The following is a 55868-nucleotide window of genomic DNA, read 5'->3' as shown; positions in this document are numbered from 1 at the left end:
AATACTACGCGTAGAACACGTAGAGGTCATGTTCTGCGGCAAAGAAGCATTCCAGAAGACGGGGATTGAAGATGCCGCACTGTTTTTCCTTGATCATGCGCAGGGTCTTTTCACGGCTGAAGGGTTTTTTGTAGCAGCGTTCGCTCAGCAGCGCATCGTAGACGTCGGCAAGGGAAACGATTTGCGCCCACAAGCTGATTTCATCCCCCTTCAGTCCGTCGGGATAGCCTCTGCCATCCCAGCGCTCATGATGGTGGCGGGCAATGTCGTAGGCATAGGCAAAGGCCGGGTGCTCATGCAGCTGGGGAATTTTTTGCAGCAGCTCCGCCCCCAGGATGGTATGTCGCTTCATGATTTCGAATTCTTCGGCAGTGAGCGCTCCGGGCTTGTTCAGGATGGAATCGGTAATGGCGATCTTTCCCACATCGTGCATAATGGCGGCAAGGGCAATCTGCTCGATGGTTTCCGCATCCAGGCCCTGCCCGAGGGGGGTGTGCAGCAGCAGATGGCGTGTAATGTGGTGGATGCGCTGCACATGTGCGCCGGATTCTCCGCTGCGAAATTCGATGGCCGTAGCCAGGGCCGCAATGAGACCCCGGTTAAGATGGATGATCTTCTGGGCCTGCCGGTACAGCTCCGCCTGCTGCCGTTACACCTTGCTGCTCAGGGCCTCGCGTGCGCGGAACAGTTCCACCACGGAATTGATTCTGCGCTGCACCACACGGGACATGATGGGCTTGCTGATCACGTCCATGACGCCCAGCTCGTAGGCCGCATTGATGACCGTGTCACTGGCATCGCCGGTGATGAGGAAGACGGGAATCTTCTGGGTCAGTCCGCGGGATGCCATGGCATGCAGCACAGCCATGCCGCTCATTTCCGGCATGACCACATCCAGAAGCAGGGCACAGTATTTCTGCGGTGCCGCAAGCAGGGCCGTCAGTGCTTCCCGGCCATTGGCGGCATGCTCCGTCGTATAGAAGGAAGAAAAGATGAGGTCAAGCAGTTCCCGATTGATGGCATCATCGTCGACAATGAGCATGCGGTTGTCGTCCGCCTTCAGGGCATTCCATTGATTCAGCGATGTTTTGGGTGCGTTATTCATGACGTTTCGTCACTCTTTTGCGGAAGTGGGGCCGTTCCCGTCTGGCAGTCTGCTTCCAGAGCTGGCGTTTGCGGGCGCGGCGCCTGTGCCATGCCCCGATTGCAGGCATCCTCCTGCAGCGTGGCGGGGCAGGCGCGCGCAAGGTTTTTTGGCACGTCCCGTCTTGGTGTAAGGCGGAAAACCCTTCAGAATCCATCCTTGTCCGTGTGTGGAAACCTATATGAATCCTGTCAGGCAATCAAGCCGACACGGAATAATCCTTGCCATATTTCGATGGCCAGACCCCGTGGAGGAAACGCCAATCCCGGAGGAAGAGATGGCCAAAAAGTGTACCTTTTTGTCACGCAATACATAGCATAATGTATATATTAAATCTAAAATTCTTTGCAATGAAAAAAACGGCTCAATGTGTAAAAACGCACCACAACAAAAAGGTACACTTTTTGGGCGGCAAAAGACAGGTGCCATGGCGCGGCACGGCAGAGCCGGGCGCATGCCCCTGCCAGGCGCCCGGCCGCAAGGCCCGTGGGGCTGGTGCGGCGCGGTAATTCAAGAAAAACAGGGCGATGCGATTGGCTGTATCCTTTCCTACGCCATTGAATCTTCAATAGCAAGACGGGGGGATATCTTCTTTCCGGCAGTCTTCCCTGCGGCAAGGCTGTGCCGTGCGGGCGGGAAGGTTTGACAGCCTTGCCGCGCCCGGCGTACACTTTCTGCCGCCCTGTTCCGGCCTGGGAAAAGGCGGAATGCGGGCCAAACCTCACAGGAGACATCGATGATTGATATCGACCGGCAGATGGCCATCATCAAGCGCGGTGCGGCCGAACTGATCGACGAGAAGGAACTGCGCAAGAAGCTGGAGCGCGGTACGCCCCTGCGCGTGAAGGTGGGCTTTGACCCCACGGCCCCGGACCTGCATTTCGGGCATACGGTGGTGATGCACAAGATGCGTCATTTCCAGGAGTTGGGCCATACGGTTATTTTCCTCATCGGCGATTTCACGGGCCGTATCGGCGACCCCACGGGCCGTTCCGAAACGCGCCCCCCGCTCACCGAGGAACAGGTGGTGGCCAATGCCGAAACCTACAAGAAGCAGCTTTTCAAGATTCTTGATCCGGAAAAGACGCTGGTGGAATTCAATTCCCACTGGCTGGGCAAGATGGATGCGGCGGACTTCATCCGCCTGTGTTCCCGCTATACCGTGGCCCGCATGATGGAACGAGACGACTTTGAAAAGCGCTATCGTGAGCAGCGGGCCATCTCCATTCACGAATTTCTCTATCCGCTCTGCCAGGGCTATGACTCCGTGGCCCTCAAGGCCGATGTGGAAATGGGCGGTACGGACCAGAAGTTCAATCTGCTGGTGGGGCGCACCCTTCAGGCCCAGTACGGCATGGAAAGCCAGTGTATTCTGACCGTGCCCCTGCTGGAAGGGCTGGACGGCGTGCGCAAGATGTCCAAGAGCTACGGCAACTATATCGGCATTGACGAGCCGCCGTCGGAAATGTTCGGCAAGGTCATGGCCGTGTCCGATGATCTCATGTGGCGCTACTACGAGCTGCTGTCTTCCAAGACGCTGGAAGAAATCAGCGCCCTGCGGGAAGATGTGGCCCAGGGCCGCGTGCATCCCAAGGCTGCCAAGGAAATGCTGGCCGCCGAAATGGTCAGCCGCTATCACAGCCCCCAGGCCGCCGAAGAGGCCCGCATGGGCTTCAATGCGGTCTTTGCCGGCGGCGGCGTGCCGGATGATGCTCCCACCTACAGCTGCCCCCAGGGTGAAGACAGCACGCCCCCGGCCTTTCTTGAGGCAGCCGGGCTGGTCAAGAGCCGTGGCGAGGCCAAGCGCCTCATCAAGGAAGGCGCCCTGTCCATTGACGGCACGCGCTGTGATGATGCCGTCAGCCCCCTGGGGGCCGGCGAATACGTCATCAAGCTGGGGAAGAAGCGTTTTCTGCGCCTGACCGTGACGGCCTGAGCCGTCTTTGCACACGACGAAAAAAGCCGCCTCGTTCCACAAGGGAAGGGGGCGGCTTTTTCATGCAGAAAGATGCAGACCGTGCCGGGCGGCACGGGCCGCACGTGGCAGGGCAAGCGGCTAAAAGATGTCCAGCAGCATCTTGGCGCCCACGCAGAGCAGCAGAATGGCAAAGCAACGCTTGAGCTTGGGCACGGGCAGGCTGTGGGAAATGCGCACGCCGAGGGGCGCCGTGAGCATGCTGCACGTCACCAGGCAGACCAGGGCCGGCAGATAGACATAGCCCGCCGCATAGGGGGGCAGGTTCTGGGCGGAAAGGCCGGCCAGCATGTAGCCGAAAAAGCCCGACAGGGCAATGGGAAAGCCGATGGCGGCGGATGTGCCCACGGCCCGGTGCATCTCCACATTGTGCCACATGAGATAGGGCACGGAAAGCGTGCCGCCGCCAATGCCCACCAGGCTGGAAATGCCGCCGATGACCAGACCGGCGGCGCTCATGCCCAGGGTGCCGGGCAGCTCCCGGCTGGCCTTGGGCTTTTTGCCCAGAAACATCTGCGACACCACATAGACCAGAAAGACCACAAAGATGATCTGCAGGGCCTGCTTGGGAATGTGGGCGGCCACATGCGAGCCGCAGAAGGTGCCCAGCAGGATGCCGGGGCTGATGCGCAGCATGGCGCGCCAGTCCACGGCGCCGCGCCGGCTGTGGGACAGGGAGCTGGAGATGGAGGTAAAGACAATGCTGCCCAGCGATGTGCCCAGCGCAAGCAGCATGATGTGTTCCGGCGGGAAGTTCAGCCAGCCGAAGGTAAAGACCAGCATGGGCACGATGACGATGCCGCCGCCTACGCCCAGCAGCCCGGCCAGCACCCCGGCACAGGCCCCCAGCACACAGTAGATGATGATGGATACGAGCATGGAAACTCCCTTGTTCCCCGCTGCGCCAGAGCGGGAGTCGAGTCGGCTGCGCGGAAAAGGACAGGCGGCGCAGGACGCCCGCCGTGAGCCGGCGGGCGCGGCTTGGTTCTAGCGAGGGGCGGCGGGGGCGTCAAGGGGATGAAGCGGAACAGTTCTGCGCGCTGATCCCTGTCGGGGCAATGTCCCGGCCGGCAGGACTGTCCGGCCGCGATATCATGCCGGGGCAGCGGGCACATACGCTTGCATCATGGCCGGGAGCAGGCTACAAAAAACCGTTCCAGACTCGCGCTGCCGGAGGAAGATATGCTGCGCAAAATCGTTTCCCTGACGGTGTTCATTTCCTTTCTGCTGCTCATCATCAGCTCCGTCATGCTCTACATTGTTCCCGAAGGGCGTGTAGCCTACTGGGCAGACTGGCACGTGCTCTTTACCAAGGCCCAGTGGGCCGATCTGCACATTACCGGCGGCGCGCTGTTTTTATGCGCGGGGCTGTGGCATACGGTGCTCAACTGGAAGGCCATTGTCGCCTATGCCCGGGGCAGCATGGCCGGGGGACGGCGCAGCCGGGTGGCCCTGACCGCGGCGGTGATCATCTGCGTGGTGGTTTACGAGGGAACCCTGCTGGGCCTGCCGCCCATGAAGCAGCTGGTGGACCTTAATGATGCCGTCAAGGCCTATCAGGCCAGAAAATACGGGGAACCGCCGTTCGGCCATGCGGAAACCAGCACGCTGAAACAGTTCAGTGCTTTTCTGGGCCTGGATTGTGAGCGCCTGCTGCACGCCATGAACGACGCCGGCTTCACGGGCAATCCTGCGCCGGAGAGCATTTTTCGGGATATTGCCGCGGCCAATGGCATGACCCCGCAGGAGCTGTTTGCCTTCATCATGCAGCGCACGGGCGCGGTCATGCCTGCGCGCGGTGGCGGCAGAGGGCAGAAAAACGCGGCGGAGTAGACGCCGGCCTCTCGCGGCAGGTAATGGCAACGCGAGGAGCGCTGTCGGGGCCTGCCCGGCGGGCATCCGCCATGAGCGACAATGGTGCCGGCAGCCGGCCAGACGGCCGTATGTCAGGCAAAGGAAAAGGCAGCTGCAGGAAGAATCTTGCAGCTGCCTTGTTTGTCTGGTACCCGGAGCCGGGCTTGAACCGGCATGGCATAGTGCCGAGGGATTTTAAGTCCCTTGTGTCTACCAATTCCACCATCCGGGCCTGGGCATGGGCGAAAGCGCCGTATGTGGCGAAAGCCCTGGGGAAAATCGAAGAAATACGGCAAGCAGTTTACGCGAAAAGGGGCCTGGCGGCAAGCCTTCCGACGGCCCATTCCGGGCCAGGGCAGGCGGATGCGGGCGATTGCGGCTCGACCTTTGCCGGCGCTTCTGGCAACATGGCTGATTGTGCGGCCCGGAGCCGCAGAAGGAGAATGTATGGCCCCGTGGTGTATTCTGGCCTTTTGCCGTCTGGGTTTTGCCGGCCTCTCGCCCCGTGCGCCCGGCACCTGCGGCACGGCGCTGGCCTGTGTGCTGGCGCCCTGGCTTTTTCTGCCCTTGCCCCTGTGGGGGCGCGTGCTGCTGCTGGCCCTGCTGTTTGTGCTGGGGAGTCTGGCCGGTACGCAGGCCGAGCAGATTCTGGGGCGCAGCGATCCCGGCGAAGTGGTCATTGACGAGCTGGTGGGCGTCTGGCTGGCTCTTCTGCCCTTTGCCCAGGGTGAATCGCGGACAGACTGGGTCTTGCTGCTGGCGGCCTTTCTGCTCTTCCGGCTTTTTGACATTCTCAAGCCGTGGCCCGTGCATGCGGCGGAACGCTGGCTGCCCGGCGGCTGGGGCATCATGCTTGATGACGTGGTGGCCGGCGGCATGGCGCTGCTTTGCCTGGCCCTGCTGCGCTGGTGCGGTGTGGTCTAGAAACAACGCTTCCGGCTGCGGCACGGCTGCCGCGCGCCGTCATGGCGCCGGAAAAATGGCCTCTGCGGCCTGCGGCCACCGCACCGCCGGGGTCTCGGCATCCTTCCTGTGACAAGGGCCGCGCCTGGCGTGCGGCGTGTTTTTCCCGGAGAAAGGGGGGCCTTCGTGCGTCCGTTTCCTGTCCGGCGCATGGCGGTTTTTCGTCAGGGCACTGGCGCACACGGCCGGGAGCGACGAGGGGGACGTGCTGTGACCGCATACCCGCATGGACAGCGCATGCGCGGCGGCCATGCCGCAGGGCCTCTGTACAGGCGGGAAGACGGCATCGGCGCACAGGCCGTGTGCGGGAGCGCCGCCGGAAGGCAGGGGGGCTTGCGGGCAGGGTGCGCCATCTGTGCCCGCCCGTGTGCCGTTTTCCGATTCCCCCGTGTCGTGGGATGGTTGCCGCGGCGCTGGCTGGTCTGCTGTCGGCACGCTCCGGCACCGTCCGCGGCACAGACGACAAAAGCGCACCGCCGCCGGAGTCCCGGCAGGGTGCGCCAGAGGGCGGAGCGCCGCGAAGGTCTACTTCATGCGGTAGGTGATGCGGCCGCGCGTCAGATCGTAGGGAGAAAGCTCCACCTTCACGCGGTCACCGGGCAGGATACGGATATAGAACTTGCGCATCTTGCCGGAAATGTGGGCCAGCACCTCGTGCCCGTTTTCCAGTTCCACCCGGAACATGGCATTGGGGAGGGCTTCCTGCACCACACCATCAACTTCAATTGAACCTTCTTTAGCCATGATGCCTCCGAAAAAATTTACATCGCGCCGTAGTTTTCCAGAAAAGGGCGCTGGTGTCAAATGACTATCCCTGTGCGGATGCCGGCGCAGGCGCCTTGCGGCAGAGCAGCCAGAGACCCACAAGGATCAGCGGCAGGCAGAGCACCTGCCCCATGGTCAGCCAGCCGAAGGCCAGATAGCCCAGCTGCACGTCGGGCACGCGCACAAATTCCACGGCAAAGCGGAACAGGCCGTACAGCAGGGCAAACAGGCCGGACACGGCGCCGGCCTTGCGTGGCCTGGAGGCAAAGATCCAGAGCACCACAAAGAGCACAAGCCCTTCCAGCAGGCCCTCGTACAGCTGCGAGGGGTGACGCGGCCACGGGCCGGCGCCGGGAAAGACCATGCCCCATGGCAGGTCCGTGGGCTTGCCCCAGAGTTCGCCATTGATGAAATTGCCCATGCGGCCGAAAAACAGACCCTGCGGCACCAGCGGCGCAATGAAGTCCGCCACGTTGAGAAAGGGCCGGTGCCGCGTGCGCGAGAAATACCAGAAGGCGGCCACCACGCCCAGCAGGCCCCCGTGAAAGGACATGCCGCCGTTCCAGAGCCGCAGCACTTCCAGCGGGTCCTGCACATAGGCCGGCAGGTCATAGAAGAGAACATAGCCCAGCCGCGCCCCCAGAATGACGCCCAGCATGACAAAGGTCAGCAGGTCATCCACATCGCGGGCATTCCAGCCCGATCCGGGGCGGGAGGCACGCCAGCGGGCCAGCAGCCAGCCGCCCGCAAAGGCAAAGAGATACATGAGGCCGTACCAGCGCAGTTGCAGCGGACCAATGCTGAGCGCCACGGGATCAATGGCGGGCATGTTCATGCACGGCTCTCCCGGTCCATGTCCTCCGGCAGGTCCGCATCCGGCACCTCGAACAGGCCGCTCTTGCCGCCGTCCTTGCGCAGCAGGCGCACCCGCTCGATGACGATGTCGCGCTGCACGGCCTTGCACATATCATAGATGGTGGCCGCGGCCATCTGGGCGGCCACGATGGCTTCCATCTCCACGCCCGTGGGGCCGCTGGTGCGGGCTTCGGTAAGGATGCGCACCGTGCAGGCGGCGGCATCCACCACAAAGCGCACATCCACATAGCTCAGACCCAGCGGGTGGCACATGGGAATGAGTTCCGCCGTGCGCTTGGCGGCCATGATGCCGCCGATCTTGGCACAGGTGAGCACATCGCCCTTGGGCAGGGCCGATTGCCGCAGCAGCTCCATGGTCCGGGGAGACAGACGAACCACGGCCTCGGCAATGGCCACCCGCCGGGTGGCCGCCTTGTGCCCCACATCAACCATGCAGACATTGCCGTGCGCATCCATATGGGAAAAAGCGCTTTCCATTGCGGTATCTTCCTTGCTGGCGGCGCCCTGCGGGCAGGGGCCGGATAGGGGGTGAGAAATCAGTACAGACCCAGGCACCAGGGCAGCAGGGCCGGCGGCGAGGGCACGCGGGGCCGGGTCCAGCCGGAGTCGCGGCCGCTGTCGGGAAGGCGCAGCCGCTGGCGCAGCAGCTGCGGGCGGCCATCCGGGCCATAGCCCAGCTCCACCCAGAGCTGGAAGGGCGGGCCGCCTCCGCCGGCACGCAGGCGCATGATCCGCCGCACCAGCGCCAGGCTGCTGCCAAAGCGTTCATCCACAATCTGGAGATAGCCGCGCAACTGCTGCGGATGGGTGGCGGCATCCTGCTGGCCGTTCAGGGCCGGGGCCGCGTCCGGCGCTGCGGGGCGCAGGTCGGGCGGCAGGGGGGCACAAAAGGGCAGCAGGCTGAAATCCAGGAAGGTGGCGCAGGTCTGGGACTGGGCCATGAGGGCGGCGCGCAGACTTTCCGGCAGGGCCGGGCGGGGGAAGCCCCGCTGGTGAATGCGCCCCAGTATGTCCAGGCCGTCCGCCCGGATGACGCGCCCGTTGGGCTGCTGTTCCTCATAGATGGCACGCCAGAAAAGGGGGGCAAAGGCATCGGGCAGCACGGTCACCTGTCCCGGCTGCCGTCCCTCCCGCAGCAGTTCCTCGCGGAAGTGGCGGGTCTGCCAGCCGTTGCAGAGCATGGCCAGGCAGGGATACACAAGGCACCAGACAAGCACCAGACGGGCCGCGCGCGGCGCCGATGGGCAGCCACCCTGCGGGTCCGGGGGCAGGTGGCGTCCGGCGCGCCAGCTGTACCAGGCCGCGCCCAGCAGGGGCAGGGTCAGCAACAGATCAATGATGAAGACCGCGTTGAGGCGGACGCGCTCCGCCGAAAAGGGCAGAAAGATCATGGTGCCGTAGGTGGTGATGCAGTCCAGCCAGATGTGCAGGAGCAGCAGCCCGCAGCACAGCAGCCAGACGCCGGCGGCAGACCAGTGCCCGGGGGTGGTCCGCTTCCAGAGGGGGCGGGCCGCCAGGGTACAGAGCAGGGCCAGCAGGGGCACATACAGGAGCGCATGGGTGAAGCCGCGGTGCAGCTGCAGGAATTGCAGCGGGCCGGAGGCCAGCACAATGTCCAGGTCCGGCATGGCGGCCACGGCCGCGGCCAGGGGGATGGCCCAGCGTGTGGCAGGGCGTCGGGGCAGGGCCAGCATGAGCGCAGCGCCGCTGGCGGCATGGGTAACGGGATCCATAGGGGCCTTATTGTTTGAAGGGACTGCGCTGCTGCGGCACTTCCCGGTAGGCGGGGTCTTCGGGATTGACGGGGCCGCCGTGCAGGGCATTGAAGCGGCGGCGGAATTCCCGGCTCCGGTAGTCCTGCACCTGCTCCATGATGTCGGGCCGGTTCTGATAGTAGAGCCGGCGCTGTATGGGTGTGGCGCCGGTCATGGGCAGCCGCAGGGCATCGGCCGTGCTGATGCCCACCGGCTCCGTGTCCGTGTCGGCGGTGCCGGTGCCGATATCCTTGGGGCCGCAGGCCGCGAGCAGCATGCAGAGCGCGCAGCCGAGCAGGGCCTGGCACAGGACGGTGGCAGAAGGGCGGCGTGGATTCATGGCAGAAAGATAGCCTGATGCGCGGCGGGTGGCAAGTGCCGCCCGGCCTGCCGGGCCTGGCAGGGCTTGTCAGACGGCATTCCCTTGCGTATGCTGTTTCTCCATTTTTCAAAAGGAGTCGCCATGCGCCCCGCATCTTGTGGAATTACTCCCGAAGGCTGGCCGGTCATCGGTCTGACGGCCCTTGCCGCCCTGGTCCTTGCCCTGCTTGGTGCGGCCTTCCCGGCCGTGATCCTGCTGCTGCTCTGCTGGTTTTCCCTGTATTTCTTCCGTGATCCCGAACGGGTGGTGCCGGACGGGGACGGCCTGGCCGTGAGTCCTGCCGACGGTCGCGTGGTGCGCATCGAGGAGCGCCCCGATCCGCTTACCGGCGAGGCCCGCATCTGCGTGAGCATTTTCATGAGCGTGTTCAACGTGCATGTGAACCGCGCACCCGTGGCCGGTACGGTGGAGGAGGTGCGCTACTGGCCGGGCGCCTTCATCAATGCCGCTGCGGACAAGGCCTCGGACGAGAACGAGCGCTGCGCCTGCCGCCTGCGCGATGCCGGCGGGCAGGACTGGACGGTGGTGCAGATTGCCGGCCTCATTGCCCGGCGCATCGTCTTCCGGGCTGACCGCGGGGATCTGCTGCAACGGGGCGAGCGTTTCGGCATGATTCGCTTTGGCTCCCGTGTTGACCTTTATCTGCCGCAGGGCTATGCTCCCGCCATTGTTGTGGGTGAGCGGGTTGCTGCCGGACAGAGCATTGTGGCCCGCCGCGAAAATCAGTAAGCCGCAGAGGAAAACGGCCCCCCATGGAAAAGAACGTGGACAATCCCGCCCCGCAGACAGGCAGACGCAAACCCCGCCGGGGTGTGTATGTTCTGCCCAATCTCATCACGTCGCTGAGCATGTTCATGGGATTCCTGTGCATGGTCTGGGCCGTGCAGGGACGCATGGAAGCGGCTGTCTGCGCCATTTTTCTGTCTGCGCTGCTGGACGGCATGGACGGCAAGGTGGCCCGCCTCACGGGAACGGCCAGCGAATTCGGCGTGCAGTATGATTCCCTTGCCGATCTGGTGGCCTTTGGCGTGGCACCGGCCATGCTCATGTGGCAGTGGCAGCTGGAGAGCTTCGGGCGTGTGGGCGTGGCGGCGGCCTTTCTGTATGCTGCCTGCGGGGCACTGCGTCTGGCCCGCTTCAACGTGAGCACCGCCGTGGTGAGCAAGCGTTTCTTCATCGGGCTGCCCATTCCGGCGGGGGGCTGCACACTGGCCACCTTTGTGCTGTTTGCGGGCATGCTGCCGGCGGTGCTGGCGCCTGTGGTGAGCTGGCTCTGCCTCATCCTGGTCGTTGCCATTGGCCTGCTCATGGTCAGCAAGGTCCGTTATTTCTCCTTCAAGGAGTATGATTTCCTGCGCGCCCACCCCATTCGTTCGCTTGTGTGCGCACTGGTTGCCCTTGCGCTGGTCTATTCGCAGCCGCGCATCTTCGGCTTTCTGCTGTGCGCTCTCTATATTGCCGGCGGTCTCGTGTATACGCTGGTGATTCTTCCCCGTCGCAACCGTCAGCTACTACGCGCTCTTTCGTCGTCGGACGACTAGGCTGCGTAACGGTCCGCCACGCAGGTGGCAGGCATCTCATCCGGTCAGGCCCCGCAGTGCGGGCGTTATGCAGGCAGCCGTCCCCCGGAGGAACGCAGCAAGACCAGAGGAGATGCTCATGGACAACAAAATCTACTTTTTCGACACCACACTGCGCGATGGCGAGCAATCGCCCGGCGCAACCATGAATCTGCAGGAAAAACTGCGTCTGGCCCATCAGCTGGAGGTTCTGGGTGTGGACATCATGGAGGCGGGTTTTCCGGCGTCCAGTCCCGGCGACTTCGACTCCGTGAAGCGCATTGCCGAGCAGGCGGGCGACATTCAGGTGGCCGGCCTGGCCCGCTGCATGGAAAGCGATATCGACCGCTGCTGGGAAGCGGTGAAACCGGCCCGCCGTCCGCGCATCCACACCTTCCTGTCCACGTCTCCCCTGCACATGAAGTACAAGCTGCGCAAGGAGCCTGATGTCGTTCTGCAAATGATCGACGCCGGGGTGCGCCGCTGTGCCGGCTATACGGACAATGTGGAATTCTCCGCCGAGGATGCCTCCCGGTCCGAGCGGGATTTCCTCTGCCGCGTGGTGGAAACGGCCATCAACGCCGGCGCCACCACCATCAATCTGCCCGATACCGTGGGCTATGCCCAGCCGGACGAATTCGCGGCGCTCATCAAGTACGTCATCGAAAATACCCCCAACAGCCACAAGGCCATTTTCAGCGTGCACTGCCACAATGACCTCGGGCTGGCCGTGGCCAATACCCTGGCCGCCCTGCGTGTGGGCGCGCGTCAGGCCGAGGTGACCATCGGCGGCATCGGCGAACGGGCCGGCAATGCCGCCCTGGAAGAAGTGGTCATGGCCCTGCGCGTCAGACGCGATTTCTACCATCTGGACCACAATATCCACACCGAGCAGCTCTATCCTTCCTGCCGGCTGCTTTCCATGACCATCGGCCAGCCCATTGCCAACAACAAGGCCATTGTGGGCGCCAATGCCTTTGCCCATGAATCCGGCATCCACCAGGACGGCATGCTCAAGAATCGCGAAACCTACGAGATCATGACGCCGCAGTCCGTGGGCCGCACGGAATCCAGCCTGGTCATCGGCAAGCATTCGGGCCGCAATGCCGTGCGCAACAAGTTTGAAAGCATGGGCTACAAGCTGGATGACGAGCAGCTGCAGGTGCTCTTTGAGGCCGTGAAGCAGCTGGCCGATCGCAAGAAGACCCTGCACGATGATGACCTCATGGCCCTGGTGCAGGAAGAGATCTACCGCATTCCCGACCGTTACCGCCTGCGTCACGTGAGCGTGCAGAGTTCCGATGCCGGCGGCGTGCCGCCCACGGCCGCCGTGCTCATGGACGTGGACGGCGTGGAAACCAGCCGTGCCGGCTTCGGCGTGGGGCCGGTGGATGCCATCTTCAATGTCATCAACGACATGGTGAAGCGCGAGCCGGAGCTGGAACAGTATGCCATCAATGCCGTCACCAGCGGGACCGATGCCCTGGGCGAGGTGACCGTGCGTCTGGCCGAAGGCAGCTTCAAGGCCGTGGGGCGCGGGGCGCATCCCGACGTGCTGGTGGCCAGCGCCCGCGCCTATGTCAATGCCCTGAACAATCTTTCCAAGCTGGAAAAGGAAGGCGAACGCCTGCACTGCCAGCACAGCTAGGGACCGGCGACCTTTCCGCACCCCGGTGCGGTCACGCGATTTCAGAAGCGGCCTTCCGGCGGCTTCATCAAAGGAGAACAGAGTATGCCTCAGACGCTTGCACAGAAAATCCTGCAAGCCCACACGGATGACGTCATCGAGCACGACGGACAGATCGTGCAGTGCCGTCTTTCGCTGGTACTTGCCAATGACGTTACCAGCCCCCTGGCCATCAAGTCCTTCCGGGCCATGGGAGCCAGCAAGGTCTTTGACCGCGACAAGATTGCGCTGGTCATGGACCATTTTACGCCGCAGAAGGACATTGACTCCGCCAATCAGGTCATGGTGACCCGCCGCTTTGCCGAAGAGCAGCAGATCACCCATTATTACGAGGGCGGCAACTGCGGCGTGGAGCATACCCTGCTGCCCGAAAGCGGCCTGGTGGGGCCTGGTGACGTGGTCATCGGCGCAGACAGCCACACCTGCACCTACGGCGGCCTGGGGGCCTTTGCCACGGGCATGGGTTCCACGGACATTGCCGCCGGCATGGCCCTGGGCGAAACCTGGTTCAAGGTGCCGGCCACCATCCGCGTGAACATCAGCGGCGACATGTCCCGCTGGCTGCGGGCCAAGGACCTCATGCTGCTGCTCATCAAGGCCATCGGCGTGGACGGTGCCCTGTACAAGGCCCTGGAATTCGGCGGCCCGGTGGTGGATGCCCTGCCGGTGGAAGGTCGCCTGACCATGGCCAATATGGCCATTGAAGCCGGCGGCAAGGTGGGCCTCTTTGCCGTGGACGAACAGACCCGCCGCTACTGCGCCGAACACGGCCGCCCCGGCGTGACCCTTGACCTGGCTGCCGATCCCGGCGCCGTGTACGAGCGCGTGGTGGACATCAACGTTACCGGTCAGGAACCGGTGGTGGCCTGTCCTCACCTGCCGTCCAACGTGAAGAATGTCTCCGAGGTGCGCGATACGCCCATTCAGCAGGTGGTCATCGGTTCCTGCACCAACGGCCGTATCAGCGACATGCGCGACGCGGCGGAAATCCTGCGCGGCCGCAAGGTGGCCAAGGGCGTGCGCTGCATTGTGCTGCCGTCCACGCCGGCGGTCTGGAAGCAGAGCCTGAAGGAAGGTCTGCTGGAAGTCTTCATGGATGCCGGCTGCGTGGTGGGTCCGTGCACCTGCGGTCCCTGCCTGGGCGGCCACATGGGCATTCTGGGCGACGGCGAACGGGCCGTGGCCACCACCAACCGCAACTTCCGCGGCCGCATGGGCAGCCTCCAGTCCGAAGTGTATCTTGCCAGCCCCGTGGTGGCGGCCGCCAGTGCCGTGACGGGATGTGTGGCCGGCCCCGACCAGCTTTAATTGCGGAGGAACGCATCATGAAATTCCATGGAAACGCCCACAAGGTGGGCGAACATATCGATACGGACGCCATCATCCCCGCGCGCTTTCTGGTGACCACCGATCCCAAGAAGCTGGGCGAGAACTGCATGGCCGGTCTGGAACCCGACTGGGTCAAGCGCGTCAAGCCGGGCGACATCATGGTGGCCGGCCGCAACTTCGGCTGCGGCTCCTCCCGCGAGCATGCGCCCATTGCCATTCTGGGTGCGGGCATGCCCGTGGTCATCGGCCACAGCTTTGCGCGCATCTTCTACCGCAATGCCTTCAACATGGGCCTGCTGCTCATGGAGGTGGGCGATGATGTGGACAAGATCCACGACGGGGACGAGCTGGAAATAGATGCCGCCACCGGCGTCATCCGCGATCTGACCAATGGCGCGGAAATCACCTGCCCGCCGCTGCCGGCCTCCATGGCCCGCATTGTGGAAAAGGGCGGCCTGGTCAATTACGTCAAGGATCGTCTGGCCCGGCAGGGCTAGGCACAGGGGCCGGGGCCGGCAACGGCTCCGGGCCGTCTCATGAGCAGCGGGGATGCGTTCCCCACGAGGTATCATCATGCAAAAAAATATCTGCCTTCTGCCCGGCGACTTTTCCGGGCCGGAAATCATGACGCAGGGCGTGGCCGTGCTGGAAGCCGTGGCGGCCAAGTTCGGCCATCAGTTCCATTTTGAAACCGCCCTGCTGGGCGGCGCGGCCATTGACGCCACGGGCGTACCCCTGCCCGACGCCACCGTGGAAGCCTGCCGCAAGTCCGATGCCGTTTTTCTGGCGGCGGTGGGCGGCCCCAAGTGGGATGATCTGGACCCCTCCATCCGTCCCGAAAAGGGCCTGCTGGGCATCCGCAAGGCCCTGGGCCTGTTTGCCAACCTGCGTCCGGCCATGCTCCTGCCCGAACTGGCCGGCGCCTGCCTGCTGCGCCCCGAAGCGGCCGCCCGCGGCCTTGACCTCATTGTGGTGCGCGAGCTGACCGGCGACATCTACTTCGGCGAACCGCGCGGCATCGAAACCCGTGACGGCCAGCGCGTGGGCTTCAACACCATGATCTACAGCGAAGAAGAAGTGCGCCGCATCGCCAAGGTGGCCTTTGAGGCCGCCCGCCAGCGCCGCAAGAAGGTCTGCTCCGTGGAAAAGAGCAACGTGCTGGAAACCTCCCGCCTGTGGAAGGCCGTGGTGCAGGAAACTCACAAGGAATACCCCGATATCGAGCTGAGCCACATGTATGTGGACAATGCCGCCATGCAGCTGGTGCGCGATCCCTCGCAGTTCGACGTCATCGTCACCGGCAACATCTTTGGCGACATCCTGTCCGACGAAGCCTCGGTCATCACCGGTTCGCTGGGCATGCTGCCGTCCGCCTCGCTGGGGGCGTCCGGTCCCGGCCTCTTTGAACCCATCCACGGTTCTGCGCCCGACATCGCCGGGCAGGACAAGGTCAATCCCCTGGCCACCATCCTGTCCGCCGCCATGATGCTGCGCATGGCCTTCAAGATGGAAGAGGAAGCGGCCGCCGTGGAAAAGGCCGTGCGCAAGACCCTGGCAGACGGCTACCGCACCGGCGACATCATGGAAGCCGGCAAAACCCTGGTGGGCTGCAAGGAAATGGGCCGCCTGGTCATCGAACGTCTGTAATCCCTTCTTTGGCTGCGGCGGTCATGCCGCCGCAGCCCCAGGAGCTGCATGCACGCCGTTTTTCTGCTTATTCTGCTGGGGCTGGCGCTGGTTCTGGTGCTGCGCCGGTCGCGACAGCCGGCCGTCACCCTGGATGTGCTCATCCGTCTGGTCATTGCCGTGACCATCGGCGTTTTCTGCGGCTATGCGGTCATGTGGCTGTGCCATGTGGCCCTGCTGGCCGTTCTGATCGGGCTGCTGGCCTTTCTGCTGGCACTCAGAAATCTTTTTGACCTGCGCCTGCCCTAGGCGCCGGTTAACACAAACTTTCCAAATAATTTCAATTGATAATCATAAAACTGTACCTACTTCGTTTGTCTTTAGGCGGGGATACCTCGTGTTCCCGACTCTTCCTTCGGTAAAAGCGCGCTGGGGAAGGGATGGGGGCTTGGGGGGAAGGGGAACCCGCTCCCGCGCTGGCGGAGGGGGCCCCTTCCCCCAAACAGTGAGCGAATGGTGTTAACAGGCCCTAGAAAAACGGTGCCGCACGGCTGCCTGCCGTAAGTACGGCAGTCACCGTCAGGGTGCGGCAGGCATGCTGCCCGCAGGCGTCTTGCCGGCGGCCCTTCGTCAGGCGGCGGGGGCCGCTTTTTTTTCGTGCCGCAGGGGGGGGGGAACAGGCATCTGTGCCGCTGCCGCGGCTGCCGGCCGGGGCAGGGCGCATTGCCAAGCCCTTTTTCTGTGTGGCATACTGCTGCCGCGCTGTCGGAGCGCGCCAGTTTTTACCGCCGCGCCCGCGGCGTCCAAGAGAGCAGGAATATGATGATCAGCTTGCACGAATCTCCCGTGGTGGTTGCCGACGGCAGCCTGCTGTCGGAACAGGAGGCCGCCGCGCGCGGCATTGACTGCGCCGCTGCCCGCAAGGCCACGCTGGCCCACCGCATTCTTTCGGCCCACAACAGCGCCCCGGAAGGGGAACCGACCCTGCGCCTGCGCTTTGATGCGCTGGCCTCGCACGATATTACCTATGTGGGCATCATCCAGACGGCCCGCGCCAGCGGGCTGACGAGCTTTCCCGTGCCCTATGCCCTGACCAACTGCCACAACAGCCTGTGCGCCGTGGGCGGCACCATCAATGAGGACGATCACCTCTTCGGCCTCACGGCGGCCCGCAAGTACGGCGGCATCTTTGTGCCGCCGCATCTGGCGGTCATTCATCAGTATGCCCGTGAAATGATGGCCGGCTGCGGCAAGATGATCCTGGGGTCGGACAGCCATACCCGCTACGGCGCCCTGGGGACCATGGCCATCGGCGAGGGCGGCCCGGAACTGGTCAAGCAGCTGCTGGGCAAGACCTATGACGTGGCGGCGCCGGAAGTGGTGCTGGTCTGGCTGGAAAATGCGCCGCAGCCCGGCGTGGGGCCGCAGGACGTGGCCCTGGCCATCATCGGCGCGGTCTTTGCCAACGGCTTTGTGAAGAACCGGGTCATGGAATTTGCCGGTCCGGGCGTGGCCGGCCTGTCCGTGGAATACCGCTGCGGCATTGATGTCATGACCACGGAAACCACCTGTCTGTCCTCCATCTGGGTGACGGACGACAAGGTGCGCGACTATCTGGCCCTGCACGGACGCGAGGCCGATTACGCGCCCCTGCATCCCGAAGGTCCGGCCTGTTATGACCGTCTGGTCCGGGTGGACCTTGCCGCCGTGCCGCCCATGATGGCCCTGCCTTTCCACCCCAGCAACGCCTATCCCGTGGCCGAGGTGGTACGCCATGCCGACGAGCTGTTTGCCAGCGTGGAAGAGGAAGCTCGCCGCCAGTTCGGCGCGGCGGGCGAGGGGCTGAAGCTGCGTGAGAAGATCCACGACGGCGGCGTATGGGTGGATCAGGGCATCATTGCCGGCTGTGCGGGCGGTTCTTTTGAAAACTGCTGCATGGCGGCGGCCATTCTGGACGGACGGAGCACGGGCAGTGACGCCTTTTCCCTGTCCGTCTATCCGGCCAGCGAGCCGCAGGCCCTGGCCCTGGTGCGCAACGGGGCCATTGCCCGGCTGATGGAAGCGGGCGCGGTCATCAAGAATTCCTTCTGCGGCCCCTGCTTCGGCGCGGGCGATACGCCGGCTCACGGCGCCCTGTCCATCCGGCATTCCACGCGCAATTTCCCCAACCGCGAAGGTTCCAAGCCCGGCAACGGGCAGGTGTCCGGCGTGGCCCTCATGGATGCCCGTTCCATCGCAGCCACGGCGGCCAATGGCGGCCGTCTGACCCCGGCCACGGACCTGGACTGGGATGCCCCGCACCTCAAGAACATTGATCTGACCTATCGCTTTGACCCGCTGGTCTACCAGCGCCGCGTCTACAACGGCTTTGGCAAGGCCCAGCCCCAGGCCGAACTCAAGCGCGGCCCCAATATTGCGGACTGGCCGGCCATGCGCGCCCTGCCGGACCATCTGCTGCTGCGCGTGGCCTCGGTGATCACGGACCCCGTGACCACCACCGACGAGCTGATCCCCTCCGGGGAAACCTCGTCCCTGCGCTCCAATCCGCTCAAGCTGGCGGAATTCACCCTGTCGCGCAAGGACCCGGCCTACGTGGGGCGGGCCAAGGAAATTCAGGCCGTGGAACGCTTGCACCAGACGGATGCCGAATCGCTGCGGGCCACCCTGCGCCGCTGGTGCGCGGCCCTCAGGGACGCCAGCCCTGCGGACTATGCGGCTGTCTGTGACGGGGATACGGCCCGCGTGGGCGTGGGGTCCACCATTTTTGCCCGCAAGCCCGGCGACGGTTCTGCCCGCGAGCAGGCGGCCTCCTGCCAGAAGGTGCTGGGCGGCTGGGCCAATATTGCCGTGGAATACGCCACCAAGCGCTACCGGTCCAATCTGGTGAACTGGGGCATGCTGCCGCTGCTGGGCGATGCGTCCCTGGCGGACAGTCTGGCCGTGGGAGACTGCGTGCTGCTGCCCGGAGTGCGCGATGCCGTGGCCGGGGGAGCGGATACGCTGCAAGGCTGGATTCTGCCGGCCGGCGGCGGCGCGGCCAGGGCCTGCACCTTCCGCCTGGGCGGCCTCACCGCTGACGAACGGCAGATCATTCTGGATGGCTGCCTGATCAACTTCTACAATCACGCCTAGACGGCCCGAAGCCGTTCCGGCCCCTGTCCGGGGGAGAGGGGGGCCCCCCCCTTCCCCGGCAGGCGCGCCCGGAAGACAGCGCATGCTGCATCAGGACCTTGCCATGTCTTCCCGAAAATCCCTTCTCCGTCTCTTTCTGACCACGTTTCAGCTGAGTGCCTTCACCTTTGGCGGGGGATACGTCATCGTGTCGCTCATGAAAAAGGTTTTCGTGGACAGGCTGCGCTGGATTGAGCAGCAGGAAATGCTGGACCTGGTGGCCATTGCCGAGGTCTCCCCCGGCTCCATTGCCATCAGCGGCGCCATTGCCGTGGGCTACAAGCTGGCCGGACTGACGGGGCTTCTGGTAACGGTAACGGCCACGGCCTTGCCGCCGCTCATCATCATTTCCCTCATTTCGCTGGCCTATACGGCCTTTCGCAGCAACGAATGGGTGCATCAGGCCCTCACCGGCATGCAGGCCGGGGTGGCGGCGGTCATCTTTTCCGTGGTCTGCGAGCTGGGGAGCGGCTATGCCCGACGGAAGGACGCCCAGGCCCTGCTGATCATGCTGTGCGTCTTTCTGCTGTCCTGCACCCTGGACATCAATGTGATCTGCACGGTGCTGGCCTGCATGGCAGCGGGCTTTTTTGTCACGCTCTTCCGCATGAGGAAGAAGGGATGATCTTCTGGGACCTGTTTCTCTGCTTTCTCAAGATCGGCGCCTTCAGCTTTGGCGGCGGCTATGCGGCCCTGCCCCTCATCAAGGAACAGATCGTGGACCTGCATCACTGGCTGAGCATGGTGGAGTTCACCGACCTGGTGACCATTTCCCAGATGACGCCGGGGTCCATTGCCATCAATGCCGCGACCTTTGTGGGCATCAGGATAGCGGGCGTGCCGGGGGCGGTCATTGCCACCCTGGGCTGTGTGCTTCCTCCCTGTCTCATCGTGACGCTGGTGACCCGTTTTTATCTGCGCTACCGGGAAATGAGCCTGCTTCAGGGGGTGTTTGCCTATCTCCGGCCGGCGGTGGTGGGGCTGATAGCCCTTTCCGGCGTGGATATTCTCGTTTCGGCCCTGTGGGGGCCGGCGGGGGGCTTCTGCCTTGCAGAGACGGACCTGGAGCTGGCGGGCATCTTTGTGCTCTGCCTGTTTCTGTGCCTGCGCTTCAGGATGAATCCCATCACGGTCATTGCCCTGTCAGGCGCCATGAAAATAATGATTTTTCTGCTGCGGCCGTAGCTGGTGCGGTGCGGCGGCACCTATGCCGCCGCAGGCGCAGTGCAGCGTCCGGGAAAGGACCGGGGAAAGGGCCGGGCAGGGGGGAGATGGCAGGTGCGGGGCGCCTGTCCGCCGCTGGCTGCCCAGGGGCGGCGAGACACATTTTTCTGGACAAACGGCGCATCTCACGGGAAGATGCCTCCCCTGGGAGGAGCCGCCGGCCGGACGGCCGGGCATACCCTGAACAGCCGGATGGCCCGCATCTCCGTTTCCGCTGCGGCGGAGCGGCACGCGGGCAGGGGAACTTCCGGCATATCCGTCCTGCCGCGCTGGCGACAGCCGCGGGCCGGCAGACGGATGGAGCCTGTCTATGAATGTTGCCGTACTGGGAAAGAGCCGGTGGGTACGACTGGCCCTTGTTCTGCTTGTCTGCATACTTCTGTACCGTATTTTCTGGGCCGGGGACGGCGGGGGGCCGCGCATGCAGGCCGACCTGCCGCCCGTGCGCGTGGCCACGGCGCTGGCGCAGGATGTGCCCTTTTTTCTTGGTGGCATGGGCACGGTGGAGCCTTCCAGCGATGTGCTGGTGACCAGCCGCGTGGACGGGCAGCTCTGGAAGCTGCATTTTCACGAGGGGCAGCGCGTGCAGGCCGGTGATCTGCTGGCCGAGATCGATCCCCGTCCCTTTGAGGCCGAACTGGCGCAGGCCAGGGGCAATCTGCTGCGGGACGAAGCCCAGCTGGCCAATGCCCGCAATGACCTCAGCCGCTACGCCCGCCTGGTGAAGAACGATTACGTTTCCGCCCAGCAGTACGAGACCCAGCGCGCCCTGGTAAAGCAGTATGAAGGCACGGTGGCCGCTGACAAGGCGGCTGTGCAGGCCGCCGAGCTGCAACTGGTCTACAGCCGCATCACCGCGCCGGTGGGGGGGCGCCTGGGGCTGCGCAAGGTGGACCTGGGCAATATGGTCCGCAGCACGGACAGCGAGGGCCTGGTGCGCATTACGGAAGTCAGTCCCTGTCATGTGCTGTTCACGCTGCCCGAAAACCAGGTGCAGCTGGTGCGGCAGGCCCTGCTGGCCCATGAGCAGGGCGCTCCCAGACCGCTGGTGCAGGCCTGGGACCGGGAAAACAAGGCCCGGCTGGGTACGGGAGAGCTGCTGTCCATGGACAATCAGATTGATAGTTCCACGGGCACGGTGAAGCTCAAAGCCCTTTTCCCCAACAAGGATGCCGCGCTCTATCCCCAGCAGTTCGTCAACGCCCGCGTGCTGGTGCGCATGCTGCCCCAGGTGGTGACCGTGCCCACGGCCGCCGTGCAGCTGGGCAGTCAGGGAAGCTATGTCTATGTGCTGGACAAGGACAGCAAGGTGCGCCTGCGGCAGGTGACGCCCGGCGTGGCCACCAATCTGCTGACCGTCATCGACAAGGGACTTGCCGCCGGCGAACAGGTGGTGGTGGACGGGCTGGACCGCCTGCGTGACGGCATTGCCGTCAGCGTGGCGGCCACCATGGAGACGCCGCCGGCCGAAAGCGTGCAGTAGGCTTCCCGGGCCGCCGCATGCGGTCCGCAAGGACCGGCAGTGCGGGGCACGGCCTGCCTTCCCGCCGGACGTGGCACAGGTCGTGTCCGGCGGGGCAGCTCCCGCATCCTCCCTCCCCGAGGCACCATGAATCTTTCCCGCATCTTCATTCTCCGTCCCATTGCCACGTCGCTGCTCACGGCAGCCCTGCTGCTGTCGGGCCTGCTGGCCTACAGTTATCTGCCCATCGCGGCCCTGCCGCAGATAGACTATCCCACCATTCAGGTGCAGACCCTCTATCCCGGCGCATCGCCGGATGTCATGTCCGCCGTGGTGACGGCGCCGCTGGAACGGCAGTTCGGCAGCATGTCCGGCCTGACGCAGATGACCTCTTTGTCGTCGGCAGGGTCATCGGTCATCACCTTGCAGTTTGACCTGTCCATGGCCCTGGACGTGGCGGAGCAGGAGGTGCAAGCGGCCATCAATGCGGCGGACAATCTGCTGCCGTCTGACCTGCCCAATCCGCCGGTCTACAACAAGGTCAATCCGGCGGATCCGCCCATCATGACCCTGGCCGTCACCAGCGATGCCATGCCCATGACGCAGCTGGAAGACCTGGTGGATACCCGCCTGGCGCAGAAGATATCGCAGATTTCCGGGGTGGGGCTGGTGACCCTTTCCGGCGGGCAGCGCCCGGCCGTGCGCGTGCAGGTCAATCCGCGTGCCCTGGCCTCCGCCGGGCTGACGCTGGCCGATGTGCGTTCGGCCATTGCCTCGGCCAATGTGAACGGCGCCAAGGGCAGCTTTGACGGGCCGCAGCGGGCCAGCACCATTGATGCCAACGATCAGCTGGCCTCGGCGGAGGAATATGCGCAGACCATCATCGGCTACCGGGATGGCGCGCCTCTGCGCCTTCAGGATGTGGCCGATGTGGTGGACGGGGCCGAAAATGCCCGCCTGGCGGCCTATGTGGCCGGCGTCGGGCAGCCCTTCCGGCAGGCCATCGTGCTTTCCGTACAACGCCAGCCCGGGGCCAATGTCATCAGCGTGGCCGACAGCATTGCCGCGCTGCTGCCGGAACTGCAAAAGACCCTGCCCGGCACGGTGGACATCCATGTGGTGACGGACCGCACCACCACCATCCGGGCCACGGTGCATGACGTGCAGCTGGAGCTTTTGCTGTCCATCCTGCTGGTGGTGGGGGTCATCTGGCTGTTTCTGCGCAATGCCGAGGCCACCATCATCCCGGCGCTGGCTGTGCCGCTGTCGCTCGTCGGCTCGCTGGGGGTCATGTATCTGGCCGGCTATTCACTCAACAATCTGACGCTCATGGCCCTGGTTATTGCCACGGGTTTTGTGGTGGACGACGCCATTGTGGTCATCGAGAATATTTCCCGCTATCTCGAGGAAGGCATGAAGCCCGTGGCGGCGGCCCTGCGCGGGGCAGGGCAGATCGGCTTTACCATCATTTCCCTGACGCTTTCCCTGGTGGCCGTGCTCATTCCCCTGCTGTTCATGGGGGATGTGGCCGGCCGGCTGTTCCGCGAGTTCGCCGTGACGCTGGCCGTGACCATCCTCATTTCCGCCGTCATTTCCCTGACGCTCACGCCCATGCTTTGCGCCGTCATGCTGCGGCCCGATCATTACCGGAAGGCCGGCAGCAGCGGGCAGAGCGCGGCACGGGGCTTCTTTGCCCGCCTGCTGGACTGGTATGCCCGCAAGCTGGACTGGGTGCTGGCCCATCAGCGCCTGACGCTCACGGTGGCCGTGGGCACGCTGGTGCTGACCATCATCCTCTACGTGGTGGTGCCCAAGGGCTTCTTTCCCACGCAGGATACCGGGGTCTTGCAGGGCATTGCCGAATCGCCGCAGGATTCTTCCTTTGCGGCCATGACCGCGCGGCAGCGCATGCTGGCGGACATCATTCTGGAGGACCCCGCCGTGGAAAGCGTGGTCTTTCAGGTGGGCGTGGACGGCATCAATCCCAGTCTGGGCACCTCCCGCCTGACGGTGAACCTCAAGCCTTTGTCTGACCGTGACGCGCGCGCCCCGGCCATTGCCCGGCGCATCATGGCCCGGGCAGAGCAGCAGCCCGGCCTGTCGCTCTATATGCAGCCCGTGCAGGACCTGACCATCGAGGACCGCGTGTCCCGCACCCAGTACCAGTTCAGTGTGGAGGCCCTGGACCGGGAGACGCTGGAAACCTGGCTGCCCCGCCTGGTGGCAGCCCTGGACCGCCAGCCCGAGCTTTCCCACGTGACCAGCGACATGCAGGGTATGGGCCGCATGCTCTGGCTTGCCATTGACCGGGATGCGGCCAGCCGCTACGGCGTGAGCATGAGCGACATTGACAATGCCCTCTATGATGCCCTGGGGCAGCGGCTCATCTCCACCATCTTCACCCAGACCAACCAGTACAAGGTGGTGCTGGAAACGGCGCCCCATTTCCGGGACGGGCCGTCCTCGCTGGAGCATATCTATGTGCGCGGCAGCAGCGGCCAGCCCGTGCCTCTGACCAGCCTGACCCGGCCGGAGGAACGTGCCGTGCGGTTGTCCGTGGCGCGGCAGGGGCAGTTCCCGGTGGGGACCATTTCCTTCAACGTGGCGGAAGGCTCCTCGCTGGGGGCCGCGGTGGAGGCGGTCATGCGCACAACAGCCCAGATGGACCTGCCGGCCTCCCTGCGCTGCCAGTTCCAGGGGGCGGCCCATGCGTTCCTGTCGTCCACCACCAATCAGGTCTGGCTGGTGCTGGCGGCCGTCATCACCATGTATATCGTGCTGGGGGTGCTCTACGAAAGCTATGTGCACCCCGTGACCATCCTGTCCACCCTGCCTTCGGCCGGGGTGGGCGCGCTGCTGGCCCTCATGCTGGGAAATATGGAACTGGGCGTGGTGGGCATCATCGGCATTATTCTGCTCATCGGCATTGTGAAGAAGAATGCCATCATGATGATCGACTTTGCGCTGGATGCGGAGCGCAACGAGGGCAAGACGCCACAGGAAGCCATTCGGCAGGCCTGCCTGCTGCGCCTGCGGCCCATTCTCATGACCACCATGGCGGCCCTGCTGGGCGCGCTGCCCCTCATGATCGGCTGGGGCATGGGGGCCGAACTGCGCCGCCCCCTGGGCGTGACCATGGTGGGCGGCCTCATTTTCAGCCAGGTGCTCACCCTCTTTACCACGCCGGTGGTCTATCTGTGGTTTGACCGGCTGCGCCTGCGCCTGTCCCGCCACATGACCCAGGGGGACAGCGCCGGGCAGGGCCGGACAGGGGAGGAGCGGACAGGGGAGGACCGCGCATGAGCGCGTCCCGTTTCAGGAAGGTCTTCCGGCAGGGCCGGCACCGTTTTGGTCCGGAATTTCTGCCCCTGAACATTTCTGCGCCCTTTATCCGCCGGCCCGTGGCCACCACGCTGCTGACCCTGGCCATTGCCCTGGCGGGCATGGTGTCCTTTCGTCTGCTGCCTGTGGCGCCGCTGCCGGAGATTGACCTGCCGGTGGTAGTGGTCCGGGCCAACATGCCCGGCGCCAGCCCGGAAACCATGGCCGCCACCGTGGCCACACCGCTGGAGCGGGCGCTGGGGCGCATTGCCGGCATTACGGAAATGACGTCCAGCAGCAGCCTGGGGTCCACCAGCGTCATATTGCAGTTTGATCTGGACCGTGACGTGGACGGCGCGGCCCGCGATGTGCAGTCAGCCATCAATGCGGCCCGCTCCACCTTGCCCACCATGCCGTCCAATCCCTCCTACCGCAAGGTCAATCCGTCGGGCGCGCCCATTCTCATCCTGTCCATCACGTCGGAGGTGCTGACTTCCACCCAGCTCTACGATGCGGCTTCCTCGGTGCTGGCCCAGAAGATTGCCCAGATTCCCGGTGTGGGCGAAGTGACCCTGGGCGGCGGTGCGCTGCCGGCCGTGCGGGTGCGCCTCATTCCCGATGCGCTCAGCCGTGCGGGCATCAGCAGCGAGGATGTGCGGCAGGCCATTGCCGATGCCAATGCCTATCTGCCCAAGGGCATGCTGGAAGGGCAGGGCAGCTTCTGGCTGGTGGATGCCAGCGATCAACTGGCTTCGGTGGAGGATTACCGCCGCCTGGTGGTGGCCTATCGCGACGGGGCAGCCATACGCCTTGCCGATGTGGCCACGGTGGAGGAAAGCTCACAGGATGTGCGCAACATGGCCATTGCCAACGGGCGTCAGGCCATTCTGCTCATGGTTTTCCGGGCCACGGGGGCCAATATCATCGAAACCGTGGACAGAGTGAAGGCCATGCTGCCGCAGCTGCGCGCCTGGCTTCCCGAAAGCGCGGACCTTACCGTGCGCATGGATCAGTCCATCACCATCCGGGCCTCGCTGGCCGAGGTGGAAAAAAGCCTGCTGCTGTCCATGGCGCTGGTGGTGCTGGTGGTTTTCCTCTTTCTGCGCAACGGCCGGGCCACGGCCATTCCGGCGGTGGCGGCCCCGGTGTCGCTCATCGGGACCTTTGGCGTCATGTACCTCTGCGGCTATACCCTGGACAATCTTTCGCTCATGGCGCTTACCGTGGCTACCGGCTTTGTGGTGGATGATGCCATTGTGGTGCTGGAAAATATCGTGCGCCGTCTGGAAATGGGCGAAACGCCCCTGCGCGCCGCCCTGCGTGGTGCGCGGGAAGTGGGCTTTACCGTGGTGTCCATTTCCCTTTCGCTGGTGGCGGTCTTCATCCCCCTCCTGTTCATGGGCGGCATTCTGGGGCGGCTGTTCCGGGAATTTTCCGTGGTGCTGGCCACGGCGGTGCTGGTCTCCATGGTCATTTCCCTGACCACCACGCCCATGATGTGTGCCCACTGCCTGCGCCCTCACGGGGGGCAGACCTCGCCGGAGGCGCCAAAAAGCCGGGCCGGAAGGCTGCTGGCTGTGCCGGGCAGGCTCTGGGGGCGGATGCTGCTGGGCATGCAGCAGGGCTATGAACGCAGTCTGCGGGTGGTCCTCAGCCATCCGCGCCTGACGCTTTTTTCCCTGCTGCTGGTCATGGCCGCCAATGTGTGGCTGTATATCATCGTGCCCAAGGGCTTCTTTCCCACGCAGGACACGGGCGTCATCATGGGCGGCATGCGGGCGGACCAGAGCGCATCGTACCAGAGCCTCAAGGAAAAGATGCCCCGCCTCATGGAAATCATCCGTCAGGACCCGGCCGTGGCCCAGGTTTCCGGGCACATGTCCGGCTCACGCGGCGGGGGCGGGGTCTTCATTGCCCTCAAGCCGCTGGAAGAGCGCGGCGTATCGGCCATGCAGGTCATCGCCCGTCTGCGCGGCCGCCTGTCCTCCGAACCGGGCATGCAGATATTTCTCCAGCCGGCGCAGGACCTGCGCATGGGCGGGCGCAGCTCCCGTTCCCAGTATCAGTATACCTTGCAGGCCGACGATCTGGATGCGCTGCGCACCTGGGGCCGCAAGCTCCAGCAGGGCTTCATGAAAATCCCCGTCATGCGGGATGTGGACAGCGACATCGAGGAACGCGGCCTGCAAACCATGCTTACCGTGGACCGCGATGCGCTGGCCCGTCTGGGCCTGGAAATGCAGGACGTGGACAATGCCCTCAGCAATGCCTTCGGGCAGCGGCAGGTCTCCACCATCTACAAGGAAAAGAACCAGTACCGGGTGGTGCTGGAATTCATCCCCCAGTGGCTGGAAGGGCAGGATGCCCTGGAAAAGGTCTATCTGCCCGGCAGGGACGGCCTGGTGCCGCTCTTGTCCGTGGCCACGGTGGGGCCGGGCTTTGCGCCGCTTTCCGTGGCGCATCAGGGCCAGTTTGCGGCCGTGACCCTGTCCTTCAATCTGGCCGAAGGAGCCTCCCTGTCCCAGGCGCAGGAGGCCATCGACCGCCTGCGCGTGACCCTGGGCATGCCGTCCTCCATTGTGGGCAGCTTTCAGGGTACGGCCAAGCTGTTCAACGAGACCGTGCGCAATCAGGTGGTGCTGATTCTGGCGGCGCTGCTGGCTCTGTATATTGTGCTGGGCGTTCTGTACGAAAGTCTCATCCATCCCATTACCATTCTTTCCACCCTGCCGTCGGCAGGGGGCGGCGCTCTGCTGGCCCTCATGGCCGTGGGCATGGAATTCAGCGTCATTGCCCTGATAGGGGTGCTGCTGCTCTGCGGCATTGTCAAAAAAAATGCCATCATGATGATCGACTTTGCGCTGGACGCCTCCCGCACCCGGCACCTGCCCCCGCAGGAGGCCATTTATGAAGCCTGCCGCCTGCGCTTCCGTCCCATCATGATGACCACCATGGCCGCAGCCCTGGGAGCCGTGCCCCTGGCCCTGGGGCAGGGTGACGGGGCCGAGATACGCCAGCCTCTGGGTATCACCATTGTGGGCGGCCTCATGGTCAGCCAGCTGCTGACCCTGTATACCACGCCCGTGGTCTACCTGTGTCTGGACCGGCTGCGCCTGCGGGTGCGCCGCAGGTGGTGGCGCTGGCGCTATGGCGCCCGCCGGGCGGCACGGCTGGAGGTGCTGAGCCGGCACGGCTGATACAGGTAACGCTATTACGGGGAAAATGCTTGCCTTGCGGGGGGTTTTGGGCGAGATTGGGCCACCCCTCTCCCCCGGACGTTTGTCTGACCACCTCCGGCCGCTGGCCGGCGGTTCTTTTGCTGTGCCTGCGCAAGGCGCGCGGACAGGTCAACGAGGTTTCCATGCCAAACAGGCTTCGTGTTCTTGTGATGGTTCTGGCCTACAATGCCGAAAAGACCATCGTCAGTGTGCTTGATCGTATTCCCCGCAGCCTTGCGGACCACTATGACATTTCCGTGGCCGTCTTTGATGACGGCAGCCGTGACGCCACCTGGCAGCTGGCCCGGGAGCATCTGGAGCATTTCTGGTGCCCCGGCGAGGCCCTGCACAATCCCGTGAATCAGGGCTACGGCGGCAACCAGAAGGTGGGCTACCGCTATGCCGTGGAACAGGGCTATGATGTGGTGGCCATGGTGCACGGCGACGGGCAGTATGCGCCCGAACGCCTGCCCGAGCTGCTGCGTCCCTTTGAGGATCCCGGCGTGGATGCCGTGTTCGGATCGCGCATGCTGAACAAGCGTGATGCCCTCAAGGGGGGCATGCCCTATTACAAGTTTCTGGGCAACATGGTGCTGACTGCCTTCCAGAACCGGCTGCTGGGCACCCATCTTTCGGAATTCCACACGGGCTATCGCCTGTACCGCGTTTCCCGCCTGGCGCAGCTGCCGCTGGAACTCAATACCAACAATTTCGATTTTGATACGGAAATCATCATGCAGGTGGTCTTTTCCGGCGGAAAGATCGTGGAGCTGCCCATCCCTACCTTTTACGGGGATGAGGTCTGCCATGTGAACGGCCTGCGCTATGCCTGGGATGTCATGGTCACGAGCTGCAAGGGGCGCCTCATCCGCATGGGCATCTTCTATGATCCCAAGTTCTTCTTTCCGCAGACGGAAGTGGCCCCTCGGATCAGTTCCTTTTCCTTTCCGTCCACAAGCCGGGCCGTGGCCGGCATGATCCGGCAGGGCAGTACGGTGCTGGATCTGGGCTGCACGGACAGCGAGCTGGCGGAGCACCTGCGCCAGGACAAGGGCTGCACGGTGATTCTCTGCCCGTCACAGGTGGACCTGGACAAGGAACTGCCGGATGACGTGCCCTGGGAGCGTCTGGATTATGTGCTGGCCGTGGACGTGCTGGAGCAGCGCGATGTGGCGGAGGCCTTTCTGGAGCGCCTGCGGGCACGTCTGACAGGAAACGAAACGGTGCGCGTCATTGTGGGCAGTGCCAACGTGGGCTTTTTCATCACGCGCTTCATGCTGCTGCTGGGGCAGTTCAACTATGCCCGGCGGGGCATTCTGGCCTTTTCGCACAAGCGCCTCTTCACCCTGGGGTCATTGTCCCGTCTTCTGAAGTATGCGGGCTTTCGCCTGGAAAGCCGGCGGCTCATGCCGGCTCCCTATCCCCGGGCGCTGGGCAATACCCGTCTTTCCCGTGTGCTGCTGCGGGTCAACCGCCTCTTGCTCGGCCTGCTGCCGGGGCTTTTTGCCTATCAGGTGCTGCTTGAGGTGCGGCATACTCCCAGCTCGGAAAGCGTGCTGCGCAAGGCGCAGCGCTGACGGCGCGGGCTTCCTGCATGCGGAAGGATATGCTGACGGCCGAAAGCGGCAGGCGCCCTGCCGCGTCGTTCCGGCGCAGGCTGTTCCTGGTCCTGCAATGGGGCATCAGCCTGCTTGCCCTGGGCTATGCGCTGTATGGCGTGGACGCGCGGGTGCTCTGGCAGGCGGTGCAGGACTATACCCTGCCTGCCATGCTCGCGGCGGCGGGTGTGGTGGCCCTGGACTATGCCTGCATGGGACTGCGCCTGCGCTGGCTGCTGCCGCCGGGAACAAGCTATGGCCTGAGCCTGCGGGCCGTGCTGCTGTGCGTGGGCTATAACAATATTCTGCCGGCCAAGGCCGGAGATGCCATCAAGGTGCTTTTCCTGTCCCGGAAGACGGGCTGTTCCGTTTTGCAGACAGGCTCCGTGGTGCTCTGGGAGCGGCTGCTGGATGTGCTTTCCCTGCTGCTGGTGGCCCTGCTGGCCTATGCGCTGGGGCATACGGGGCAGCGCCTGCTGCTGCCTGTCTGTCTGGTGCTGGCAGGGGCGGCACTGTTCTTTCTGCTGCGTCACTGGTCGGCATGGTTCCACGCGGCCTATGCCCGCCTGTTTCCGGGGCGGGTGGCGGCGCTCTGTTCCCGCCTGCACACCAGTCTGGTGGACGAGGTTTCGCCGTTGTGGGTTGCGCGCGGTTTTCTTTGTTCCCTGCTTATCTGGACCTGCTATTGCGCCAGCTTCTGGGTGGTGTTCTGCCTGGTGGCGGACATGCCGCTGCACGTCATGCAGGTGCTGTCGGTCTTTGCCGTGACCTGCCTGGGCATGGCCGTTCCCTCTTCGCCGGGCGGTCTGGGCGTCTTTGAGGGCGCCGTGGTTCTGGGGCTTTCCTGGTGCGGTGTGGAGCAGAGCGAGGCCCTGGGGGCTGCGCTTTTTCTGCATGCCCTGCATTTCATTCCGCAGGCGCTGGCCGCGGTGATCATCAACGGCCGCCGGGACTGCTGGCAGGCCGAAGGCTGCAAGGCTCCGGGAGGAAAGGATTCATGCGCCCCATAAGGCACGTAGATGTGTGGGTTTTGCTGGGTATGCTGCTGTTTGCCCTGCTGGTGCAGCAGGGCCGCATAGGAGCATCCATCAACGGTGTGGACCTGACCACGGACCCGGCCATGTATGCCTCCATTGCCGCGGCCTACGGGCATCCGGCGGACTTTGCCCGGGATTTTGTCTTTGGCGCGGCCAGCCAGTTTTCCACCCACGTGACGCCCCTGGTGCAGCTGGTGCACTGGCTGTCCGGTGATGACGGCAACTACGGCGTGGCCTATCTGGAGCTGACCGGCCTGGTGGTCTTTCTGCACTATGCGGCCTTTTACCTGCTGGGCGCCATGTTTTTCGGCCAGCGCTGGAAGGCGCTGATCTTTACGGTGCTCATGGGTCTCTGCTACTGGACGCCGTGGGGAACCTACTGGGGCGCGGGCTACCGCGACTATACCCCCCGCACCCTGTTCGAAGCCCTGTACGCCCTGTTTCTGTGCGCCAATTTTGCCGTGCTGCGGCGTCCCCGCTGGTGGCCGGTGTTCATGGCCGCCCTGGGCGGACTGGTCTATGTACATTCCATCAGCGCCCTGCCCGCGGCGGCCGGTCTCTGGCTGGGCTTTGCCGCCAGCCGGCCGCAGGGCTGGTCCCGGGTACGGCATCTGGGCTGGCTGCTGCTGAGCGGTGGCTGCTTTCTGGCGACCATGGCGCCCTATGCCGCCATTTATCTGCATTCCTCGGGCGTGTCCCTGTCTGCGGAGGATGTGGCCTTCATGGACCATATCCTGCGCACGCGCTTTGACATTGAATACGCCGAATATCTCTACGGCATGGGCAAATTCCTGCGGCGGTACACGCTGCTGCCCGTGATTCCGCTGGCCCTGTGGGGAACGTGGATGATCGTGAAGTACGGCAGCCCGCGGCAGAAGCTCTTTGGCAGGCATATCTGGCTCTGGATTGCCGGGGTTTACGTGGTCATTGCCCTTTTTGTGCTGGATCAGGAAATCAGCCGGGCGCTGGGCCGCATGCACCTTGAGTTTGACCTGGTCCGCGTGCACCGCTTCCTGCCCTTTTTTGCCATCTGCCTCATTTTCCTGGGAGCAGACATTCTGTGGCAGCGGGTTTCCCGGCCGGGATGGCAGCGCGTGGCGGCGCGCCTGTTCTGTCTGGGGTTGGTCATCGGCTTTTTCTGCGGCGGGCAGCAGGATATGGCCCGTACCAGTCTGGCCTGGTACTGGAACCGCCTGGACGAGGCCCGTTATGCCGCGGCCTATGGTCCGCAGCTGCACCGGGCGGAAATGGTGGCGGCCCTGAGTCGCTACACCCGGCCCCATGAAACCATCTTTTTTCCCGGCAAGGACCAGGCCATACGCTACAATGCCCTGCGCTCCCTGACCTACGGCTGGAAGGACGCCTGCCTGCTCTATTATGCCAAGGGCCTGGAACGCCTGCGGCAGTGGGAAAGCGTGGAAGCCGCGCTCAAGACTTCGCCCACGGCCTATATCGAGGTGGGCCTGGCCACCTCGCCGGACTATATCCTGAGCGAGCGGCCCCAGGACAGGGCCGAACTGGAAGCGCGCGTGGGACCGGTAATCTGGGAGAATGCCCGCTATCTGCTGGTCAAAAATACGCGGGGCAGGCCGGCCTCCTGAAGTGGAGGCGGCCGGTGTCGTTGTGGCTGTTTTCGGGGCAGACCCGGCCAGGGGCAGCCGCTATGCGCATGACGGCGTGGCAGGCTGGTCCGGTACCGGCAGGTGCAGGCGCCGCCGCTGTGCCAGCAGGTCATCCAGCAGGGACAGGGGAACGCGCAGACCGCCGTAGCCCGTGCCCAGGTGAATGCGCGGCTTGTTGCGGCCGTGGTAGTCGCTGCCGCCGGTGACGGCAAGGCCGAAGTGGCGTGCCAGGTCCAGGCACTGGCGGGTGGCGGCCTCTGAATGTTCGCTGTGGTAGGCTTCCAGGGCGTGCAGGCCGCAGGGCAGCAGACGTTCCAGCCACTGTTCCAGCCAGCCGTCGGGATGCCGGGCCTGCAAGGGGTGGGCAATGCTCACGGTGGCCCCCAGACCGGCCAGCAGGCGCACGGCCTCTTCCGGGGCCATGATCTCGCGGGGAACATAGGCCGGGGCGCCTGCCCCCAGGTACTCGCGGAAGGCGGCGGTTATGTCCGGCACCACGCCTTGCCGCACCAGAACGGCGGCCATGTGGGGGCGCCCCACACTTTCGCCGCGGGCCTCGCGGCGGACATCCTCCAGGGTAATGGCAATGCCCAGGGCACGCAGCTTGTCCACCATGCGGGCATTGCGCGTATCGCGCTTGCGCCGGATATCCTCCAGACGTTCTTCCAGCACGGCGGCATGCTGCGGCAGCCAGAGGCCGAGAATGTGCATTTCGCCCCGGTCCGTGCAGGTGGACAGCTCGCAGCCGCGGATGACGTCCAGGCCCAGACGCCGGCCTTCTTCCTGGGCTTCGGGCAGGCCGGAGAGGGTATCGTGATCGGTGAGGGCCACGGCTGCCAGCCCTGCCCGGGCTGCCTGGCGGACCAGTTCGGCAGGGCTGTCCGTACCGTCGGAGGCGCTGCTGTGGGTGTGCAGATCAATGAATTTCCTGTGTAACATGCCCTATTCCTAAGAGCTTGCGCAGAAATTGCAAGAGGTGCCCCTTGCGGGACGGCGGCCATGCGGCTATGGTAGGCCGCTGCGGCCATTGCCGCCACGAGGATGACATGCCCATACAAACCGAAGAACTCTTGCAGATGCTTGCCTGCCCGCGCTGCCTTGGCGCGCTGGAAGCCGTCTACCGCGGCGGGGAAACGGCGGGTTTTGCCTGCCCTGCCTGCGCTGTGGTGTATCCCGTTCGCGATGACATTCCCATCATGCTGGAAGAGGAGGCCATTCCCCGCCAGCGCTGGGACGCGGAACAGTCCTAGAGCGGGGGAAGCATGCGTCTGCTCATTGCTGCGGACCTGCACGGTTCGCTGGAAAGTCTGCGTTTTCTCCTTGACCGCGCCCGCCAGTGGCGGCCCGACCTCCTGGTCTTTCTGGGCGATCTGGTATACCACGGCCCGCGCAATCCCCTGCCTTCCGGCTACGATACGCTGGGCGTGCTGCGGGAAATAGGTTCGCTGGACTGCCCCGTCACGGCCGTGCGCGGCAACTGTGACGCCGAGGTGGACCAGATGCTGCTGCCCTTTCCCACGGTGGAAAATGCCTGGCTGTCTGTGGACGGTCTGCGCATTTTTGCCAGCCACGGACATCTGCTGCCGGACCGTCCGCCCCTGCCGTCCCGCTTTGCACCGGGAACGGTCATCTTGCGTGGTCATACCCATATTCCGCGCGGCGAGACGCTGGACGGCCTGCACTTCTGGAATCCCGGCTCCCTGAGCCTGCCCAAGGGCGGTTCGCCGCGAACCTACGCCGAATATGAGGAAGGCTGCTTCCGGGTGCTGGACATGCAGGGCCGGGAAGTGCTGCGGCACTGGCCGCGCCAGAACGACTGAGGCAGCAGCATGGGTACCTCTTCTGCCGAAGCTGCCTTTCCGCCGCTGTTCCGGCTTGCGGCGGGGCTGCGCCTGGTGCTGGCCTCCCATTCGCCGCGCCGGCGGCAGTTCCTGCGGGAATGGGGCCTGCCCTTTACCCTGCTGGCCCCGTCCTGCGACGAGCCGCGCCCGCTGCCGGGCGAGGCGCCTGCCGCCTATGCCTGCCGGGCCGCCCGGGCCAAGGTCATGGCCGCTCGCGCGGCGGAAGGCCGCCGGCCTGCCGGCGACCGGCGTCTGCTGCTGGGGGCGGATACCATTGTGGCCCTGGGAGCGGACATTCTGGGCAAGCCGCAATCTGCGGAACATGCCATGGCCATGCTGCGGCGTCTTTCCGGGGCTACGCATGAGGTTATCAGTGCCGTCTGTCTGTTGGGGCCTGATGACGAGGAAGTGACGTTTCATGACGTAAGCCGGGTCCGCTTTGCCGCCTGGCCGGATGCGGTGCTGGCGGCCTATGTGGCCACACACGAGCCGGACGACAAGGCCGGGGCCTATGCCGTCCAGGGGCAGGGGGCCGTGCTGGTGGAGGCCGTGGACGGCTCGTGGAGCACCGTGGTGGGACTGCCGGTGACGCCCCTGGCCACCATCATGCTGCAACGGGGCTGGATGCAGCCTGCCGGATAGGTGTGCATGCGCTTGTCATGCGGAGCAGGGATGCCTTGCGGCATCCTTTTTTTGTGCCCGCTGCGTCCCGGAGCAGGCAGACGGCAGAGGAGAAAAAATGACACAAAGCCGCGTGGCTGCTGCGGAGTCAGGGGATCGTTCGTACCATTGTTTGCCTGATTAATCAAAATATTTTCAATGAGTTATAAAAAATTTCTTTTCGTTTTGCAAAAAATTTTTCTCGCTGATAAAGATATTTTTCACAAATAGTTTACTATAGTATTTCAATATATTATACTCATATTTTTGAAAAAATCCCGCCTATTGTTCTAAAAAGAACAATAATGACTGTAAGCTCAAACAATTTCCTCCCCTTGACGCTGGCAGCGAATCTCCGTAGGGCCATAGCATGGCAGTATGTGCCATGTCGTACAGAACGTCAGCCTCTACAGGGAGACCGAGCACCATGTCGCAGGAACGCATCACCACGCTGTTGACGGAAAGCCGCAGTTACCTTCCTCCGGAACATGGCAAAACCAGTGCCTGGATATGCGGCCAGGATGAAGCGGACGCCATTTGTCGTCGTGCCCTTGAAGACCCCCTGGACTTCTGGGGGGCGCGCGCCTCGCAGCTCATTCACTGGTACAAGCGCTGGGACAAGGTGCTGGAGGCCGACGAGGCCCGCCACAAGTACAGATGGTTTACCCGGGCCAGGCTCAATGCGTCCTTCAACTGCATTGACAGGCACATCATTTCCGGCCGCAGAAACAAGGCCGCGCTCATCTGGCAGGGCGAAAAAGAAATGGATGTGCGCTGCTTCACCTATCAGATGCTGTATACGGAAGTGTGCCGTGTGGCGCATGCCCTGAGTTCCCTGCGGGTGCGCAAGGGTGACCGGGTGGCCCTGTACATGCCCATGATTCCCGAACTGGTCATCGCCATGCTGGCCTGCGCCCGCATTGGCGCCGTGCACACGGCCATTTTTTCCGGCTATGCCGAAGGGGGCGTGCGCAGCCGCATTCAGGGGGCCAAGGCCAAGGTGGTCATTACGGCCGACGGGGTGGTGCGTGCCGGCAGCATCAAGCCGCTCAAGGCCAATCTGGACCCCATTCTGGAAAAGTGCCCCTCGGTGGCGCACGTGGTGGTGGTCAGCCATGCGGGCATGGGCGATGTGAAGATGCAGCCCAATCGGGATATCTGGTGGCATGATCTCATCGAGGACTTTACCCTGGATGTGGACTTTCCCTGCGAGCAGATGGATGCCAATGATCCGCTTTTTCTCCTGCATACCAGCGGCAGCACCGGCAAGCCCACGGGCATTCTGCATTCCACCGGCGGCTATCTGACCTATGCGGCCCACACCACCCAGTGGATTTTCGACATGCGCGATGATGACGTCTACTGGTGCACGGCCGACATGGGCTGGATAACCGGCCATACCTACGGCGTCTACGGTCCGCTGGCCCTGGGAGCCACCACCATGATGTTCGAGGGCGTGCCCAACTGGCCCAAGCCTGACCGTTACTGGCGCATTGTGGAAAAATTCCGCGTGAACATCCTCTATACCGCGCCCACGGTGATCCGTTCGCTCATGCGCATGGGCGAAGCCTGGCCGGAACGCTATGACCTGCGTACCCTGCGGGTGCTCGGCTCGGTGGGGGAACCCATCAATCCCGAGGCCTGGCAGTGGTACCACAAGAATATCGGCGGCGGCGAACTGCCCATTGTGGATACCTGGTGGCAGACGGAAACCGGCGGCGCCATGATCAGCCCGCTGCCCTATGCCACCCGGCTCAAGCCGGGGTCCGCCACCTATCCGCTGCCCGGCATCGATGCCACGGTCATGGGCAGCACCGGGCGCGATGGCGAGGAGGCTTCGCCGGGCTGCCGTTCCGGCCATCTGGTCATCCGGCGGCCGTGGCCTGGCATGATGCTGGGCGTTTTCAACGACGAGGAAAAATACCAGAGCTATTTCAGCCGCTTTGGCGTCTTTGACAGCGGCGACGGTGCCGAGATCGACGATGACGGCTATTTCTGGATACTGGGCCGCATTGACGATTCCATCAACGTGTCCGGCCACCGCCTGTCCACTGCCGAAATCGAGGCCGTGCTCGCGTCCAGCCAGGATGTGGCCGAGGCCGCCGTGGTGCCCATGCCCCATGCGCTCAAGGGCGAGGCCATCTATGCCTATGTGCTGCTGCGGGACGAGGTGCCGTGGAGCGACGATGTGCGCAAGCGGCTGCGGGATACGGTGCGCCGGGACATCGGCGCCCTGGCATCGCCGGAGTATATCCAGTTTGTGGAGGCCATGCCCAAGACCTGCTCAGGCAAGATCATCCGCCGCATGCTGCGCAAGATTGCCGGCAATGTGTATGACGACCTGGGCGATACCACGGCGCTTGCCAGACCCGATGTGCTGGACGCCATCATCATGGGCCACAAAAATCTGCTGCTGGGCCAGCATGAAACGGCATCCTTTGTTGCCGAAGAACAGTCGGAAGCCCGGGCAGCAGTCTCCTAGGTTCGCGCCAGCCACCGCGACCGCCGGCCTGCCGCACGCCGCCATACCGTGCGGCAGGCCCCTGCTGTGCAGGTGTGAGGAACGGACATGTCCTGCGCGGGGCATGTCCGTTCCGTTATGCCGGGCGGCATGCGCCGGCGTCTGCGCTGCGGGAATGCCGGGCCGTCCCGGCAGGGGCTGCCGGACCCGCATCCTGCCGGGGCGTCTCCAGCTGGCTGCCCAGGGTGCCCAGGAGGGCCTTGCCCTCATGCGGCAGCCACAGGGCGGTGACGCCTGCCGCAAACAGCAGCAGGGCCAGAGCCAGCATCAGGCTGACCACAAGATGCGCCAGCAGCAGGGCCGCTGTGCCCAGGCTCAGGGCCAGCAGCAGGGCCAGACCCAGGCGACGCATCCAGCGGGAGGAGAGGAGCGGGGATGCCTTTGCCGGCATGGCTCAGAGGGCCTTGCGCCGGGTCCAGACATGATCTGCCAGCAGGGTGCCGAACAGCAGGCCCGTGGCCACGTGTGCCCGGCTTTTTCCGGCCGCCCCCAGCAGCACGGAAATACCCAGTGTCCCCAGCATGACGCGCAGGGCCGTCTTGCGGTTCCACAGGGGACGAACGGGGAGAGTTTTTGCCAAATTTTGCTGACTGTTTTTCATAACATCCTCGTTTTTAACGAAAATAAAAAATAGAATTGAATTTCGCATTCTATTTCTCTTGACGTTCACCCTAAAGTAGGTCAGAGTTCTTTGCAAGCCCGTTTTTTGCTGTTCCGGTACGCGTTCACCTGCCCCTGTGGCGTACACAGCGCCATGGCGTACCGGAACAGGCGGGCGAGACCAAACAAGGAGCTTTCCATGAGCAATGTCATCAGTCTGCGTCAGATGGCCGTGGGCCAGCAGGGCAAAATCGCCGCCGTTGAGGCTCTGGGAGAAATGGGCCGCCGCATTCGCGATATGGGCCTGATTCCCGGCGCCACCGTGTCCGTGGTAGGCAGGGCGCCGCTCAAGGATCCTGTGGCCCTGCGCATTTCCGGGGTAACGGTTACCCTGCGCAACAGCGAGGCGGACCATATCCGCATCGACGTATCCTAGCAGCTTCCCGGAGGCGTTGCGGCCTGGTCCGGTCCTGTCGCGGCAGGTGATGCCCGGCAGACCCGGAGCGGGGCATGCCGTGCGGCAGGACAGCGGCACGGTATTTCGCACAGCGTCCCAGGCAGTCTGACGACACAACGGCGCGGCTCGCGCGCCGCTTTCGTTCCCCGTGCGTTGAAAACCCTTTCCGGCATGTGCCTTTTGCATGAAGGCACGTGGGTCTTTTCGTGCGCCCTTTTTCCGGTGAACAGGGCGTCCTGCATCGTTCGGCGGCTGGCCGAGGTGCCCGGCAGCCCAGCCGAAGCCGTGCCTGCCGCCTGTGGCGGTGCGGCATCATCACAAGGAGGAAATGGACATGGAAGCAATGAAGTACGGCCTGGTTTTTCTGGGCGGCCTGGTGCTGGGCGCCATCGGCGCTACGGCAGTGAGCCGTGGCAAGGTGGACCTCAAGCCGCTGGCCACGGACCTTATCAGCCGCGGCATGGACGTGAAGGACGCCCTGCTGCAGAAGGTGGAATCCGTGCGGGAAGATGTGCAGGACCTGGCCGCCGAGGCGCGCGCCCGGTCCGATGAACGGAAGGCCTCGCAGCAGGCGGACGCCTAGCGGAGGTCGGCGCGCATGCGTTTTTTCATTGTCCACGAACTGTCCGGCACCACAGGGGGCAGAATGCGCGTGCGCGCTTCCCGTCCGCTTTCGGCAGCCGAGGCACAGGAGATCGGCAGCGCCCTTGCTGCGGCCGGCCTGCATGTGCAGCACGTCAGTCCACGGGTGGGAAGTCTGCTGTTTTTCTATGATGACCCGGCCATGCGCCGCAGGGCGTTGTGCTGCCTGGCCGCCCGCAGCCGGGCAGCGGAGGCGGGCACAAGCGCCCCCCTGCCGTGCGGCGCACCGCACGGGGCACGCCGCGAAGGACTGGCGGAGGAAGCGCCGCCCCCCGGCGCCATGGGACCGCTGCTGCGCTTCTTCCTTGTGCGGCCGTTCCTGCCTGTGCTGCTGCGCACGCTGAGCTGCGTGCTGCATGCCCTGCCCTATGTGCGCAAGGGCCTTGCCGCTCTTGCGCAGGGGCGCTGCTCGGTGGAGGTGCTGGATGCGGCGGCCATAGGCGTTTCCCTGCTGCGGCGTGATTTTCGTACCGTCACCACCCTGACCCTGCTGCTGGGGCTGGGCGAAACCCTGGAATACTGGACACGGCGCCATTCCCTGGACAGCCTGGCGCAGAGTCTGGCCCTGACGGTGGACAGTGTGTGGCGGCTGGAAAAGGGCGTGGAGCAGGCCGTGCCACTGGCGGACATTGTGCCGGGAGACTGCGTGGTGGTGCGCGACGGCGGCAGCATTCCGGTGGACGGCGTGGTGGTGGAGGGCGAGGCTGTGGTCAATCAGTCCTCCATGACCGGCGAGCCGCTGGGCGTGCCCCGCAGCGCGGGGGCCTCGGTCTATGCCGGCACGGTGGTGGAGCAGGGGCGTCTGGTCATCCGGGCCGTGCAGGTGGGGGACGGCACGCGCCTGCGGCAGGTGGTGCGCTTCATCGAGGAATCCGAGGCCCTCAAGGCCGGCATCCAGGGGCGCTATGAACGTCTTGCGGACATGGCCGTGCCCTTTACCTTTGCCCTGGCCGCGCTGGTCTGGCTGCTGACGCGCGATGCCCGCCGGGCAGCGGCGGTGCTGCTGGTGGACTATGCCTGCGCCCTGCGCCTGGCCACGCCGCTGGCGGTGCTGGCAGCCATGCGCGAGGGGGCGCGGCACGGGGTGGTCATCAAGGGCGGGCGCTATCTCGAGGCGCTGTCCGAGGTGGATACCGTGGTCTTTGACAAGACCGGGACACTGACCAGTGCCACGCCGCGTGTGGCGGAGGTCTTTGCCGCTCCCGGCCATGTGCGCGACGAGGTGCTGCGTCTGGCCGCCTGCCTGGAAGAGCACTTTCCGCATCCCGTGGCCCGTGCCGTGGTGCGGCGTGCCCGGGAAGAGGGCCTGCGCCATGAGGAAGAACATGCCCAGGTGGAATATGTGGTGGCCCACGGGGTGGCCTCGTCCCTGCACGGCCGTAAGGTGCGGGTGGGCAGCCGCCATTACATCGAACATGACGAGGGTGTGAACCTTGATGTCATGCTGCCTGTCATGGAGACACAGGCGCGTCTGGGCCGGTCTTTGCTCTATCTGGCCGTGGACGGCAGCATTGCCGGGCTGCTGGCCGTGGAGGACCCCCTTCGTCCCGAGGCGCCGGCCGTGCTGGAGGCACTGCGGCAGCAGGGCATAACACGCCTGTGCATGCTTACCGGCGATGACGAGCGCACCGCCCGGGCCGTGGCCGCCCGGCTGGGCATCGAGGAATACCGTGCCCAGGTGCTGCCCACGGACAAGGCCGCCGTCATCGACGACCTCAATGCCCGGGGCTGCCGCGTGCTCATGGTGGGGGACGGCATCAATGATGCGCCGGCCCTGTCGGCGGCTCATGTGGGCGTGGCCATGTGTGACGGGGCGGACCTGGCCCGCGAGGTGGCCAACGTGCTGTTGACGCGGCCTGATCTGGAAGGGCTGTTGCTGGCCAGGCAGCTGGGCCGGGCCACATTGCGCCGCATCCACACCAACTTTGTGAGCGCCATGGTGCTCAACAGCCTGTTTCTGCTCGGCGGCCTGACCATGGTACTGGCGCCCGGCGCCTCCGCCCTGCTGCACAATCTGACGACCCTGGGCATCACCCTTAATGCCATGCGCCCGCATCTGCCGTCCGGTCCGGCAGCCGCGGATACCGGGGAAGGGCTGCCCGTCCTCGGGGAGGTCTGCTGATGGAAACGGCATCCTTTCTTCGCTATGTGCGCAGCTTTCTGCCCGGCAGGGTCCGCCTGCGCCATCCTGCTCTGCAACAGGAGGCCGTGGCCCGGCAGACCCGCCAGCAGATACTGGCCGTGCCCGGTGTGCGCAGTGTGGACATCAATCCCCTGAGCGGCTCCGTGCTGCTCTGTTACGAAAGCGGTCGCATTGGCCGGGACAGACTGGTGGACATGGGCGTGACCCTGGCCACCTGGCTGGATGCCGTGCAGGACGGGCAGACGCTTCCCCCGCCGGAACTGTAGGTTGCGTGCTGGCATAGCCTGCCGTCCGCTCGTGCAGTGATCGCGCATACGCAAACGAAAAGGCCCGCCGGAAGGCGGGCCTTTTGTTGTCAGCGGGCGGGATGCCTTACTTGGCCACGGAGGGCAGCACGGCGCCGGCGTACTTCTGCTTCATGAAGGCGGCGGCTTCGCTGCTCACCAGGGCGGAGTACAGGGCCTGGAGGTCAGGGCGCTTTTCGTCACCGGCGCGGATGGCCAGGATATTGGCGTAGGTGGAAGCGGCCAGGGAGTCGGCGGATTCCACGGCCAGGGCATCGGCCACCTTCAGGCCGCCGAGGATGGCGTAGTTGCCGTTGATGATGGCCACGTCAACGTCGGGCAGGGAGCGCACCAGCTGGGCAGCCTCGATTTCCTCGATCTTGAGGCCCAGGGGATTTTCGGCAATGTCGCGCACGGTGGCGGCCAGGCCGGCATTTTCCTTCAGCTTGATGAGGCCCGTGGCTTCCATGAGCAGCAGGGCGCGGCCTTCGTTGGTGGCGTCATTGGGCACGGCCACGAGGGACCCCTTCTTCAGGTCCTTGAGGCTCTTGGCCTTGCCGGCATAGATACCGAAGGGTTCGTAATGCACGGGGCCGAGGGAGACCAGCTTGGTGCCCTTCTGGGCATTGAAGTCGTCCAGGTAGGGCTTGTGCTGGAAGTAGTTGGCATCCAGTTCCTTGCTGTCCAGGGCCACATTGGGCTGCACATAGTCGGAATATTCCACGATTTTCAGGGTATAGCCCTGCGGCTTGAGCAGCTTGGCGGCTTCGGCCAGGATTTCGGCATGCGGCGTGGGAGAGGCCCCCACCACAATGGTGCCGCCGGCATGGGCGGAAACGGCCAGAGAAACGGAACCGAGCAGGGCGGCGCAGGCCAGAAGCAGTTTTTTCATGGGAACGATCCTTGGGTAAGAGGTTGACGCCAGGAGGGCGCGGACGGCAGACGGCGGAAGAACCTCCGGCAGCTAGGAGCCGCGCTTGTCGCTGCGGCGGGTGGCCCAGTTGCCGAAGCTCTGGAAGGCCTGCACGATGATGATAAGCAGCACCACGGTCATGACCATGATGTCGGTCTGATAGCGGTTGTAGCCGTACATGATGGCCAGCTTGCCCAGACCGCCGCCACCCACGGCGCCGGACATGGCCGAGTAGCCCAGAATGGTGATGGCCGATACCGCGCTGCCGTTGATGAGTGAGGGCAGAGCCTCGGGCAGCAGCACCTTGACGATGATCTGCCAGGTGGTGGCGCCCATGCTCTGGGCGGCTTCCACCACGCCGCGGTCCACTTCCATCAGGGAGGATTCCACAAGACGGGCCACAAAGGGCGCAGCGGCCAGCACCAGCGGCACCACGGTGGCATTGTTGCCGATGGTGGTGCCCACAAGAAAGCGGGTAAAGGGAATGACCGCAATCATGAGAATGAGGAAGGGGAAGGAGCGCGTCAGATTCACCACCACGTCCAGCACCCCGTAGACCAGCGCATTGGGCCGGATGCCGTCCCGGCGGCAGATGACAAGCACCACCCCCATGACCATGCCAAAGACATAGGAAAAGAAGGTGGCCACCACGGTCATGTAGAGCGTGTCCCACACCCCTTCCAGCAGCATCAGTGCCGTTGCCTGATCAATCATTCTTCATTTCCTCCAGCATGATGTGGTGCGCGCGGGCAAAGGCCATGATGCGCTCGCGCGAGGCGGCGCGCTCAGGGAGCTGTAGCACCATCTGCCCGAAGGCCACGCCGTTGATGTCGCGGGTGTCGGCGTACATGATGTTCACGGGGCAGCCGCATTCCAGCACCATATTGGCAATGACCGGCTCAAAGGAGGAGCGCCCGTTGAAGATGAGGCGGTACAGGTGAGGCTGCGGCAGGTTTTGCAGGGCTTCGGGCAGCACCAGGCGGCGGGCATCCTCGGTGCGGGGATGGAAGAAGACTTCTTCCACATTGCCCTGTTCCACAATCTTGCCCCGGCTGATGATGGCCACATGGCTGCATATCTTTTCGATGACGCTCATCTCGTGGGTAATGATCACCGCCGTGATGCCGAAGCGCGTATTGATGTCGCGGATGAGCGCGAGGATGGAATCGGTGGTGGCCGGGTCCAGGGCCGAGGTGGCCTCGTCGCAGAGCAGGACGCGCGGATTGGTGGCCAGGGCGCGGGCAATGGCCACGCGCTGCTTCTGGCCGCCGGAAAGCTGCGAGGGGTAGGACTGCATGCGGTTGGCCAGGCCCACCAGGTCCAGCAGTTCCTCGGCGCGCTGTACGGCCTGGGCGCGGGGCGTGCCGATGAGTTCCAGGGGAAAGCAGACGTTCTGCAGAGCGGTACGCTGCATGAGCAGGTTGAACTGCTGGAAGATCATGCCCATGGAGCGCCGGGCCTCGCGCAGCTCGGCATCGGACTGGCGGCAGAGGTCCCTGCCCTCAAAAAAGACGCTGCCGCCCGTGGGGCGTTCCAGCAGGTTGATGCAGCGCACAAGGGTGGACTTGCCCGCACCGCTCTGGCCGATGATGCCGAAAATGTCCCCTTTGTTGATGGCAAGGTCAATGCCCTGCAGGGCGAACACTTCGCTTTTGCCGGAATATTTTTTTTCCAGGCCGACGATATTGATGATGGGCTGTTCAGCCATGATGCCTCCACGGTGATGTGCCGCGCGGCGGGCGCTGCACAACAGGGTGACGGACCTTAGCATGTTTTGCCCCGTTGGCAAAGGGGCGGGGGACAGTCTGCGGCCGGCAGCAGAAGGGGGGAAGCGGTCAGCCCCTTCCCCCCTGCGCCAGGCCTGTCTGCGGGCCTAGTTCCTGGCGCCGCAGCACTTCTTGTATTTCTTGCCGCTGCCGCAGGGGCAGGGATCGTTGCGCCCCACCTGACGCCCGGCACGGGCCGGGGTGGCCTTGGGGGCCTCCACCTCGCTGCCGCCGAAGTAGGAAAGGTCCTGCTCCTCGTCCTTGTGGCGCAGGTCCAGCTCCGGCGCCGGTTCTTCGGGCGTTTCGGGCTGCACGTGCACGCGGGTCAGGGTGCGGAACACGTTTTCGCGGATGTGGAAGAGCATGTTCTGGAACATTTCAAAGCCGTCACGCTTGTATTCCAGCTTGGGGTCCTTCTGCCCGTAGCCGCGCAGGCCGATGCCGTCACGCAGGGCATCCATGTTGCGCAGGTGTTCCTTCCAGCAGCGGTCCAGCTCTTCCAGCAGGAAGTAGCGCAGAATGGGCTGGTACATGGCCTGGGCCTCTTCCTGGAGCTGCTGGAAGATCTGGTCGATGGCCTTTTCGCAGTCTTCGCGCTCGGGCAGGGGCGAGCCGGGTTCCAGCACGCGGCCCAGATTGAAGATATCGGCCAGGCGGGCCATGACGGCGGCGCGGGTTTCTTCCATGGTGTCGGCATTGGCGTGGTCCAGCTGGCCGTAGGCGTCATCCAGCACGTCGCTGCGGAATTCGCGCAGCACGGGTTCCATATCGGATTCCACCATGATTTCACGGCGCAGGGAGTAGATGACCTCGCGCTGCTGGTTCATGACATTGTCGTAATCCAGCAGGGTCTTGCGGATTTCAAAGTGATGGGCTTCCACCCGCTTCTGGGCGCCTTCCACCGCGCGGGTGACCATGCGGTTTTCGATGGCTTCGCCATCCTTGAGGCCCAGCTTTTCCATGAGGCCCGAAATGCGGTCGGAGCCGAACAGGCGCATGAGGTCATCTTCCAGCGACAGGTAGAAGCGCGAGGAACCGGGGTCGCCCTGACGGCCGGCACGGCCGCGCAGCTGATTGTCGATACGGCGGCTTTCGTGGCGCTCGGTCCCCAGAATGTGCAGGCCGCCCAGTTCGCGCACGCCTTCACCCAGGATGATGTCCGTGCCGCGCCCGGCCATGTTGGTGGCAATGGTGACCTTGCCCTTCTGGCCGGCCTGGGCCACGATTTCGGCTTCCCGCTCGTGCTGCTTGGCATTGAGCACATTATGCGGGATGCCCATGCGCTTGAGGTGGGCAGAGAGCATTTCCGAGGTTTCGATGGAAATGGTGCCCACCAGCACGGGCTGGCCGCTTTCGTACAGTTCCTTGATAGCCTTGAGGATGGCCTCGTACTTTTCCTTGCGGGTACGGAAGATGAGGTCCGGGTAATCCTTGCGGATCATGGGCCGGTTGGGCGGAATGGACACCACGGTCAGATTGTAGATCTGCTGGAATTCCAGCGCCTCGGTATCGGCCGTGCCGGTCATGCCCGACAGCTTGTCGTACAGGCGGAAGTAGTTCTGGAAGGTAATGGAGGCCAGGGTCTGGTTTTCGGCCGCCACGGTAACGCCTTCCTTGGCTTCCAGGGCCTGATGCAGGCCGTCGGAATAGCGGCGGCCTTCCATGGTGCGGCCCGTGAATTCGTCCACGATGACCACTTCGTCATTCTTGACCACATAATCCACATCGCGCTTGAAGACGTGGTGGGCCTTGAGGGATTGCAGGATACCGTGCTGGGCCGCGATATTGGCCGGATCGAAAAGATTTTCGATATGCAGCAGCTCCTCGCAGCGGGCCACGCCCTCTTCGGTGAGCATGGCGGTGCGGGCCTTTTCGTCCACGGTATAGTGCTCGGGAGTGAGCTGGCGCACAATGCCGTCCATGACGCGATAGGTGCTCACGTCCTCGTCGGCCGGGCCGGAAATGATGAGCGGGGTACGGGCCTCGTCAATGAGAATGGAGTCCACTTCGTCCACAATGGCGAAATTGTGGCCGCGCTGCACCAGCTGTTCGGCATAGAACTTCATGTTGTCGCGCAGATAGTCGAAGCCGAATTCGTTGTTGGTGCCGTAGGTGATGTCGGCGGCATAGGCGGCCTTGCGCTGCTCGTCGTCAAGGCCGTGCACGATGATGCCCGTGCTCAGGCCCAGAAAGCTGTAGAGCTTGCCCATCCATTCGGCGTCACGCCGCGCCAGGTAGTCATTGACCGTCACCACATGCACGCCCTTGCCGGAAAGGGCATTGAGCGAAACGGCCAGGGTGGCCACAAGGGTCTTGCCTTCGCCGGTTTTCATTTCGGCAATGCGGCCCTTGTGCAGCACGATGCCGCCGATGAGCTGCACATCATAGTGGCGCATGCCCAGCACGCGGCGCGATGCCTCGCGTACCAGGGCAAAGACGGGGGGCAGCAGGTCGTCCAGGGTGCGCTTGCCTGACTGCACCTCTTCCCGGTACTGCTGCATGCGCGCGGCAAAGTCTTCGTCCGCCAGCTGTTCCATCTCGGGTTCCAGGGCGTTGATGCGCGCCACCAGCGGGCGCAGGCGACGCAGGTAGCGGTCGTTGCTGGTGCCAAAGATTTTCTTGAAGATATAGCCGAACATACGTCTCCTCGGCAGCGGGGCGGCTGCTCTCTGCGGGAAATGCCTGCCGCAGCCCGCGGAAAGGGATTGCGAAAAGGAAGGCGCCGCCGGCACATTGGCGGCAGCGCCAGTCATAGTATAGGCAGCAACGGCCGTTTGGCAATGGGACAAAGGCGCACCGGACCAAAAAGACCGGTGCGCCTTCCTGCGGAGTGCGGCCGTCCGTCCGGCCATGCGCGTCCGCCGGCTAGCCCTGCGGGGGCAGCTCTTCCTTGATGACGGCCTCGCTCTTGATGCGGTCCAGCAGTTCGGCGAAGACGGGCTTCACATGTTCGCGGATGTCACCGGCCACCACCAGAAACAGCAGATCATCCCCGGGCCGGCGTTCTCCGTCGGCCGCCTCGGCCAGAACGGCAAAAATGCCGGGGCGCTGCTCCATTTCCTGGCAGATGGCCGCCATGCGCTGCGGATCGTGACGCACCCGTATGGTACCCACCGGGGCATGCTCCTTGCGCGACCAGCCGCGCACCACGCCGTTATGGACCAGCATCATGCCCACGTGCTCCGTGAAGCCGGGGCGCTTTTTCAGTTCCTGCAATGTACGTGTGATATCCATGAATGCCTCCCGGAATTTTGCCCAGTATAGCCGCTGCGCGCAGGAGGGCAAGGCCCGTTGGAACAGGGGCAGGCGGCCGGCAGGGCAGGCCATGCGTCGTACAAAAAAGGCTTGACCTTTTTATAGTAATGATTATTGTTAAGCCAACAAGGAGCTGAACCATGCATACGAGCCTCAAGGACTTTGCCCTGTACGATATATCCTGGAATCTTTCGCCCGAACATGCCGTGACCATGTACCTGGAATGGGGAAATAACGACTGGCATGCCGAATATCCTCCTGTGCGCTCCAAGGAGGACGTGTCCTACTACTTTGTGGTGGACAACTGGGGGGAAAAGCCTGTGGTACGCCTGGTGCGGAGGAATTCCGAAAATGCGGAAGACCTCATTGCCGTGCCGCTGCCGGAAAGTCTTCTGGATGATTTTCATGCGACCAACGGGACCTGTCGCGGCATCAGCGAACCGACGCCCGCCATCAAGAACTGGCTGCGTCACGAACTGTATCAGTAACATTTCCGGCACCGGGCCGGCATTCCCGCCACGGTGACGGTTCCTCTCCGGCATGATGGCATGCCGGTGTCTCCCGCTCCTGCATCACCAGAGAAAAAGGCCCGCCTGCGGGCCTTTTTCCGTGGGGACAGGCCGTTGCCCTTGTCAGGACGGCACGGGAACTTATTATGAAAGGGACAGATCAGGGCGGCATCCTGCCGCGTAAAAGGAGTTCAGGCATGCAGACAAGCGCACGCAATGTGTTTCAGGGAACGGTGACGGCAATTCACAGCGGGGCGGTCAATGATGAAATCATCATGGCGCTACCCGGCGGCCAGGAAGTGGTGGCCTCCATTACCCAGGCCAGCACCAAGCGCCTGGGCCTTGCCGTGGGCAAGCCTGTGACGGCGCTGGTGAAGGCCAGTTTCGTGATTCTGCTGGAAGACGCCGAAGGCTGGCTGCTTTCCACGCGCAACCAGTTCGCGGGAACGGTGAAGGCCGTTCGGCCCGGTGCGGTCAATACGGAAGTGGACATGGACCTGCCCGGCGGTCTTTCCCTGTGCGCCATCGTGACCATGGACAGTGCCCAGCGCCTGAAACTGGCGCCCGGCAGCAAGGTGACCGCGGCGGTGAAGGCGTCGCACGTCATTCTGGCTGTGGAAAAATAGCGGAAAATGGCATAGACGAAAAAGGCGGGGGATGTTCTCCCGCCTTTTTTCATGGACAAGGAGGAGCGCAATGGGAAGCTGCCATGTGCTGCATTTCAGTCCCACGGGCGGCGTGCTCAAGGCCGCCACGGCATTGGCCCGCGGCATGGCCGAGGCCCGGGGCTGCGAGCTGGAATTCTGGGATCTGACCCGCCGGCAGATGATGCCGCCGGTGTTTGCCGATGGCGATGTGGCCCTGCTGGCCGGACCGGTTTTCGGGGGGCGTATGCCGGCGCTCATGGGCGAGCGCCTGCGGGACACCGTGCAGACGGGCGGAAAGCCCGTGCCGGCCGCGGTGCTGGCCGTTTACGGGAATCGTGCCTACGAGGATGCCCTGCTGGAACTGGCCGACTGGGCCGGGGCCGGCTGCGGCTTTCGCGTGCTGGCCGGGGTGACGGCCCTGGCCGAGCACTCCATGTGCCGCAGCGTGGCGGCGGGGCGCCCCGATGCGGCGGACGAGGCGCAGCTGGAAGACTTTGGCCGGAAGATTGCCGCAAAGATGCAGCAGCCGCATGCCGAGGTTCCGGGCCTGCCCGGCAACCGTCCCTATCGCCAGTGGACCCCCATGCCCGTGACGCCGGTGACCACCGGGGTCTGCATTGCCTGTGGCCGCTGCGTCATGCGCTGCCCCACGGGGGCCATCACCATCGGCAAGCCGGAAGAGATTGACCCGGCGCGCTGCATTCTCTGCATGCGCTGCGTGTCCATCTGTCCGGTGCAGGCCCGCAGCCTGCCCGAGGCAGCCCAGAAGGCCATTGCCCAGAAGCTGGCGCCCGTGGCACAGGTGCACCGCCAGAACGAGCTTTTCCTGTAGACGGAAAGGCGGTCAGCCGGGAGCTGCCGCCGGGCAGGCACACAGGCGAAGGCCCCGCAGACGGGGCCTTGCGCCTTATGGCGTGGGCTGCGCCGCAGCTTCGGCGGCCTTCAGCTCCTCCTGCGAGGGATGGGTGTAGTCCAGCACGGGAACGTCATCTCCCAGCTTGTGGCGGATGGCCCGCAGCATGAGGCCCCGGCTGGGGCAGGGAAAGCCCATGGGCGTACCCTTGGAAATGCAGGAGGCCAGCACCACCACATCAGCGCCGCGATCCCGGAGCATCTGTGCCCGGGCCACGGCCCGCTTGCCGGGGCAGCCGCCGCAGGAAACAAGGCCCATGACCTCGCAGGGTCCCAGGGCGGCAAAGGCGCCCTTGCCCTGAGCCGCAAAGAGCAGGTCCTTGCTGCCGGGGCAGAGGTCTTCCGTCTGCTGGCAGCGGATGATGCCTACCTTTTTCTTCATATGCCTATCCTCCGGGGAAGTGTCCCTGCCGTCAGCCTAGGCGGGCGTCATTTTGCTGGCAAGTGTTTTGCGGCCTGGGTCGATGCTTTTTTCACAAAGCGGGCGGTAAGGCCCGAAAAACGGGCAGACTACGGCCGCAGGGTGGAAAAGACAGTGCCAGGACAGGTAGATGAAGAAAATTTTTTTATGTGAAAAAAGAAGCAATCTCTTGACCTTTTCCGGGCTTGCCGCTAGCGTTGCGGGCAGGGAAAGCATCTTCTTTCCTGTTGTGGCACGCTTCAGCCCCGCGCACGACGCCGTGTGGTGAGGATATGCGGCGTGCGGGACAGTGCCGCAACCTGCCCGCCAACTTCCTGTCTCTCCTGTGAACATCATGATCGTGTGTCTCCTCAGCGTGCGGTCGGCCCTGCCCCGTCGGGCGGGGCTTTTTTTTGCCGTGGGCGGCAGGCCGGGGCGTGTTGCGCTTCGGGCCGTGTGGGCGTATGTTATGTTCTGTTCCAAAACGTCAACCCTGCGGCGGCAAGCCGTCAGAAGCATGACAACCATTGATGATATTCGCGCCCTTCTGGCGCAGGACAAACCGACCATCGGCTCCTGGCTGCAATTTCCTTCCTCCGAAGTGGCGGAGCTGCTGGCCCGTGCCGGATATGACTGGGTGGCGGCCGACATGGAGCACGGCACCTTCGGCCGTTCCGGCCTGACGGACATCTTCCGGGCCATCGAATGCGGCGGGGCGGCGCCCTTTGCCCGTCTGCCGCAGGCCGGCAAGACCGAGATCAAGGCCGCGCTGGAAGCCGGCGCACAGGGCCTGATCTTTCCCATGATCGAAAGCCGCGAACAGCTCAACCAGGCCATCAGCTGGGCCACCTATCCCGGCTATGACGACGGCCGCCTGCCGCAGGAGCCGCTGCGCGAAAACCGCGGCGTGGGCTACTGCCGGGCCAATGCCTTTGGCACCAATATGGAATCCTATATGCGCGACAGGGCCAGCAAGCTCTTTCTTGTGGCGCAGATAGAGCACATCCGCGCCGTGGAGAATCTGGATGCCATTCTGGAGCATCCGCGCCTGGATGCCATCATGGTGGGGCCGTATGACCTTTCCGGCTCCATGGGACTCACGGCACAGTTCGAGCATCCCGACTTTCAGGCGGCCATGCGGCGCATTCACGAGATATGCCGCAGGCACAAGCCGCTCATGGGCCTGCACATCGTGCAGCCCGACGAGGCCGAGCTGGAACGTCAGGTGGCGGCGGGCAGCCGCTTCATCGCCTATGGCATGGATTCCGTCTTTCTCTGGAACGGGGCGCGCCGTCCCCAACTGGCCTAAGCAAGCGAGATTGGCATGAATATCACTGTGTTTGGCGGCTCCGGCTTTCTGGGGTCGCATATCTGTGACAAGCTGTCCGAAGCCGGGCATGCCGTCACCATTGTGGACCCGCACCCCTCGCCGTGGCTGCGCCCGGATCAGACCATGATGACGGGCAGCATCCTTGATGAAGCCACGGTGGAAAAGGCCGTGGCCCATGCCGATGTGGTCTTCAACTATGCGGGCATTGCCGATATCGGCGAGGCCAACCGGCGTCCGGTGGACACGGCCCGCCTCAATGTGCTGGGGAATGTCATGGCCCTGGAAGCCTGCCGCAAGGCCGGGGTCTCCCGCTATGTCTTTGCCAGCTCGCTCTATGTCTACGGCAAGTCCGGCGGCTTCTACCGGTGCAGCAAGCAGGCCTGTGAAATATACATCGAAAACTATCAGGCCATGCACGGCCTGCCCTATACCATCCTGCGCTACGGTTCCCTGTACGGGCCGCGCTCGGATGCGCGCAATGCCATTCACCGCTTTGTGCACGAGGCCCTGACCACAGGCAGCATCACCTATTACGGTGCCCCCACGGCCCTGCGCGAATACGTGCATGTGGATGATGCCTCCACGGCCACGGTCATGGTGCTGGGGCCGGAATTTGCCAATCAGAACATCATCATTTCCGGCAATCAGCCCATGCGTGTGGGAGATCTCTTCAAGATGATCGGCGAGATGCTGGGCAAGGAACTGACCATCAACTATCAGAATGACCCCAACAGCGGCCATTACCAGATCACGCCCTATGCCTTCATGCCCAAGGTGGGCCGCAAGCTGGTGCCGCCGCTGACCGTGGACCTTGGCCAGGGCATCCTGCGTGCCATGGAGGAAGCCCACCGCGAAGCCCACCCCGAGCTTCAGGCCGAGGGCGGCTATCTTGTGCCTACCGATGACTAGACCCTTCTGGCCGCGTGCCCGTCCGGCATGCGGCCGGTGATGGAGGAACCGGCGGCCCCGCGCCCCGGGTTTCCCGTGCTGTCCCCCGACGCAAAGGAGCATTCATGAACATCATTGCCATCATTCCCGCCCGCATGGGTTCCAGCCGCTTTCCCGGCAAACCCCTGGCCCTTATTCACGGCACGCCCATGGTGGGCCATGTGGCCTTCCGCACGGCCATGAGCGGCATCCTGTCCGATACCTATGTGGCCACCTGTGACGAAATCATCGAAAACTACTGCCGGGACGCGGGCCTCAAGTGCGTCATGACCGGCGATCATCACGTGCGCTGCTCCACCCGTACCGCCGAGGCCCTGCTCAAGATCGAGGCGCAGACCGGCAAGCGGGTGGACATTGTTGTCATGGTGCAGGGTGATGAACCCATGATCACGCCGGACATGATCGATGCCGCCGTGCAGCCCATGCTGGATGATCCGAGCATCAATGTGGTCAATCTCATGGCCGACATGGAGACCCTGGAAGAGTTTGAGGACCCCAACGAGGTCAAGGTGGTGGTGGACTGCCATAGCGATGCCCTCTACTTCTCCCGTGAGCCTATCCCCTCCCGCAAGAAGGGATCGGACGTGGTGCCCATGCGCAAGCAGGTCTGCATCATTCCCTTCCGCCGCGACTACCTCATCCGCTTCAACGAAATGCCGGAAATGCCCCTGGAAATCTATGAATCCGTGGACATGATGCGCATTCTGGAGCATGGCGAAAAGGTGCGCATGGTCCCCACCGACAAGCGCACCTTCAGCGTGGATACGCCCGAAGACCTGGCCCGCGTGACCCAGTACATGGAAAATGATCCCCTTATGCAGGAGTACAGCAAGTAGATGAAGGCCCGTATGCGCCTTCTTCTTGCGCTTGAGGAGCTGTGGGTATTCCTCTTCGGATGGATACCCACGCCCCTGGGGCGCGTGGTGCGGCTTGTCACCTGGCGCTGGATGTTTGCGCGGTGCGGGCTGGTGCGCTTCAATACCGGCATCGGCATGATCGGCTGTCACAATATGCGGCTGGGCAATGGCGTGCGGGTGGGGCGCAACTGCATCCTCACGGCGGGCAACGGCAAGCTGGATGTGGCAGACAATGTTTCCCTGTCGCCCGGCGTGCATCTGTGTGCCGATGGCGGCAGCATCTCCATCGGTGCCAAAAGTGCCATCGGCCCCGGTACGGTGGTGCGCTCGGCCAACCATTGCTTCACCCGGCAGGATGTCCCCATCATGGAACAGGGACATGAGCCGGGTGTCGTCGTTATTGGGGAAGATGTCTGGATCGCGGCCAACTGCACGGTGACGCCCAATGTGCGCATCGGCAAAGGGGCCGTGGTGGGCGCGGGCGCTGTGGTGACCCGCGATGTGGAACCGTTCACCATCGTTGCCGGGGTGCCGGCCCGTCCCATCGGCCGGCGCGGCGAGAACGAATGCCGCGTTCAGGCCGAACAGATGGACGACGACATGTACTAGGCCTTTCCGTTTTCTTCTGCGGGGAGAGGTGCCGCGCCTCTCCCCGTTTTTTCGTTTGTCTTCATGCCGTATGTCCTTCCGGCCGCGGGCCGGGGCAGGCGGTTGACCTGTCCGGTCTGGAGCCGGCCAGGTGTTCAGGAGTGTTCATGTCCCTGCAATGTCTTGTTTTTGATTGTGATGGCGTCATTCTGGACAGTGTTCCGGTCAAGACGCGGGCCTTTGCCCGCCTGGCGGAACCCTATGGCGAGGAAGCCCGCGACCGCTTTGTCATGTATCACACGGTGCATGGCGGGGTGAGCCGCTACCGGAAGTTCCAGTGGTTCTTCCGCGAGATTCTGGGCAGGGACATCAGCCCGGAGGAATCGCAGGAATGGGGCGAGCGCTTTGCGCAGTATGCCCTGGACGAGGTGCGGCGCTGTCCGCTCATTGCCGGAGCGCAGCAGACGCTGGAGCACTGGCACGGGCGGCTGCCCCTCTATGTCTGTTCGGGGACGCCCACGGAAGAATTGTGCACCATCCTGCAGGAACGGGGGCTGTTTTCGCTGTTTACGGGCGTGTATGGTTCGCCGCCGGCCAAGGCCGAACGGCTGGCCCAGATCGTGCGCCAGGCCGGCCTGGATCCGGCCGATGTGCTCATGGTGGGCGATGCCCTCACGGACCGCAATGCCGCCGAAAGCGTGGGCACGCAGTTCTACGGTGTGGGGCCGGAGCTGAAGGGCGGCGACATTCCGTGGGGGCCGGATCTGACGGCGCTCAATGCCTGGATTGCGGAGCGCCTGTGATGCCGTGGCTGTTTCTGCGCCGCCTGGCCCTGCTGCTGGCGCTTTTGCCCGTGCTGGCACTGGCTGCCTGCGACACTGGCGACAGGGAAAAGAAGCCGGCTGCGCCGGCAGCGGAGCCGGCCCCGTCTGCTGAAAAGGTCGCCCCGTCCGGGACGACACAGGCAGATACGTCCGCGCCGGCTCCCCGCACCTATCTGCCCCGGCAGTGGCGCGAAATGCGGGAGGAAGCACCCGCCGGCGAAGAAGAGCTGCGCCGCGCCAATGTCTGTCTGGAGTACGCCAATGCCATGACGGAATGGATGCTGTCCAAGGATGCCGGCTATGCCCTGTGGCTGTACGTCAGCGCAGACCATTACATGCGCCATGCCGCCCTGCCCAGGCTCACGCCCCGTCCTGCCGCCTTTGCCCGCACGGCTGCCCTGAAACCGCCGGCAGTATGGCCCCAGGCCTCGGCCGACGCCATCACGGCATCCCTGAAGGCCATGGATGCCGCCGTGGACAGGGAGCGGCAGCTCTACACCGCCCTCACGGACTATGCGCTGGACGAGACCATTGTGGATGACGGCAAAAAGGGACGGGAGCTGCTGACATCCATTGCCCGGCAGTGGGAAGCCTACGAGGATGCCCGCCGGCGCATTGCCCAGGAGGTGGAAAGCGAGGCCCGTGCCGCCGAGGCCGTGACCCTCAAGGGCCATCCGCTCCGGCCGCAGATTCTGGCCGTGCGTCTGTTCTTCCGCCGCATGCGGGATGCCCGTGCCCTGCTGGGGGAAAATGAGGCAGATGCCCAGAGTCTGACGGCCTGGCATGCTGAATTGCAGGGCATTCTGGATGAGGCGGCCTTTCTGCCCTTTGCCGTGCCGGGGGAAAGCGAGCGCCTGTGGCGCGCCTTTCTGCGCACGGCCCGCGCCTTTCCCGATGCCGTGGCCGTGGGTCTGTCCCAGGGCTTTCACCCTGCGGTGCGCAAGGCCCTCAATGCGGCCTATGTGGAGGCGGAAAAAAGCTACAATGCCTTTGCGGCCTCGGTGAAGTAGGGCCTGCGCGCGACGCCGCACGCCGTAGCCGCTACGGCGTTTTCCCGGCTTCTGGGAGCAGCCGCCGGGAAGAAGGCGCAGGGGCACAGCCGGGCGGGTCGTGTCTCCCCATGTTCCTCATGCTCCCGTCCATACGGCCAGGCCGGGGGGAAGGTCTCGCAGCCAGGTTTTGCCGTCGCTGGGGTCAGGTCCCG

General features: G+C 64.1%; 54 protein-coding genes and 1 tRNA gene. 36 read left to right on the top strand and 19 right to left on the bottom strand.

From position 1 onward, the window contains the following. Positions 1-4 precede the first annotated feature (4 nt). Together Q0J57_RS03405 and Q0J57_RS03400 are read right to left on the bottom strand one after the other, a co-directional pair. On the bottom strand, positions 5-535 hold the full coding sequence (locus Q0J57_RS03405) for an HD-GYP domain-containing protein (RefSeq protein WP_297217108.1): 531 nt from the start codon (positions 533-535) through the stop codon (positions 5-7). Between the two features lie 114 nt (positions 536-649). Then, on the bottom strand, positions 650-1105 hold the full coding sequence (locus Q0J57_RS03400; RefSeq protein ID WP_297217107.1) for a response regulator: 456 nt from the start codon (positions 1103-1105) through the stop codon (positions 650-652). A 775-nt stretch (positions 1106-1880) separates the two neighbouring features. On the opposite strand from Q0J57_RS03400, the gene tyrS reads away from it, so the two are divergent. Then, entirely contained in the window at positions 1881-3080 is a 1200-nt protein-coding gene (gene tyrS / locus Q0J57_RS03395; RefSeq protein WP_297217106.1) for a tyrosine--tRNA ligase, read from the top strand. Between the two features lie 120 nt (positions 3081-3200). On the opposite strand, the gene Q0J57_RS03390 is transcribed toward tyrS, so the two are convergent. Beyond that, the gene (locus tag Q0J57_RS03390; RefSeq protein ID WP_297217105.1) at positions 3201-3998 is read right to left on the bottom strand and encodes a sulfite exporter TauE/SafE family protein; all 798 of its coding nucleotides are present in this window, start codon (positions 3996-3998) and stop codon (positions 3201-3203) included. A gap of 303 nt (positions 3999-4301) precedes the next feature. Here Q0J57_RS03390 and Q0J57_RS03385 point away from each other — a divergent pair, with 303 nt between their 5' ends. Then, complete coding sequence (locus Q0J57_RS03385; protein ID WP_297217103.1) at positions 4302-4952, top strand: DUF4405 domain-containing protein; 651 nt, start codon at positions 4302-4304, stop codon at positions 4950-4952. Between the two features lie 167 nt (positions 4953-5119). On the opposite strand, the gene Q0J57_RS03380 is transcribed toward Q0J57_RS03385, so the two are convergent. Then, a tRNA-Leu gene (locus Q0J57_RS03380) sits at positions 5120-5205 on the bottom strand. Between the two features lie 215 nt (positions 5206-5420). Between Q0J57_RS03380 and Q0J57_RS03375 the strand changes: the two genes are divergently transcribed. Continuing rightward, entirely contained in the window at positions 5421-5897 is a 477-nt protein-coding gene (locus Q0J57_RS03375; protein WP_297217101.1) for a phosphatidylglycerophosphatase A, read from the top strand. A gap of 564 nt (positions 5898-6461) precedes the next feature. Here the strand turns inward: Q0J57_RS03375 and infA are convergent. From infA to Q0J57_RS03350, 5 genes are all read right to left on the bottom strand, one after another. After that, positions 6462-6680: a translation initiation factor IF-1 gene (infA, locus tag Q0J57_RS03370; RefSeq protein ID WP_006008898.1), complete on the bottom strand. Its 219-nt coding sequence runs from the start codon at positions 6678-6680 to the stop codon at positions 6462-6464. A gap of 64 nt (positions 6681-6744) precedes the next feature. After that, the gene (lgt, locus tag Q0J57_RS03365) at positions 6745-7536 is read right to left on the bottom strand and encodes a prolipoprotein diacylglyceryl transferase (RefSeq protein ID WP_297217100.1); all 792 of its coding nucleotides are present in this window, start codon (positions 7534-7536) and stop codon (positions 6745-6747) included. Further along, a complete protein-coding gene (gene moaC, locus Q0J57_RS03360; RefSeq protein WP_297217099.1) occupies positions 7533-8054 on the bottom strand; it encodes a cyclic pyranopterin monophosphate synthase MoaC in 522 nt (173 codons plus the stop codon). Before moaC ends, lgt begins: the two co-directional genes overlap by 4 nt. A 59-nt stretch (positions 8055-8113) precedes the next feature. Then, positions 8114-9310 carry a metal-dependent hydrolase gene (locus Q0J57_RS03355; RefSeq protein ID WP_297217098.1) on the bottom strand — a complete coding sequence of 399 codons (1197 nt, stop codon included), beginning with the start codon at positions 9308-9310 and terminating at the stop codon, positions 8114-8116. A gap of 7 nt (positions 9311-9317) precedes the next feature. Next, positions 9318-9671, bottom strand: a complete 354-nt coding sequence (locus tag Q0J57_RS03350) for a chemotaxis protein (RefSeq protein WP_297217097.1) — start codon at positions 9669-9671, stop codon at positions 9318-9320. 123 nt (positions 9672-9794) lie between these two features. Between Q0J57_RS03350 and Q0J57_RS03345 the strand changes: the two genes are divergently transcribed. The 16 genes from Q0J57_RS03345 to Q0J57_RS03270 all read left to right on the top strand — a co-directional run bounded on the left by Q0J57_RS03345 (position 9795) and on the right by Q0J57_RS03270 (position 32546). Continuing rightward, the gene (locus Q0J57_RS03345) at positions 9795-10442 is read left to right on the top strand and encodes a phosphatidylserine decarboxylase family protein (RefSeq protein ID WP_297217096.1); all 648 of its coding nucleotides are present in this window, start codon (positions 9795-9797) and stop codon (positions 10440-10442) included. Positions 10443-10465: 23 nt separating this feature from the next. Continuing rightward, positions 10466-11254, top strand: a complete 789-nt coding sequence (gene pssA, locus Q0J57_RS03340; protein WP_297217093.1) for a CDP-diacylglycerol--serine O-phosphatidyltransferase — start codon at positions 10466-10468, stop codon at positions 11252-11254. A 118-nt stretch (positions 11255-11372) separates the two neighbouring features. After that, positions 11373-12920, top strand: coding sequence for a 2-isopropylmalate synthase (locus tag Q0J57_RS03335; RefSeq protein WP_297217092.1), 1548 nt, complete (start codon positions 11373-11375; stop codon positions 12918-12920). An 84-nt stretch (positions 12921-13004) separates the two neighbouring features. Further along, on the top strand, positions 13005-14267 hold the full coding sequence (locus Q0J57_RS03330; RefSeq protein WP_297217090.1) for a 3-isopropylmalate dehydratase large subunit: 1263 nt from the start codon (positions 13005-13007) through the stop codon (positions 14265-14267). Between the two features lie 17 nt (positions 14268-14284). Then, complete coding sequence (locus Q0J57_RS03325; protein ID WP_297217088.1) at positions 14285-14785, top strand: 3-isopropylmalate dehydratase small subunit; 501 nt, start codon at positions 14285-14287, stop codon at positions 14783-14785. A gap of 76 nt (positions 14786-14861) precedes the next feature. Beyond that, complete coding sequence (gene leuB / locus Q0J57_RS03320; RefSeq protein WP_297217086.1) at positions 14862-15935, top strand: 3-isopropylmalate dehydrogenase; 1074 nt, start codon at positions 14862-14864, stop codon at positions 15933-15935. Positions 15936-15983: 48 nt separating this feature from the next. After that, positions 15984-16223 carry a hypothetical protein gene (locus Q0J57_RS03315; protein ID WP_297217084.1) on the top strand — a complete coding sequence of 80 codons (240 nt, stop codon included), beginning with the start codon at positions 15984-15986 and terminating at the stop codon, positions 16221-16223. A 510-nt stretch (positions 16224-16733) separates the two neighbouring features. Continuing rightward, positions 16734-19046 (top strand): hydratase, encoded by a 2313-nt coding sequence (locus tag Q0J57_RS03310; RefSeq protein WP_297217082.1) that lies wholly within the window; start codon positions 16734-16736, stop codon positions 19044-19046. An 82-nt stretch (positions 19047-19128) separates the two neighbouring features. Next, positions 19129-19710 carry a chromate transporter gene (locus Q0J57_RS03305; protein WP_297217080.1) on the top strand — a complete coding sequence of 194 codons (582 nt, stop codon included), beginning with the start codon at positions 19129-19131 and terminating at the stop codon, positions 19708-19710. Then, positions 19707-20270, top strand: a complete 564-nt coding sequence (locus Q0J57_RS03300; protein WP_297217078.1) for a chromate transporter — start codon at positions 19707-19709, stop codon at positions 20268-20270. The genes Q0J57_RS03305 and Q0J57_RS03300 overlap by 4 nt, the downstream gene beginning before the upstream one ends. Before the next feature lie 349 nt (positions 20271-20619). Further along, positions 20620-21792 (top strand): MdtA/MuxA family multidrug efflux RND transporter periplasmic adaptor subunit, encoded by a 1173-nt coding sequence (locus Q0J57_RS03295; RefSeq protein ID WP_297217075.1) that lies wholly within the window; start codon positions 20620-20622, stop codon positions 21790-21792. Positions 21793-21897: 105 nt separating this feature from the next. Further along, the gene (locus Q0J57_RS03290) at positions 21898-25074 is read left to right on the top strand and encodes an MdtB/MuxB family multidrug efflux RND transporter permease subunit (protein WP_297217426.1); all 3177 of its coding nucleotides are present in this window, start codon (positions 21898-21900) and stop codon (positions 25072-25074) included. Then, positions 25071-28289, top strand: a complete 3219-nt coding sequence (locus tag Q0J57_RS03285) for a multidrug efflux RND transporter permease subunit (RefSeq protein ID WP_297217074.1) — start codon at positions 25071-25073, stop codon at positions 28287-28289. The genes Q0J57_RS03290 and Q0J57_RS03285 overlap by 4 nt, the downstream gene beginning before the upstream one ends. 164 nt (positions 28290-28453) lie before the next feature. Then, positions 28454-29887, top strand: coding sequence for a glycosyltransferase (locus tag Q0J57_RS03280; RefSeq protein WP_297217072.1), 1434 nt, complete (start codon positions 28454-28456; stop codon positions 29885-29887). A gap of 29 nt (positions 29888-29916) precedes the next feature. Further along, positions 29917-30918 carry a lysylphosphatidylglycerol synthase transmembrane domain-containing protein gene (locus tag Q0J57_RS03275; protein WP_297217070.1) on the top strand — a complete coding sequence of 334 codons (1002 nt, stop codon included), beginning with the start codon at positions 29917-29919 and terminating at the stop codon, positions 30916-30918. Then, entirely contained in the window at positions 30906-32546 is a 1641-nt protein-coding gene (locus tag Q0J57_RS03270; RefSeq protein WP_297217068.1) for a hypothetical protein, read from the top strand. Before Q0J57_RS03275 ends, Q0J57_RS03270 begins: the two co-directional genes overlap by 13 nt. A gap of 60 nt (positions 32547-32606) precedes the next feature. Here Q0J57_RS03270 and Q0J57_RS03265 read toward each other — a convergent pair whose 3' ends face one another. After that, positions 32607-33506, bottom strand: a complete 900-nt coding sequence (locus tag Q0J57_RS03265; RefSeq protein ID WP_297217066.1) for a PHP domain-containing protein — start codon at positions 33504-33506, stop codon at positions 32607-32609. A 107-nt stretch (positions 33507-33613) separates the two neighbouring features. Between Q0J57_RS03265 and Q0J57_RS03260 the strand changes: the two genes are divergently transcribed. The 4 genes from Q0J57_RS03260 (at position 33614) to acs (ending at position 37550) form a co-directional block, all read left to right on the top strand. Beyond that, positions 33614-33817, top strand: a complete 204-nt coding sequence (locus tag Q0J57_RS03260; protein WP_297217065.1) for a Trm112 family protein — start codon at positions 33614-33616, stop codon at positions 33815-33817. Between the two features lie 12 nt (positions 33818-33829). Continuing rightward, on the top strand, positions 33830-34387 hold the full coding sequence (gene yfcE, locus Q0J57_RS03255) for a phosphodiesterase (RefSeq protein WP_297217063.1): 558 nt from the start codon (positions 33830-33832) through the stop codon (positions 34385-34387). Positions 34388-34396: 9 nt separating this feature from the next. Beyond that, positions 34397-35050, top strand: a complete 654-nt coding sequence (locus tag Q0J57_RS03250) for a Maf family nucleotide pyrophosphatase (protein ID WP_297217060.1) — start codon at positions 34397-34399, stop codon at positions 35048-35050. Positions 35051-35495: 445 nt separating this feature from the next. Further along, positions 35496-37550 carry an acetate--CoA ligase gene (gene acs / locus Q0J57_RS03245; protein WP_297217058.1) on the top strand — a complete coding sequence of 685 codons (2055 nt, stop codon included), beginning with the start codon at positions 35496-35498 and terminating at the stop codon, positions 37548-37550. A 115-nt stretch (positions 37551-37665) separates the two neighbouring features. Here the strand turns inward: acs and Q0J57_RS03240 are convergent, their stop codons facing one another. Both Q0J57_RS03240 and Q0J57_RS03235 read right to left on the bottom strand, forming a co-directional pair. Next, the gene (locus Q0J57_RS03240; protein ID WP_297217056.1) at positions 37666-37941 is read right to left on the bottom strand and encodes a hypothetical protein; all 276 of its coding nucleotides are present in this window, start codon (positions 37939-37941) and stop codon (positions 37666-37668) included. Positions 37942-37983: 42 nt separating this feature from the next. Beyond that, positions 37984-38169 (bottom strand): hypothetical protein, encoded by a 186-nt coding sequence (locus tag Q0J57_RS03235; RefSeq protein ID WP_297217054.1) that lies wholly within the window; start codon positions 38167-38169, stop codon positions 37984-37986. Between the two features lie 219 nt (positions 38170-38388). Here Q0J57_RS03235 and Q0J57_RS03230 point away from each other — a divergent pair, with 219 nt between their 5' ends. The 4 genes from Q0J57_RS03230 to Q0J57_RS03215 all read left to right on the top strand — a co-directional run bounded on the left by Q0J57_RS03230 (position 38389) and on the right by Q0J57_RS03215 (position 41697). Further along, positions 38389-38625: a FeoA family protein gene (locus tag Q0J57_RS03230; RefSeq protein WP_297217052.1), complete on the top strand. Its 237-nt coding sequence runs from the start codon at positions 38389-38391 to the stop codon at positions 38623-38625. Between the two features lie 355 nt (positions 38626-38980). Continuing rightward, entirely contained in the window at positions 38981-39229 is a 249-nt protein-coding gene (locus tag Q0J57_RS03225) for a DUF6110 family protein (protein ID WP_297217050.1), read from the top strand. 15 nt (positions 39230-39244) lie between these two features. Beyond that, positions 39245-41410: a heavy metal translocating P-type ATPase gene (locus Q0J57_RS03220; RefSeq protein WP_297217048.1), complete on the top strand. Its 2166-nt coding sequence runs from the start codon at positions 39245-39247 to the stop codon at positions 41408-41410. Beyond that, positions 41410-41697, top strand: coding sequence for an HMA2 domain-containing protein (locus Q0J57_RS03215; RefSeq protein WP_297217046.1), 288 nt, complete (start codon positions 41410-41412; stop codon positions 41695-41697). Before Q0J57_RS03220 ends, Q0J57_RS03215 begins: the two co-directional genes overlap by 1 nt. Before the next feature lie 106 nt (positions 41698-41803). On the opposite strand, the gene Q0J57_RS03210 is transcribed toward Q0J57_RS03215, so the two are convergent. The 5 genes from Q0J57_RS03210 to Q0J57_RS03190 all read right to left on the bottom strand — a co-directional run bounded on the left by Q0J57_RS03210 (position 41804) and on the right by Q0J57_RS03190 (position 47628). Continuing rightward, positions 41804-42607 (bottom strand): MetQ/NlpA family ABC transporter substrate-binding protein, encoded by an 804-nt coding sequence (locus Q0J57_RS03210; RefSeq protein WP_297217044.1) that lies wholly within the window; start codon positions 42605-42607, stop codon positions 41804-41806. Positions 42608-42679: 72 nt separating this feature from the next. Continuing rightward, positions 42680-43342, bottom strand: coding sequence for a methionine ABC transporter permease (locus Q0J57_RS03205; protein WP_297217042.1), 663 nt, complete (start codon positions 43340-43342; stop codon positions 42680-42682). Continuing rightward, on the bottom strand, positions 43335-44336 hold the full coding sequence (locus Q0J57_RS03200; RefSeq protein ID WP_297217040.1) for an ATP-binding cassette domain-containing protein: 1002 nt from the start codon (positions 44334-44336) through the stop codon (positions 43335-43337). Before Q0J57_RS03200 ends, Q0J57_RS03205 begins: the two co-directional genes overlap by 8 nt. Positions 44337-44501: 165 nt before the next feature. Further along, a complete protein-coding gene (gene secA / locus Q0J57_RS03195; RefSeq protein WP_297217038.1) occupies positions 44502-47033 on the bottom strand; it encodes a preprotein translocase subunit SecA in 2532 nt (843 codons plus the stop codon). Between the two features lie 226 nt (positions 47034-47259). Beyond that, positions 47260-47628 (bottom strand): molybdenum cofactor biosynthesis protein MoaE, encoded by a 369-nt coding sequence (locus Q0J57_RS03190; RefSeq protein ID WP_297217035.1) that lies wholly within the window; start codon positions 47626-47628, stop codon positions 47260-47262. 161 nt (positions 47629-47789) lie between these two features. Between Q0J57_RS03190 and Q0J57_RS03185 the strand changes: the two genes are divergently transcribed. The 3 genes from Q0J57_RS03185 to Q0J57_RS03175 all read left to right on the top strand — a co-directional run bounded on the left by Q0J57_RS03185 (position 47790) and on the right by Q0J57_RS03175 (position 49637). Next, positions 47790-48137 carry a DVU0772 family protein gene (locus Q0J57_RS03185; protein ID WP_297217034.1) on the top strand — a complete coding sequence of 116 codons (348 nt, stop codon included), beginning with the start codon at positions 47790-47792 and terminating at the stop codon, positions 48135-48137. A 218-nt stretch (positions 48138-48355) separates the two neighbouring features. After that, positions 48356-48784, top strand: a complete 429-nt coding sequence (locus tag Q0J57_RS03180; protein WP_297217033.1) for a TOBE domain-containing protein — start codon at positions 48356-48358, stop codon at positions 48782-48784. 70 nt (positions 48785-48854) lie between these two features. Then, positions 48855-49637 (top strand): 4Fe-4S binding protein, encoded by a 783-nt coding sequence (locus Q0J57_RS03175; protein WP_297217032.1) that lies wholly within the window; start codon positions 48855-48857, stop codon positions 49635-49637. A gap of 75 nt (positions 49638-49712) precedes the next feature. Here Q0J57_RS03175 and Q0J57_RS03170 read toward each other — a convergent pair whose 3' ends face one another. Together Q0J57_RS03170 and Q0J57_RS03165 are read right to left on the bottom strand one after the other, a co-directional pair. Beyond that, positions 49713-50099: a CGGC domain-containing protein gene (locus Q0J57_RS03170; protein WP_297217031.1), complete on the bottom strand. Its 387-nt coding sequence runs from the start codon at positions 50097-50099 to the stop codon at positions 49713-49715. 36 nt (positions 50100-50135) lie between these two features. Further along, positions 50136-50474: a hypothetical protein gene (locus Q0J57_RS03165; protein WP_297217029.1), complete on the bottom strand. Its 339-nt coding sequence runs from the start codon at positions 50472-50474 to the stop codon at positions 50136-50138. Between the two features lie 160 nt (positions 50475-50634). On the opposite strand from Q0J57_RS03165, the gene Q0J57_RS03160 reads away from it, so the two are divergent. The 6 genes from Q0J57_RS03160 (at position 50635) to Q0J57_RS03135 (ending at position 55674) form a co-directional block, all read left to right on the top strand. Next, positions 50635-51426 carry an aldolase/citrate lyase family protein gene (locus Q0J57_RS03160; protein WP_297217027.1) on the top strand — a complete coding sequence of 264 codons (792 nt, stop codon included), beginning with the start codon at positions 50635-50637 and terminating at the stop codon, positions 51424-51426. 15 nt (positions 51427-51441) lie between these two features. After that, a complete protein-coding gene (locus tag Q0J57_RS03155; protein WP_297217025.1) occupies positions 51442-52356 on the top strand; it encodes an NAD(P)-dependent oxidoreductase in 915 nt (304 codons plus the stop codon). A gap of 104 nt (positions 52357-52460) precedes the next feature. Then, entirely contained in the window at positions 52461-53231 is a 771-nt protein-coding gene (locus tag Q0J57_RS03150; RefSeq protein WP_297217024.1) for a 3-deoxy-manno-octulosonate cytidylyltransferase, read from the top strand. Positions 53232-53243: 12 nt separating this feature from the next. After that, the gene (locus tag Q0J57_RS03145) at positions 53244-53861 is read left to right on the top strand and encodes an acyltransferase (RefSeq protein WP_297217022.1); all 618 of its coding nucleotides are present in this window, start codon (positions 53244-53246) and stop codon (positions 53859-53861) included. 146 nt (positions 53862-54007) lie between these two features. Next, positions 54008-54643 carry an HAD family hydrolase gene (locus Q0J57_RS03140; RefSeq protein ID WP_297217020.1) on the top strand — a complete coding sequence of 212 codons (636 nt, stop codon included), beginning with the start codon at positions 54008-54010 and terminating at the stop codon, positions 54641-54643. After that, positions 54640-55674: a hypothetical protein gene (locus Q0J57_RS03135; protein ID WP_297217018.1), complete on the top strand. Its 1035-nt coding sequence runs from the start codon at positions 54640-54642 to the stop codon at positions 55672-55674. Before Q0J57_RS03140 ends, Q0J57_RS03135 begins: the two co-directional genes overlap by 4 nt. Positions 55675-55868: the final 194 nt, after the last annotated feature.

Source organism: uncultured Desulfovibrio sp. (assembly GCF_944324505.1).
Classification (GTDB): Bacteria; Desulfobacterota; Desulfovibrionia; order Desulfovibrionales; family Desulfovibrionaceae; genus Desulfovibrio.
Note: the sequence above shows the minus strand (reverse complement) of the source record. Positions and strands in the feature narration are given on the sequence as shown.

Coding starts and splice junctions, on each gene's coding strand:
- Q0J57_RS03160 (WP_297217027.1), top strand. CDS start 50,635: ATGACAACCATTGATGATATTCGCGCCCTTCTGGCGCAGGACAAACCG.
- secA (WP_297217038.1), bottom strand. CDS start 47,033: ATGTTCGGCTATATCTTCAAGAAAATCTTTGGCACCAGCAACGACCGC.
- Q0J57_RS03330 (WP_297217090.1), top strand. CDS start 13,005: ATGCCTCAGACGCTTGCACAGAAAATCCTGCAAGCCCACACGGATGAC.
- Q0J57_RS03225 (WP_297217050.1), top strand. CDS start 38,981: ATGGAAGCAATGAAGTACGGCCTGGTTTTTCTGGGCGGCCTGGTGCTG.
- Q0J57_RS03350 (WP_297217097.1), bottom strand. CDS start 9,671: ATGAATCCACGCCGCCCTTCTGCCACCGTCCTGTGCCAGGCCCTGCTC.
- Q0J57_RS03325 (WP_297217088.1), top strand. CDS start 14,285: ATGAAATTCCATGGAAACGCCCACAAGGTGGGCGAACATATCGATACG.
- Q0J57_RS03355 (WP_297217098.1), bottom strand. CDS start 9,310: ATGGATCCCGTTACCCATGCCGCCAGCGGCGCTGCGCTCATGCTGGCC.
- yfcE (WP_297217063.1), top strand. CDS start 33,830: ATGCGTCTGCTCATTGCTGCGGACCTGCACGGTTCGCTGGAAAGTCTG.
- lgt (WP_297217100.1), bottom strand. CDS start 7,536: ATGAACATGCCCGCCATTGATCCCGTGGCGCTCAGCATTGGTCCGCTG.
- Q0J57_RS03310 (WP_297217082.1), top strand. CDS start 16,734: ATGATGATCAGCTTGCACGAATCTCCCGTGGTGGTTGCCGACGGCAGC.
- Q0J57_RS03400 (WP_297217107.1), bottom strand. CDS start 1,105: ATGAATAACGCACCCAAAACATCGCTGAATCAATGGAATGCCCTGAAG.
- infA (WP_006008898.1), bottom strand. CDS start 6,680: ATGGCTAAAGAAGGTTCAATTGAAGTTGATGGTGTGGTGCAGGAAGCC.
- Q0J57_RS03385 (WP_297217103.1), top strand. CDS start 4,302: ATGCTGCGCAAAATCGTTTCCCTGACGGTGTTCATTTCCTTTCTGCTG.
- Q0J57_RS03140 (WP_297217020.1), top strand. CDS start 54,008: ATGTCCCTGCAATGTCTTGTTTTTGATTGTGATGGCGTCATTCTGGAC.
- Q0J57_RS03265 (WP_297217066.1), bottom strand. CDS start 33,506: ATGTTACACAGGAAATTCATTGATCTGCACACCCACAGCAGCGCCTCC.
- Q0J57_RS03205 (WP_297217042.1), bottom strand. CDS start 43,342: ATGATTGATCAGGCAACGGCACTGATGCTGCTGGAAGGGGTGTGGGAC.
- Q0J57_RS03150 (WP_297217024.1), top strand. CDS start 52,461: ATGAACATCATTGCCATCATTCCCGCCCGCATGGGTTCCAGCCGCTTT.
- Q0J57_RS03200 (WP_297217040.1), bottom strand. CDS start 44,336: ATGGCTGAACAGCCCATCATCAATATCGTCGGCCTGGAAAAAAAATAT.
- Q0J57_RS03295 (WP_297217075.1), top strand. CDS start 20,620: ATGAATGTTGCCGTACTGGGAAAGAGCCGGTGGGTACGACTGGCCCTT.
- Q0J57_RS03165 (WP_297217029.1), bottom strand. CDS start 50,474: ATGATGTTCACAGGAGAGACAGGAAGTTGGCGGGCAGGTTGCGGCACT.
- Q0J57_RS03260 (WP_297217065.1), top strand. CDS start 33,614: ATGCCCATACAAACCGAAGAACTCTTGCAGATGCTTGCCTGCCCGCGC.
- Q0J57_RS03145 (WP_297217022.1), top strand. CDS start 53,244: ATGCGCCTTCTTCTTGCGCTTGAGGAGCTGTGGGTATTCCTCTTCGGA.
- Q0J57_RS03345 (WP_297217096.1), top strand. CDS start 9,795: ATGCGCCCCGCATCTTGTGGAATTACTCCCGAAGGCTGGCCGGTCATC.
- pssA (WP_297217093.1), top strand. CDS start 10,466: ATGGAAAAGAACGTGGACAATCCCGCCCCGCAGACAGGCAGACGCAAA.
- Q0J57_RS03335 (WP_297217092.1), top strand. CDS start 11,373: ATGGACAACAAAATCTACTTTTTCGACACCACACTGCGCGATGGCGAG.
- Q0J57_RS03230 (WP_297217052.1), top strand. CDS start 38,389: ATGAGCAATGTCATCAGTCTGCGTCAGATGGCCGTGGGCCAGCAGGGC.
- Q0J57_RS03270 (WP_297217068.1), top strand. CDS start 30,906: ATGCGCCCCATAAGGCACGTAGATGTGTGGGTTTTGCTGGGTATGCTG.
- Q0J57_RS03250 (WP_297217060.1), top strand. CDS start 34,397: ATGGGTACCTCTTCTGCCGAAGCTGCCTTTCCGCCGCTGTTCCGGCTT.
- Q0J57_RS03220 (WP_297217048.1), top strand. CDS start 39,245: ATGCGTTTTTTCATTGTCCACGAACTGTCCGGCACCACAGGGGGCAGA.
- Q0J57_RS03175 (WP_297217032.1), top strand. CDS start 48,855: ATGGGAAGCTGCCATGTGCTGCATTTCAGTCCCACGGGCGGCGTGCTC.
- Q0J57_RS03240 (WP_297217056.1), bottom strand. CDS start 37,941: ATGCGTCGCCTGGGTCTGGCCCTGCTGCTGGCCCTGAGCCTGGGCACA.
- Q0J57_RS03315 (WP_297217084.1), top strand. CDS start 15,984: ATGCACGCCGTTTTTCTGCTTATTCTGCTGGGGCTGGCGCTGGTTCTG.
- Q0J57_RS03375 (WP_297217101.1), top strand. CDS start 5,421: ATGGCCCCGTGGTGTATTCTGGCCTTTTGCCGTCTGGGTTTTGCCGGC.
- Q0J57_RS03180 (WP_297217033.1), top strand. CDS start 48,356: ATGCAGACAAGCGCACGCAATGTGTTTCAGGGAACGGTGACGGCAATT.
- Q0J57_RS03275 (WP_297217070.1), top strand. CDS start 29,917: ATGCTGACGGCCGAAAGCGGCAGGCGCCCTGCCGCGTCGTTCCGGCGC.
- Q0J57_RS03390 (WP_297217105.1), bottom strand. CDS start 3,998: ATGCTCGTATCCATCATCATCTACTGTGTGCTGGGGGCCTGTGCCGGG.
- Q0J57_RS03300 (WP_297217078.1), top strand. CDS start 19,707: ATGATCTTCTGGGACCTGTTTCTCTGCTTTCTCAAGATCGGCGCCTTC.
- leuB (WP_297217086.1), top strand. CDS start 14,862: ATGCAAAAAAATATCTGCCTTCTGCCCGGCGACTTTTCCGGGCCGGAA.
- Q0J57_RS03155 (WP_297217025.1), top strand. CDS start 51,442: ATGAATATCACTGTGTTTGGCGGCTCCGGCTTTCTGGGGTCGCATATC.
- Q0J57_RS03280 (WP_297217072.1), top strand. CDS start 28,454: ATGCCAAACAGGCTTCGTGTTCTTGTGATGGTTCTGGCCTACAATGCC.
- moaC (WP_297217099.1), bottom strand. CDS start 8,054: ATGGAAAGCGCTTTTTCCCATATGGATGCGCACGGCAATGTCTGCATG.
- Q0J57_RS03210 (WP_297217044.1), bottom strand. CDS start 42,607: ATGAAAAAACTGCTTCTGGCCTGCGCCGCCCTGCTCGGTTCCGTTTCT.
- Q0J57_RS03170 (WP_297217031.1), bottom strand. CDS start 50,099: ATGAAGAAAAAGGTAGGCATCATCCGCTGCCAGCAGACGGAAGACCTC.
- Q0J57_RS03185 (WP_297217034.1), top strand. CDS start 47,790: ATGCATACGAGCCTCAAGGACTTTGCCCTGTACGATATATCCTGGAAT.
- Q0J57_RS03190 (WP_297217035.1), bottom strand. CDS start 47,628: ATGGATATCACACGTACATTGCAGGAACTGAAAAAGCGCCCCGGCTTC.
- Q0J57_RS03285 (WP_297217074.1), top strand. CDS start 25,071: ATGAGCGCGTCCCGTTTCAGGAAGGTCTTCCGGCAGGGCCGGCACCGT.
- tyrS (WP_297217106.1), top strand. CDS start 1,881: ATGATTGATATCGACCGGCAGATGGCCATCATCAAGCGCGGTGCGGCC.
- acs (WP_297217058.1), top strand. CDS start 35,496: ATGTCGCAGGAACGCATCACCACGCTGTTGACGGAAAGCCGCAGTTAC.
- Q0J57_RS03215 (WP_297217046.1), top strand. CDS start 41,410: ATGGAAACGGCATCCTTTCTTCGCTATGTGCGCAGCTTTCTGCCCGGC.
- Q0J57_RS03305 (WP_297217080.1), top strand. CDS start 19,129: ATGCTGCATCAGGACCTTGCCATGTCTTCCCGAAAATCCCTTCTCCGT.